General features: G+C 71.8%; 52 protein-coding genes and 1 pseudogene (1 of these 53 only partly in view). 18 read left to right on the top strand and 35 right to left on the bottom strand.

The features are described from left to right. Both argC and H295_RS0124505 read right to left on the bottom strand, forming a co-directional pair. Positions 1–126, bottom strand: the 5' end (the start) of a protein-coding gene (argC, locus tag H295_RS0124510; RefSeq protein WP_020138001.1) for an N-acetyl-gamma-glutamyl-phosphate reductase. The gene continues 903 nt to the left of window position 1, outside the view; the window shows 126 of its 1,029 coding nt (coding positions 1–126); it begins with the start codon at positions 124–126; its stop codon lies beyond the left edge, outside the window. Between the two features lie 45 nt (positions 127–171). Then, the gene (locus H295_RS0124505; protein WP_020138000.1) at positions 172–2,772 is read right to left on the bottom strand and encodes a YfhO family protein; all 2,601 of its coding nucleotides are present in this window, start codon (positions 2,770–2,772) and stop codon (positions 172–174) included. A gap of 182 nt (positions 2,773–2,954) precedes the next feature. Here H295_RS0124505 and H295_RS0124500 point away from each other — a divergent pair, with 182 nt between their 5' ends. Together H295_RS0124500 and H295_RS0124495 are read left to right on the top strand one after the other, a co-directional pair. Next, complete coding sequence (locus H295_RS0124500) at positions 2,955–3,392, top strand: carboxymuconolactone decarboxylase family protein (RefSeq protein ID WP_020137999.1); 438 nt, start codon at positions 2,955–2,957, stop codon at positions 3,390–3,392. Positions 3,393–3,559: 167 nt separating this feature from the next. Further along, the gene (locus H295_RS0124495) at positions 3,560–4,012 is read left to right on the top strand and encodes a DUF6314 family protein (RefSeq protein ID WP_028809707.1); all 453 of its coding nucleotides are present in this window, start codon (positions 3,560–3,562) and stop codon (positions 4,010–4,012) included. A gap of 24 nt (positions 4,013–4,036) precedes the next feature. On the opposite strand, the gene H295_RS0124490 is transcribed toward H295_RS0124495, so the two are convergent. The 3 genes from H295_RS0124490 to H295_RS0124480 all read right to left on the bottom strand — a co-directional run bounded on the left by H295_RS0124490 (position 4,037) and on the right by H295_RS0124480 (position 6,688). Next, a complete protein-coding gene (locus H295_RS0124490; RefSeq protein WP_020137997.1) occupies positions 4,037–4,630 on the bottom strand; it encodes a histidine phosphatase family protein in 594 nt (197 codons plus the stop codon). Between the two features lie 79 nt (positions 4,631–4,709). Continuing rightward, positions 4,710–5,147, bottom strand: a complete 438-nt coding sequence (locus tag H295_RS0124485) for a GNAT family N-acetyltransferase (RefSeq protein ID WP_020137996.1) — start codon at positions 5,145–5,147, stop codon at positions 4,710–4,712. Positions 5,148–5,233: 86 nt separating this feature from the next. Beyond that, the gene (locus H295_RS0124480) at positions 5,234–6,688 is read right to left on the bottom strand and encodes a PLP-dependent aminotransferase family protein (RefSeq protein WP_043217902.1); all 1,455 of its coding nucleotides are present in this window, start codon (positions 6,686–6,688) and stop codon (positions 5,234–5,236) included. Between H295_RS0124480 and H295_RS0124475 the strand changes: the two genes are divergently transcribed. After that, positions 6,687–7,598: a DMT family transporter gene (locus tag H295_RS0124475; RefSeq protein WP_028809745.1), complete on the top strand. Its 912-nt coding sequence runs from the start codon at positions 6,687–6,689 to the stop codon at positions 7,596–7,598. The two genes, H295_RS0124480 and H295_RS0124475, sit on opposite strands and share 2 nt — an antisense overlap. 87 nt (positions 7,599–7,685) lie before the next feature. Continuing rightward, on the top strand, positions 7,686–7,886 hold the full coding sequence (locus H295_RS0124470) for a DUF1918 domain-containing protein (protein WP_020137993.1): 201 nt from the start codon (positions 7,686–7,688) through the stop codon (positions 7,884–7,886). A gap of 1 nt (position 7,887) precedes the next feature. Here the strand turns inward: H295_RS0124470 and H295_RS0124465 are convergent, their stop codons facing one another. Next, positions 7,888–9,114 (bottom strand): glycoside hydrolase family 10 protein, encoded by a 1,227-nt coding sequence (locus H295_RS0124465; RefSeq protein ID WP_028809705.1) that lies wholly within the window; start codon positions 9,112–9,114, stop codon positions 7,888–7,890. Positions 9,115–9,296: 182 nt separating this feature from the next. Between H295_RS0124465 and H295_RS0124460 the strand changes: the two genes are divergently transcribed. Both H295_RS0124460 and H295_RS0124455 read left to right on the top strand, forming a co-directional pair. Continuing rightward, on the top strand, positions 9,297–10,172 hold the full coding sequence (locus tag H295_RS0124460) for a 3-hydroxybutyryl-CoA dehydrogenase (RefSeq protein ID WP_020137991.1): 876 nt from the start codon (positions 9,297–9,299) through the stop codon (positions 10,170–10,172). A gap of 231 nt (positions 10,173–10,403) precedes the next feature. Further along, positions 10,404–10,661 (top strand): hypothetical protein, encoded by a 258-nt coding sequence (locus tag H295_RS0124455; RefSeq protein ID WP_020137990.1) that lies wholly within the window; start codon positions 10,404–10,406, stop codon positions 10,659–10,661. A gap of 25 nt (positions 10,662–10,686) precedes the next feature. Here H295_RS0124455 and H295_RS0124450 read toward each other — a convergent pair whose 3' ends face one another. The 10 genes and pseudogenes from H295_RS0124450 to infC form a co-directional block, all read right to left on the bottom strand. Continuing rightward, on the bottom strand, positions 10,687–11,232 hold the full coding sequence (locus tag H295_RS0124450) for an NUDIX hydrolase (protein WP_028809704.1): 546 nt from the start codon (positions 11,230–11,232) through the stop codon (positions 10,687–10,689). A gap of 75 nt (positions 11,233–11,307) precedes the next feature. Next, positions 11,308–12,648, bottom strand: coding sequence for a hypothetical protein (locus H295_RS0124445; RefSeq protein WP_020137988.1), 1,341 nt, complete (start codon positions 12,646–12,648; stop codon positions 11,308–11,310). A gap of 221 nt (positions 12,649–12,869) precedes the next feature. Next, on the bottom strand, positions 12,870–13,916 hold the full coding sequence (locus H295_RS0124440; protein WP_028809703.1) for a PP2C family protein-serine/threonine phosphatase: 1,047 nt from the start codon (positions 13,914–13,916) through the stop codon (positions 12,870–12,872). Between the two features lie 191 nt (positions 13,917–14,107). Continuing rightward, positions 14,108–16,606, bottom strand: a complete 2,499-nt coding sequence (pheT, locus tag H295_RS0124435) for a phenylalanine--tRNA ligase subunit beta (RefSeq protein WP_020137986.1) — start codon at positions 16,604–16,606, stop codon at positions 14,108–14,110. Continuing rightward, positions 16,606–17,727 (bottom strand): phenylalanine--tRNA ligase subunit alpha, encoded by a 1,122-nt coding sequence (gene pheS, locus H295_RS0124430; RefSeq protein WP_020137985.1) that lies wholly within the window; start codon positions 17,725–17,727, stop codon positions 16,606–16,608. The genes pheT and pheS overlap by 1 nt, the downstream gene beginning before the upstream one ends. 305 nt (positions 17,728–18,032) lie before the next feature. Further along, on the bottom strand, positions 18,033–19,151 hold the full coding sequence (locus H295_RS0124425) for a sensor histidine kinase (protein WP_028809702.1): 1,119 nt from the start codon (positions 19,149–19,151) through the stop codon (positions 18,033–18,035). A gap of 49 nt (positions 19,152–19,200) precedes the next feature. Further along, a complete protein-coding gene (locus tag H295_RS0124420; protein ID WP_020137983.1) occupies positions 19,201–20,043 on the bottom strand; it encodes a TrmH family RNA methyltransferase in 843 nt (280 codons plus the stop codon). A 91-nt stretch (positions 20,044–20,134) separates the two neighbouring features. Then, positions 20,135–20,518: a 50S ribosomal protein L20 gene (gene rplT / locus H295_RS0124415; RefSeq protein WP_020137982.1), complete on the bottom strand. Its 384-nt coding sequence runs from the start codon at positions 20,516–20,518 to the stop codon at positions 20,135–20,137. Positions 20,519–20,615: 97 nt separating this feature from the next. Next, positions 20,616–20,810: a 50S ribosomal protein L35 gene (gene rpmI, locus H295_RS0124410; protein WP_003977225.1), complete on the bottom strand. Its 195-nt coding sequence runs from the start codon at positions 20,808–20,810 to the stop codon at positions 20,616–20,618. Positions 20,811–20,920: 110 nt separating this feature from the next. Then, positions 20,921–21,611 (bottom strand): annotated as a pseudogene (gene infC / locus H295_RS0124405) (translation initiation factor IF-3). A gap of 345 nt (positions 21,612–21,956) precedes the next feature. On the opposite strand from infC, the gene H295_RS0124400 reads away from it, so the two are divergent. Further along, positions 21,957–22,322, top strand: coding sequence for a DUF1844 domain-containing protein (locus tag H295_RS0124400; protein WP_020137980.1), 366 nt, complete (start codon positions 21,957–21,959; stop codon positions 22,320–22,322). Positions 22,323–22,362: 40 nt separating this feature from the next. Here H295_RS0124400 and H295_RS0124395 read toward each other — a convergent pair whose 3' ends face one another. Further along, the gene (locus tag H295_RS0124395) at positions 22,363–23,094 is read right to left on the bottom strand and encodes an SseB family protein (protein WP_028809701.1); all 732 of its coding nucleotides are present in this window, start codon (positions 23,092–23,094) and stop codon (positions 22,363–22,365) included. A gap of 150 nt (positions 23,095–23,244) precedes the next feature. Here H295_RS0124395 and H295_RS0124390 point away from each other — a divergent pair, with 150 nt between their 5' ends. After that, positions 23,245–24,228: a serine hydrolase gene (locus tag H295_RS0124390; protein WP_020137978.1), complete on the top strand. Its 984-nt coding sequence runs from the start codon at positions 23,245–23,247 to the stop codon at positions 24,226–24,228. A gap of 12 nt (positions 24,229–24,240) precedes the next feature. On the opposite strand, the gene mycP is transcribed toward H295_RS0124390, so the two are convergent. Then, complete coding sequence (mycP, locus tag H295_RS0124385; protein WP_020137977.1) at positions 24,241–25,416, bottom strand: type VII secretion-associated serine protease mycosin; 1,176 nt, start codon at positions 25,414–25,416, stop codon at positions 24,241–24,243. After that, positions 25,413–26,372 carry a hypothetical protein gene (locus H295_RS0124380; protein ID WP_234021670.1) on the bottom strand — a complete coding sequence of 320 codons (960 nt, stop codon included), beginning with the start codon at positions 26,370–26,372 and terminating at the stop codon, positions 25,413–25,415. Before H295_RS0124380 ends, mycP begins: the two co-directional genes overlap by 4 nt. 160 nt (positions 26,373–26,532) lie before the next feature. On the opposite strand from H295_RS0124380, the gene H295_RS0124375 reads away from it, so the two are divergent. After that, the gene (locus tag H295_RS0124375; RefSeq protein WP_158691063.1) at positions 26,533–27,093 is read left to right on the top strand and encodes a hypothetical protein; all 561 of its coding nucleotides are present in this window, start codon (positions 26,533–26,535) and stop codon (positions 27,091–27,093) included. A 799-nt stretch (positions 27,094–27,892) separates the two neighbouring features. Then, positions 27,893–29,095 (top strand): amino acid deaminase/aldolase, encoded by a 1,203-nt coding sequence (locus H295_RS0124370; protein ID WP_020137974.1) that lies wholly within the window; start codon positions 27,893–27,895, stop codon positions 29,093–29,095. Position 29,096: 1 nt separating this feature from the next. Here the strand turns inward: H295_RS0124370 and H295_RS0124365 are convergent, their stop codons facing one another. Genes H295_RS0124365 through H295_RS0124350 form a run of 4 tightly spaced genes read right to left on the bottom strand, consistent with a single transcriptional unit; the run spans position 29,097 to position 33,452 of the window. Beyond that, positions 29,097–29,870 carry a DUF2510 domain-containing protein gene (locus H295_RS0124365; protein ID WP_020137973.1) on the bottom strand — a complete coding sequence of 258 codons (774 nt, stop codon included), beginning with the start codon at positions 29,868–29,870 and terminating at the stop codon, positions 29,097–29,099. Positions 29,871–29,910: 40 nt separating this feature from the next. Then, a complete protein-coding gene (locus tag H295_RS0124360; protein ID WP_020137972.1) occupies positions 29,911–30,696 on the bottom strand; it encodes a 3-oxoacyl-ACP reductase in 786 nt (261 codons plus the stop codon). Beyond that, entirely contained in the window at positions 30,693–32,066 is a 1,374-nt protein-coding gene (locus H295_RS0124355; protein ID WP_020137971.1) for an aldehyde dehydrogenase family protein, read from the bottom strand. The genes H295_RS0124360 and H295_RS0124355 overlap by 4 nt, the downstream gene beginning before the upstream one ends. A gap of 27 nt (positions 32,067–32,093) precedes the next feature. Continuing rightward, entirely contained in the window at positions 32,094–33,452 is a 1,359-nt protein-coding gene (locus tag H295_RS0124350; RefSeq protein WP_020137970.1) for a glutamine synthetase family protein, read from the bottom strand. Between the two features lie 93 nt (positions 33,453–33,545). Between H295_RS0124350 and H295_RS0124345 the strand changes: the two genes are divergently transcribed. Both H295_RS0124345 and H295_RS0124340 read left to right on the top strand, forming a co-directional pair. Next, the gene (locus H295_RS0124345; protein WP_020137969.1) at positions 33,546–34,283 is read left to right on the top strand and encodes a FadR/GntR family transcriptional regulator; all 738 of its coding nucleotides are present in this window, start codon (positions 33,546–33,548) and stop codon (positions 34,281–34,283) included. A 67-nt stretch (positions 34,284–34,350) separates the two neighbouring features. Continuing rightward, positions 34,351–35,040, top strand: coding sequence for a gamma-glutamyl-gamma-aminobutyrate hydrolase family protein (locus H295_RS0124340; RefSeq protein ID WP_020137968.1), 690 nt, complete (start codon positions 34,351–34,353; stop codon positions 35,038–35,040). A 219-nt stretch (positions 35,041–35,259) separates the two neighbouring features. On the opposite strand, the gene H295_RS0124335 is transcribed toward H295_RS0124340, so the two are convergent. After that, positions 35,260–36,204, bottom strand: coding sequence for a LysR family transcriptional regulator (locus H295_RS0124335; RefSeq protein WP_051135602.1), 945 nt, complete (start codon positions 36,202–36,204; stop codon positions 35,260–35,262). 70 nt (positions 36,205–36,274) lie between these two features. Between H295_RS0124335 and H295_RS0124330 the strand changes: the two genes are divergently transcribed. Further along, positions 36,275–37,399, top strand: a complete 1,125-nt coding sequence (locus H295_RS0124330; protein ID WP_020137966.1) for a TDT family transporter — start codon at positions 36,275–36,277, stop codon at positions 37,397–37,399. On the opposite strand, the gene H295_RS0124325 is transcribed toward H295_RS0124330, so the two are convergent. The 4 genes from H295_RS0124325 to H295_RS0124310 form a co-directional block, all read right to left on the bottom strand. Next, entirely contained in the window at positions 37,311–38,030 is a 720-nt protein-coding gene (locus H295_RS0124325) for a helical backbone metal receptor (protein ID WP_020137965.1), read from the bottom strand. The genes H295_RS0124330 and H295_RS0124325 overlap by 89 nt on opposite strands. Next, a complete protein-coding gene (locus H295_RS0124320) occupies positions 38,027–38,596 on the bottom strand; it encodes a helix-turn-helix domain-containing protein (RefSeq protein ID WP_020137964.1) in 570 nt (189 codons plus the stop codon). Before H295_RS0124320 ends, H295_RS0124325 begins: the two co-directional genes overlap by 4 nt. A gap of 294 nt (positions 38,597–38,890) precedes the next feature. Next, on the bottom strand, positions 38,891–41,497 hold the full coding sequence (locus tag H295_RS0124315) for an ABC transporter permease/substrate binding protein (RefSeq protein ID WP_020137963.1): 2,607 nt from the start codon (positions 41,495–41,497) through the stop codon (positions 38,891–38,893). After that, on the bottom strand, positions 41,490–42,539 hold the full coding sequence (locus tag H295_RS0124310) for a quaternary amine ABC transporter ATP-binding protein (RefSeq protein WP_020137962.1): 1,050 nt from the start codon (positions 42,537–42,539) through the stop codon (positions 41,490–41,492). The genes H295_RS0124315 and H295_RS0124310 overlap by 8 nt, the downstream gene beginning before the upstream one ends. A gap of 244 nt (positions 42,540–42,783) precedes the next feature. Here H295_RS0124310 and H295_RS0124305 point away from each other — a divergent pair, with 244 nt between their 5' ends. From H295_RS0124305 to H295_RS0124295, 3 genes are all read left to right on the top strand, one after another. Next, on the top strand, positions 42,784–43,713 hold the full coding sequence (locus H295_RS0124305) for a 5'-3' exonuclease (protein WP_420706257.1): 930 nt from the start codon (positions 42,784–42,786) through the stop codon (positions 43,711–43,713). Positions 43,714–43,870: 157 nt separating this feature from the next. Further along, complete coding sequence (locus H295_RS0124300; protein WP_028809698.1) at positions 43,871–44,716, top strand: siderophore-interacting protein; 846 nt, start codon at positions 43,871–43,873, stop codon at positions 44,714–44,716. A gap of 309 nt (positions 44,717–45,025) precedes the next feature. Next, positions 45,026–46,555, top strand: a complete 1,530-nt coding sequence (locus H295_RS0124295) for an amino acid permease (RefSeq protein ID WP_020137959.1) — start codon at positions 45,026–45,028, stop codon at positions 46,553–46,555. On the opposite strand, the gene H295_RS43525 is transcribed toward H295_RS0124295, so the two are convergent. After that, the gene (locus H295_RS43525) at positions 46,552–47,160 is read right to left on the bottom strand and encodes a GNAT family N-acetyltransferase (protein WP_020137958.1); all 609 of its coding nucleotides are present in this window, start codon (positions 47,158–47,160) and stop codon (positions 46,552–46,554) included. The two genes, H295_RS0124295 and H295_RS43525, sit on opposite strands and share 4 nt — an antisense overlap. A 1,071-nt stretch (positions 47,161–48,231) precedes the next feature. On the opposite strand from H295_RS43525, the gene H295_RS0124285 reads away from it, so the two are divergent. Both H295_RS0124285 and H295_RS0124280 read left to right on the top strand, forming a co-directional pair. Continuing rightward, a complete protein-coding gene (locus H295_RS0124285) occupies positions 48,232–49,632 on the top strand; it encodes a hypothetical protein (protein WP_028809697.1) in 1,401 nt (466 codons plus the stop codon). A 67-nt stretch (positions 49,633–49,699) separates the two neighbouring features. Next, the gene (locus H295_RS0124280; RefSeq protein WP_078616741.1) at positions 49,700–50,650 is read left to right on the top strand and encodes an RluA family pseudouridine synthase; all 951 of its coding nucleotides are present in this window, start codon (positions 49,700–49,702) and stop codon (positions 50,648–50,650) included. A gap of 14 nt (positions 50,651–50,664) precedes the next feature. Here the strand turns inward: H295_RS0124280 and H295_RS0124275 are convergent, their stop codons facing one another. The 6 genes from H295_RS0124275 to H295_RS0124250 all read right to left on the bottom strand — a co-directional run bounded on the left by H295_RS0124275 (position 50,665) and on the right by H295_RS0124250 (position 56,190). Next, positions 50,665–52,134, bottom strand: a complete 1,470-nt coding sequence (locus H295_RS0124275; RefSeq protein WP_028809696.1) for a cytochrome P450 — start codon at positions 52,132–52,134, stop codon at positions 50,665–50,667. Between the two features lie 75 nt (positions 52,135–52,209). After that, positions 52,210–52,830, bottom strand: a complete 621-nt coding sequence (locus tag H295_RS0124270) for a GTP-binding protein (RefSeq protein WP_020137954.1) — start codon at positions 52,828–52,830, stop codon at positions 52,210–52,212. Beyond that, positions 52,811–53,233, bottom strand: a complete 423-nt coding sequence (locus H295_RS0124265) for a DUF742 domain-containing protein (protein ID WP_020137953.1) — start codon at positions 53,231–53,233, stop codon at positions 52,811–52,813. Before H295_RS0124265 ends, H295_RS0124270 begins: the two co-directional genes overlap by 20 nt. Further along, positions 53,230–53,637, bottom strand: coding sequence for a roadblock/LC7 domain-containing protein (locus H295_RS0124260; RefSeq protein WP_007380839.1), 408 nt, complete (start codon positions 53,635–53,637; stop codon positions 53,230–53,232). Before H295_RS0124260 ends, H295_RS0124265 begins: the two co-directional genes overlap by 4 nt. Further along, a complete protein-coding gene (locus H295_RS0124255; protein WP_199788616.1) occupies positions 53,634–55,223 on the bottom strand; it encodes a sensor histidine kinase in 1,590 nt (529 codons plus the stop codon). Before H295_RS0124255 ends, H295_RS0124260 begins: the two co-directional genes overlap by 4 nt. Before the next feature lie 325 nt (positions 55,224–55,548). Next, positions 55,549–56,190: a TetR/AcrR family transcriptional regulator gene (locus H295_RS0124250; protein WP_028809695.1), complete on the bottom strand. Its 642-nt coding sequence runs from the start codon at positions 56,188–56,190 to the stop codon at positions 55,549–55,551. Positions 56,191–56,319: the final 129 nt, after the last annotated feature.

The following is a 56,319-nucleotide window of genomic DNA, read 5'->3' as shown; positions in this document are numbered from 1 at the left end:
CCGCTGTCCGGCGTTGGAGTTGCCGGTCAGGGCACCGATCTCGACCTCGGGGTGCGCCAGAAGCAGCCGCAGGACCTCACCGCCCGCGTATCCGCTCGCTCCGGCCACTGCCGCACGTACCGCCATGTCATCCTCCTCCTGGATGGCATGACTATACGTTTCGCTGCACGTTTATGCAACCACGTGCATACTCACGCCCCTCCTCCGGCGCACCACCCCGAACGCGCCGATCCCGAGGAGGCAGACCAGCGCCCCGGCCCCGACGGTCGAGCCGAGCCGCAGCCCCGGGGGACGGAAGTCGCAGGTGACACTCGTCGACGTGCCGTCGAGCGGTACGGCGATCAGGCCGTGGTACTGCTTCGCGGGCACGGCATCGGCGCCGCCTGTGGCGCAGCGCCAGCCGGCGATCCGGGGCGCCGCGACGACCGCGACCCCCTCGCTGCCCGCCGGAAGCTCCGCGTGGATCGTGCCCCCGGAGCCGGAGACGGTCACCCCGGTGGCGCCGGTGGCCTTGAGCTGTCGTACGGCGGACCGCAGCCGGCCGGTGTCCAGGCAGCCGATCGCCCGGTCCGGCACGACACCCATCCGGTACGGGGAGAGTTCGACGGTGAGGCGCCCCGAGTCCGGGACCGTGCCGAGGCGCTGCATGGCGGCGACCTTGGTGACGGGCCAGTCGGCGCGGAACCGGCCGGTCAGGCCGGCGGCGGTGGGGCCGACGAGCTGTGCGGTGCCCGCGAAGTGCGGCGCCCAGAGGTAGAGCTCGTCGCCCGCGGGGCACCGGGCGGTGAGCGTCGCCCGCCCTCCCACGCGCACGCCCCGGCGCCGGTCCGTACTGCGGTCCGCCCGCCTCCCGGCGCCGTTCAGGACGGTGACGCGGGGCACGGTGTAGACGCGGGCGCCGAGCAGGAGTTCCTGGTTGCGGTACGGCGACGGACCGAAGGCGCCGGTCGCGGGGGACGGCCGTACGGTCACCAGGGGCGGTACGTCCTCCCTGGTCACGGTCACCCCGCTGCCGTCCTGCGGGAACCAGTTCTGGTGCGGGTCGGGCGGGGAGTGCACCCGGGCGCCCACGGAGAAGATCGCGTCGGTGACCGCGTTGTCGAGGCTCTGGAGGCTGCGCCCGCCCGAGGTCCAGCCGTACCCGAGGGCGGTGAGCGTGCTGCTGAGCACGGCGGAGGTGTGGCTGCTGTAGTACTGGGCGCCCTGGCCGCCGACCTCCAGCGGGTCGTTGCCGACGGTCTGTTCCCGGCCCGGGTCGGTGCGGTAGCGGGGCCAGCCGTCGGCCCGGGCGATCGCGTCCGCCTGCTCCTGCTGCCGGTCCCCCCACGGGGCGTAGTCGTCCATGTGCCCGAGCCGCATCCGGGTGGCCACGGCGGAGGTGGCGGTGGCCTCGCCGGCCAGCGTGCCGATGAGCAGCACGGCGGCGAGCGCGGCGGGGGCCGTGCGCAGGAGGGGGCGCCGTCGGCCGAGCAGGAGCAGCCCGAGCAGCGCGCCCACGAACGCCGTCAGGAAGACGGGCCAGGCGAAGAAGCGCACCAGGTGGCTGCCGCTCGCCACGACCGCGACGAGCGCGAGCAGTCCGGCCGCCGCCGCCAGTGCCCGGCGGTCCGGGGGGCCGTACGACAGGGAGTGCCAGGCGGCGATCACCAGCAGGGCGCACACCACGAAGGTCTGGCGGTACGAGCTGCCCTGCGGGGCGGCGAAGGCGTGCCAGAGCAGATGGGTGGGCTCCCACTGCATCGACAGGGTCACCGCGACGACCAGCAGCGTCCACCCGGCCCGCACCCGGCGGGGGGCCGCCCGGTGGAAGGGCAGTGCGAGGGCGAGCAGCAGGGCCGTGGTGCCGACGAAGAGCGCCGGGGAGCCGAAGCTGTACGTCGTCGGCAGCAGACGGGCCAGCAGGTCCTCGGTGTCCACCCGGGCGAACTGCGTGAAGCGGCCCGGGGAGGCGTGCGCGCTGCCGAAGTACACGACGCTGACCAGGGGTGCGGCCAGGCCGATGCCGAGGACGAAGGTGAGCGCGGCCCGGCCCGCGGCGGTCAGCCCGCGGCGGGCCGGGAGGCCTGCCAGGCACAGCCGCAGCAGGAACACCAGGGCGGCGGCGAGCGTGGCCATGTACGCGGTGTAGAAGTTGGCGGTCCAGGCGGCCGTGACGACCAGCACCCCGAGCAGGGGGCGCCGGCCGTTCAGCACCCACTCGCCGACCAGGCAGAGCAGCGGCAGGGCGATCAGTCCGTCGAGCCACATGAGGTTGTACGACGCGGTCGCCACGGTCCAGCCGCACAGGGCGTACGACGCCCCCAGCAGGCCGGCCGCCCACCAGCGCCCGGGGCGCAGCCGCAGCAGCAGCCAGGTCATGGCGGCCGCGGCACACGCGATCTTCAGCACGGTGATCACGTACACCGCGAGGTCGATCCGGTCCTTCGGGAACACCGCAACGAGCAAGGCGAACGGGCTGGTGAGGTAGGTCCCGAGGTCGGGCAGGAAGCCGGCGCCGTATCCCGACTGCCAGTTGACGAGGAGTCCGCCGCTGCCGCGCCCGTGGAGCAGGTCCCACAGGTGCGCGTGGAAGGGCACGTACTGGTTGCCGAGGTCGCTGACGTTCCGGGTGCGCGGACCGAAGGGGTAGCTGCGCGCGACGGCGTCGGCGGCGCAGAGCACGACGACGGTGAGCGCGGCCGCGAGCAGGGCGGCCTGTCCCGGTCCGGGCGGCGGCCGCTCCCCTGGGTGCTCGTCCGCGGTCCTCGGTTCCGGCGGGACGGTCGGTCGCACGCCGTGTGTACTGGTCAATTCAAGCCCCCGTCCGGGGCGTTCGCCCCGTGCGTTGTTGCTGCACCGATTCAGACCGGGGGTGCATACGGTTGGTTGTCCGACCGCCGATGGCGGTGAAGTGAATTCCGTACGACCCGCAGGCGACGGAGGCCGAGGGGACCGTACGGACAGAAGGAGCTGACATGAGCGAGAGCACCACCCGCGAGGAGCGCTTCGCACGGGGCCTGGAGATGCTGGGCAGCGTCAATCCCGAGGTGGGACAGCTGGTCGTCGACGCGCTCGCCGACATCAGCCCGGAGATGGGGCACCAGTTGGTCGCCTGGGGGTTCGGGGAGATCTACTCGCGGCCGCAACTCGTGCCCCGGGACCGGCAGTTGGTCACGCTGGGCATGCTCACCGCGCTGGGCGGCTGCGAGACCCAGCTGGAGGTGCACGTCCACACGGCCCTGAACGTGGGCCTGACCCCCGAGCAGATCGCCGAGGCGCTGTTGCAGTCGGCCGGCTACTGCGGCTTTCCCAGGGCCCTGAACGCCATGGCCGTGGCGAAGAAGGTGTTCGCCGAGCGGGGGCTGCTGCCCGTCGGACAGCAGCCCACCGACCCGTCGGCTGCCTCTGCCTGATCCTGAGGAAGGTGACCGAGTTCGCCGGGAAGGTGTACGTGAACGTCCCGGCGACACTGTCGAAGGTGGACCGCGCCGGGGCGACCGGCGTCGACGTCTCGATTCCGGAGCGTCAACGAGTCGCGCGGTACCGAAAAGTGTCGGAAGTGATCGGAAGCGAGGGGCGCATGGGCGGGTTCTGGCCGGTGCCGGACGTGCTGGCCTATCTGGCCGGGGAGTGGCGGACCGAGCGGACCGTGCGGGACCTGGCGAGCGGGGCGGAGGGCACGTTCTCCGGCACCACCGCTTTCTGCCGACTTGAGGGCGGCGGACTGCTGTCCCGGGAGTCGGGCACCTTCGTCTGGCAGGGCGTGCCGCGCCCCGCCGAACGGACGCTCCGGTTCCTGCCGGGCACGACACCGGGCACGGCGGACGTCCGCTTCTCCGACGGACGGCCCTTCCACGACCTGGACCTGAGCTCCGGCCGCCATGTCGCCGACCACCCCTGCGCGGCGGACCTGTACCGCGGCGAGTTCACCGTCCTGGACCCCGAGCACTGGCGCACGGTGTGGCGGGTCGGCGGCCCGGCGAAGGACCTGGTCCTGAGGACGGAGTACACGCGCGGGGACGGAACGCATTGACGACCCGGTACCGCGAATTGCCGCCTACACGCGCGTGTGCCGTTCCGAGACCCCTTCGAAGCGGAGGTTCCAGCGGCCGGCGCGGCCGGTCACCGTGATGGCCGACAGGGGGCGGACGTCGATGTTCCAGAACGTCGACGGCGGCGCCTTCAGGACGTACACCAGCGCGGCCCGGACCACGGCCGGCTCGGCGACGGCGACGACCCGGCCGCCGTCCTCCATCGGCCGGGTGTCGAGCCACTCCCCCACCCGGGCGACGAACTCGAGCAGCGACTCGCCGCCGTGCGGGGTGGACCGCGGGTCGGCGAGCCAGGCGTCCACGGACTCCGGCTCGCGGGCCATCGCCTCGCCGAGGGTCAGCCCGCGCCAGCGCCCCATGTCACAGTCCCGCAGGGCGAGCTGGACGAGGGGTGCGTACCCGAGGGCGTCTCCGGTGGCACGGCTGCGGGGCGTGGGCGAGCAGTACCGCAGCTCGGCCGCCGCGAGCGGCAGCAGGTCGGGTGCCACGGCCAGCACCTGGTCCCAGCCGGCCTGGTCGAGCGGACGGTCGTCCTCGAACCGCTCGGTGAGCAGCGAGGAGCTGCGCGCGGCGGCGACGAACGTGACCCGAAGTTGCATGCGGCGATCGTGAGCCGCTGAAGTGCGCAGGTCAAGAGGCGTTACCCGGGATTTACCCTGGGTGCCCGCGGGCCCACGGTCACAGATCGGTCAGCACCATCCAGATGTCCGGCTGGGCAAGCGGGGCGAATCCGAGCTTCTCGTACACGCCGTGCGCGTCCTGCGTGGCGAGCATGATCCGCCTCGGGCCGTAGGGCCGCAGATGCTCCCGCACGGCTCCGACGAGCGCCACGCCGATCCCCTTGCCGCGTACGGCACGGTCCACGTAGACATCGCAGAGCCAGGCGAAGGTGGCCATGTCGGTGACCACGCGCGCGTAGGCCACCTGCTCGCCCGAAGCCGTGTCGTACACCCCGAAGTTGAGCGACCCGGCGATCGCCCGGTCCTGCTTCTCCCTCGGTCGCCCGATCGCCCAGTACGCGTCGGTGGACAGCCAGTGGTGCACCAGGTCGGCGTCGAGGCGCTCGGGGTCGGTGGAGATCTCGTAGCCCGGGGCGAGGGGCGGTATGTCGGTCATGCCAGGAGATTCCCAGGTCAGGGCTTCCGGCGTCGAACGGTTTTCCGCATCCGGGAGAGGGTGCCCAATCCGCCCCGCCCACCCCCTCACGCTCCGGCCCCGCGCGGCTGGAGGACCTCCTCGCAGGCCGTGCGGAGCCGTCGTACGCCCTCCTGGATCTCCTGGGGACCCGCCACCGCGGCGAAGCTCAGACGGAGGTGTCCGGCCGGGGGTTCGGCGCTGAAGTAGGGGCGGCCCGGGGTGATCGCCACGCCCGCGCGCAGCGCGGCCGTCGTCAGAGCGGTCTCGGCCGTGCCGTCGGGCAGCCGCAGCCACAGGTGGTAGCCGCCCGACGGGACGTGCGGGAGGGCCAGGTCGGGGAGCTCCAGCCGGAGCGCGGTGGTCATGGTGTCGCGGCGGGACTTCAACTCGGCCGAGATCGACCGCAGATGGCGGGGCCAGGCCGGGGAGCCGACGAGTTCCAGGGCCGCCTCCTGGAGCGGGCGGGGCACGAAGAAGGTGTCGACGATCTGGATCGCTCGCAGGCGCTGGAGCACCGGTCCGCGCGCGGCCAGGGCGCTGACCCGGAAGCTCGGCGAGGTCGCCTTGGTCAGCGAGCTGACGTGGACCACGACTCCGTCGGGGTCGTCGGCGGCCAGCGGGCGCGGCAGCGGACCGGCGTCCTCGTGCACCAGGCGACGTACGAAGTCGTCCTCGACGACGAACGCGCCGGCCTCGCGGGCGATCCGCAGCACCTCGGCGCGGCGCTCGGGGGCCAGCACCGCGCCGGTCGGGTTCTGGAAGAGCGGCTGGCAGACGAAGACCCGGGCGCCGGTCGCCCGGAACGCGTCGGCGAGCAGGTCCGGTCGCACCCCGTCCGGGTCCACGGGGACGGGGACCGGGCGCAGACCCGCCGAGCGGGCGATCGCCAGCATGCCGGGGTAGGTGGGCGACTCGACCAGGACGGGGGCGCCGGGCGGGGCCAGCGCGCGCAGGGCGGTCGTGAGCGCGGACTGGCCGCCCGCGGTGATCAGCACCTCGGCCGCGGTGACGGCTCCGCCGATGGTGCGCGCGAACCACTCACGCAGGTCCGGCAGTCCCTCGGTGGGGGGTCGGCCCCAGGCGCCGGGGCGGCGGCCCGCGCGGGCCAGGGCCGCGGACATCGCGCGCTCGGGCTGGAGGGAGGGGTGCAGATAGCCGCCGTTGAACTCGATCACCCCGGGCGGCGGAGCGGCCAGCGACACCAGGACGCCGGACGCGTCGACGGAGCGCGGTACGAGGTCGGCGGCGCCGTCCGCGCTCAGCGCGACCTCCTGCCAGGAGGTGTCCCCGGTCGCGGTGGCGGCCGTACGGGCCCGCGCACGGAAGGCACCGGCGCCGGGGCGGGTCACCACCAGCCCCTCGGCGGCGAGCTGGGCGAGGGCCCGGGAGACGGTCACGGGGCTGACCCGGAAGCGGTCGACGAGGGCCCGGCTCGACGGGAGCTTTCCACCAGGCGAGTAGCGGTCCAGCTCTCTTCTCAGCTGTTCCGCCAGTTCATCGACGCTGCTACGCTCTTGCATGAGAGTACAGAGTAGCGCTACTGCCCCGACCGGGATAGCGGTTCCCACCCCCGCGAGGACCTTCGGCACCGTCCAGGCCGCCCTCGGGGTCGCCGCGTTCTCCCTCACCTTCCCCGCCACCGCGTGGGGTCTGGAGGGGTTCGGGCCCTGGTCCCTGGTCGCGGTGCGCAGCGTTCTCGCGGCACTCGTCGCGGGCGGCTGTCTGCTGGCGCTGCGGATCCCGCTGCCGGTTCGCGCGCACTGGACCGGGCTCGCGGTCGTCGCGGCCGGGGTGGTCGTCGGGTTCCCGCTGCTGACCACGCTGGCCCTCCGGACGTCGACCACCGCACACGCGGCCGTCGTGGTCGGACTGCTCCCCCTGACGACCGCGCTGCTGTCCGCCCTGCGCGTCGGCACCCGGCCCTCGCGGACCTTCTGGGCGGCGGCGCTCGCCGGCGCGGCCGCGGTGGTGGCCTTCACCGTGCAGCAGAGCGGCGGCGCCCTGACCACCGCCGACCTGTATCTCTTCGCCGCGCTGCTGGTGTGCGCGGCCGGCTACACCGAGGGCGGCCGGCTGGCCAGGACCATGCCCGGCTGGCAGGTCATCGCCTGGGCGCTGGTGCTGTGCCTGCCGGTCAGTGTGCCCGCGGCGGCGCTCGCGCTGTCCCACGAGCCCGTGCACCTCACCGCGCACAGCGTGGCCGGGCTGCTGTGGGTGGCGGCGGGCTCGCAGTTCCTCGGCCTGGTCGTCTGGTACCGGGGCATGGCGGCGATCGGCATCCCCAAGGCCAGCCAGTTGCAGCTTGCCCAGCCCCTGCTCACACTGGTGTGGTCGGTGCTGCTGCTCGGCGAGCACCTGACGGTGGCCGCCCCGCTGACGGCCGCGGCGGTGCTGGTGTGCATCGCGGTCACCCAGCGGGCGCGGGGCTGAGGGGCGGGTACGCGCCGGTTCCCGGTGGGTCCTCGCGCCGTAAAATCAGGCCACACGCACCGCTTGCTCGGTGAGGAGGCACGGCTGATGCGCGCAACCGTGGGCGACCAGCTCGTCCAGCACGGCAGGGTGGTCGGACAGCAGGACAAGGTCGGCGAGATCGTCGAGGTGATGGGGCAGGAGGGCAACCCCCCGTACCGCGTCCGCTTCGAGGACGGGCACGAGGGAGTGTGCTCACCGGGTCCCGACACCGAGATCAGGCACCGCCTGCACCGGACCGGCCGCTGATTCAGCGCGGTGGCACCGCCGGCACCTGGTAGTGGTCGGCCACCACGCGGGCCATCGCCCCGATCGGGTCGGAGGCGACCTCGCGCGCGGCGAAGAAGACATGTCCGCGCACCTGTGCGTACTGCCGCGCGAGCGTGAGGTGCCGGGACAGCTCCGCGGGGTCCTGCCAGGCAGCGGGCTGCGCCGGATCCCCCGCCTTGTAGAGGGCCTCGCCCAGGTACAGCTTGGTCCTGCTCCCGCGGGCCTGCTCCGCCCACCAGGGCACCAGCTTGGCGTAGTCGGCGGCGGCGAACCCGGTGTTCCAGTAGAGCTGCGGCACCAGGTAGTCGATCCAGCCCTCACGGACCCACTTGCGGGTGTCCGCGAAGTTGTCGTCGTACGACTGCACCCCCGCGCGCGTGTCCGAGCCGAGCGGGTCGGTGGCGGCGTTGCGCCAGACCCCGAACGGGCTGATGCCGAACTGGGCGGTGGGCCGGATCCGCCGGACGGCCGCGGCCGTCTCCCGGACCAGTCTGTCGATGTTGTCGCGCCGCCAGGCGGCCCGGTTGGCGAAGGCGCCGCCGTAGCGGTCGTAGGCCGCGTCGTCGTCGAAGGTCTGGCCGGCCACCGGGTACGGGTAGAAGTAGTCGTCGAAGTGGACGGCGTCCACGGGGTACTTGCGGACCGCGTCGAGGATCGCGTTCTCGACGAAGGCGCGCACCTCGGGCAGCCCGGGGTTGTAGTAGAGCTTCCCGCCGTACGGCACCACCCAGTCCGGGTGCTTGCGGGCCGGGTGGGAGGCGGCGAGCCTGGTCGGGTCCGTGTGGTTGGCGACGCGGTACGGGTTGAACCAGGCGTGCAGTTGCAGGCCCCGCCGGTGCGCCTCGGTGACGGCCGTGCCCAGCGGGTCCCAGCCGGGGTTCTTGCCCTGCGTCCCGGTGAGGTACTGCGACCAGGGCTCGTAGGGCGAGGGCCACAGGGCGTCGGCGGTGGGCCGTACCTGGAGGATCACCGTGTTCAGACGGTCCGCCGCGGCCCGGTCGAGGTGGGCGATCAGCTCGGCGCGCTGCTGTGCGGCGGTCAGCCCCGGGCTGGACGGCCAGTCCCGGTTGGACACGGTGGCCAGCCACACGCCCCGCATCTCGGTCGGCAGCCACCATGGACGCCGTGGCGCGGCCGCGGCTCCCGAGGCCGTCGTAAGGGTCGACAACGCGGCCAGCGCGAAGGCCCGGCGCGACAGACGTCCCATGTGCACACTCCCCCAACACCATGGATCCGCTCGGTCACGGATCGTCTCAGCGCCCCAGAATGCCCGACGGATGACCGCCCCAGGTGATCGATCATCGATACTTGGGAGTAACGTGCTCGAACGGAGCAGGAGCCGGACCACGGCGAACCTGCCGGCAGGCGAAGACCAGCGAAAGGGACGAAGTGACGGACTTCCCGGCGGGAGACATCGCGCGCGTCGGAGTGGTGGGCTGCGGCCAGATGGGGGCGGGCATCGCCGAGGTGTGCGCCCGCGCCGGTCTGGACGTGAAGGTCGCCGAGACCACCGGCGAGGCCCTGGAGATCGGCCGCACCCGGCTGTTCAACTCCCTCACCAAGGCCGCCGAACGCGGCAAGATCAGCGCGGACGAGCTGGCCGCCACCCAGGCCCGGCTCTCCTTCACCACCGACCTCGGCGAGTTCGCGGACCGGGACCTCGTCATCGAGGCCGTGGTGGAGAACGAGCAGGTGAAGACCGAGATCTTCCAGGTGCTCGACCAGGTGGTGACCCGCCCGGACGCCATCCTGGCCTCCAACACCTCCTCCATCCCGCTGGTGAAGCTGGCGGTGGCCACCTCGCGGCCCGACCAGGTCGTCGGCATCCACTTCTTCAACCCGGCCCCGGTGCAGAAGCTCGTCGAGCTGATCCCGGCGCTCACCACCTCCGAGGGCACCCTTGCCCGCGCCCAGGCCTTCGCCGAGAAGCTCCTCGGCAAGCACGCCATCCGCGCCCAGGACCGCTCCGGCTTCGTGGTCAACGCGCTGCTGATCCCGTACCTGCTGTCCGCGATCCGGATGTTCGAGTCGGGCATCGCGAGCCGCGAGGACATCGACAACGGCATGGAGCTCGGCTGCGCCCACCCGATGGGTCCGCTGAAGCTGTCCGACCTGATCGGCCTGGACACCGTCGCCTCGGTCGCCTTCTCGATGTACGAGGAGTACAAGGAGCCGCTGTACGCCGCTCCCCCGCTGCTCCAGCGCATGGTCGACGCGGGCCGGCTGGGCCGCAAGTCCGGCTCGGGCTTCTACACCTACGGCTGACCCCGTATCACCTGCGAACGACCGGCACCCTGTCCGTTCCAGGGTGCCGATGACACAGTGCTACGGCCACGGGCCCGGCTCTCCTCGGAGCGCCGGGCCCGTGTCATTCACACACCGTGTGCGCCCCGGGCCCGCATATGCCCCTCGCACACTCTCCCCACGCACCCACCAGGCGAGTTGACTCTTGATGCGCATGCAAGGGATGTGACGACTACGGAAAGGAGCGGACCTGTGACCGCCGAACCGGAGCATCCCGTGGTCCATGGAGAACTCGCAGAGTTACGACGTCGCCTCGACGTCGCGTACGCACGTGTCGAGGGCGGCCTCGCCCTTCTCAGTCATCGTACGAAGGAGACGGACAAGGAGATCGACGATCTGAGCGCACGGATCATCGCCCTGGAGCACGCCCGCTGGCCGCTCCCCGCGGTCGCGGCGGTCACCGCCGTGGGCGCCCTCGTCGTGGCGATCTGGCAGGCCTTCGGACACTGACGCGTCGGGCCGGCCGGGTGGGGGATCAGGACAGGATGTCCTGACCGAGCCTCAGATGGTGCAACAGCAGTAACGCGGCCGCCATGTTGGCGGCCGGGACCTCCCCACGGGCGACCATGTCGGGAACGAGCTTCAGCGGGACCCATTCCCGGCGGTCCGACTCGAAGTCGTCCACGGGGTACCCGATGTACTCGCCCTCGTCGGCCCAGTAGATGTGGTGCACGGCGTCGGTGAGCCCGTTGGAGGGCTCCACGCTCATCAGGTGCTGGAGCGGCCCCGGCCGCCAGCCGGTCTCTTCCTCGAGTTCCCTGGCGGCCGCGACGGCGATGTCCTCACCGTCCTCGACCACGCCCGCGGCGAGCTCCCAGCCCCAGCTGTCGGTGATGAAGCGGTGCCGCCACAGCAGCAGGACCTCGTTGGCCTCGTTCACCACCGTGGCGACCGCGACCGGCCTCAGCCGTATCAGGAAGTGATCGAGGTGCCGCCCGTCCGGTAGGGCGACATCGGCGAGATTGACGCTGAACCAGCGGTTTTCATACACAGTTTGTTCGTTCTGTTTCGTCCACTGCACGGTTCTGCCACCTTCCGTCGAGTAAGTGGCAATATCGCAGCAGGGACTGTGGGGTGTCGGCGTCCGCGTGCCGACCTACAGGGGCACGCGCAGTGCGCCGTCGATCAGTTCGGCTGCCTCGGACGTGCCCGCGCAGCCGCTCCGGACCAGGTGCTCACGGACCGCTCTGAGTCTGTCGCGCAGGCGCTGGGACTCCATTCCCCGCGCCTGCTCCGCCATCTGCACGGCGGTGGCCACCGCTTTGTCGGCGTTGCCCTGGCGCAGTTCGATCGTGCTGAGCATCGCGAGCCGGTGCACCCGGCCCCGGTCGTGGGCCGGGTTGTCGACGGCGGCCGCGGCGTGCGCGGCGGCGGCCGCGAGTTCACCGAGACTGAGAAGCGCCTCCGCCACCTGGACGTTGACGAGTCCCGGCTGGACATAGCCGGTCTCGTCGGGTTCGTATCCGCGCCGGATGCGTTCGGCGGCCTGCTCGGCCCGCCGGATGCAGGACAGCGCGGTCGTGCCGTCGCCGAGGTGGGCGTACGCCTTGGCCTGCATCGCGTAGAGGTCGCAGGCGAGCGCGGGGGTGATGTGCTTGCCGGCGGCCCGGAGCGCGGCCTCGGCGAAGGCGACGGCCTGACGGTACTCCCGCATGAACAGGGACTGGTTGACCAGCAGCGCGATGACATAGGCGCCGAGCCCGCGGTCGCCGCTGGCCTTGGCGAGCCGGAGGGCCTGGTGGAAGTAGCGCTGGGCGAGACCGTGGGCGTCGGAGTCGTAGGCGCAGATGCCGGCGACGGCCACCAACCCGCCGGTGGCGCGGTGCAGTTGGCGGCCCGTCTCGTCGGTGTAGCTGCCGCGCAGCAGCGGGGCCGCCTCGGCGTTGAGGAAGCCGACGATCCGGCTCCGGGTCGCCACCCCGCCGGCCTTGCGGTACATCTGCTCGTAGTGGGTGCGGGCCGCGCGCAGCATCTCGATGTCGGCGCGGGTGACCCGGTGCCGGCCGCCGCGGGAGACGTCGACGTCCTCGGGCGGGTTCTCCCACTCCCACACCGGCATCACCGCCGGGGTGCCGGTGACGGCGGGGGCGCCCAGGATGTGCGGGCGCTGCTGTTCGTCGGAGCGCCACAGGGCGGTGGCCCGCTCCACGAAGCCGGACAGGGAGGTGCCGTGCGGGGCGGAGGGCTCACCGGGCACGCCGAGGCCGATGTCGTCGAGGGTGACGGGGCGTCGGAGCCGGCCGGCGAGCACCTCGCAGATCAGGTCGGGCACCTGGCCCCGCGGGCGCTGGCCCTTCAACCACCGCGCCACGGCGGTGTGTTCGTACCTGAGTGCGAGGCCGCGTGCCCTCCCGGCCTGGTTCACATGTGCGGCAAGCCCCGCGTGCGAGATCCCGGCTTCGTCCAGGATCGCGTCGAGCAGAGTGTTGGGCTGCATGAATGCCCCCCGGGTGGCTCGGTGCCGTCAGATTAGTGGGTCCGCCTTCACACGGGGTGTGATCGGAGTGCGCGAATCCGCAGGGTGTGCGCACTGTTGCGGAGAGTTTCGAGCCGGTTGACTGAAATGCCTCGCAAGAGGCCTCGGCCGGGCCGCCGGCTCCCCCTCGTACAGTGCGGTGGCCTGGCCGGCGGCTTGACGGTGCGACATCTCGGGTGCGGCTAGAGGTGCGTGGTCGGCTGCGGGTGCGTGGTGGCTGGTCGCGCAGTTCCCCGCGCCCCTGGGGTGGGTTGGCGTTGACGGTCGTTCTGCAGTACCAGTAAGGCCACGTCGTCCTTCGGTTTGCCGGCCGTGTGGTCCAGCAGCGCCGTGAAGACCCTGCCGAGCACGGCTTGAGGGGGTTTCCCGACAGAGCCACCGAGCGCTTCACGCAGCGAAAAGAACCGGCCACCGGCGTCCCTGGCATCCTCCGCGCCGTCCGTGTGCAGGATCAGGGTCTCGCCCGGCAGCAGGTGGCCGCACTGGAGGCCCGATAAGTCGGCGGGCAGGGGAAACGGTCCCAGGGGCGGCATCGGGTCCGCGCAGGAGAGCGGCTCGACCACCGACCCGCTGAGCAGGTACGGCCACGGGTGACCGCAGTTCAGCGCCCTGAGCTCACCGTCCCGTCCGATCTCCAGCATCAGCACGGTCACGAAGTCCTCCGCGGCCGTGCCGTCCCGCTCGGCTCGGTCGCGGAGGTGGCGGGCGAGTGCGCGGTCCAGCCTGCGGAGCACTCCGCCGAGGTCGGGTTCGTCGTGGACGGCCTCGCGGAAGCTGCCGAGGACCGCGGCCGCCGTACCGATGGCGGCGAGGCCGTGGCCGCGGACGTCGCCCATGACGACCCGTACGCCGTGTTCGGTGGCGACGACCTCGTACAGGTCGCCGCCGATGGTGGCGCCCCGGTCGGCGGACAGCTGGGCGGCTGCGACGGTGAGGCCGTCGACGCGCGGGGGCAGCGGCCGCAGCAGCGCGCTCTGGGCGGCACCCGCGATCTGCCGGGCCTGTCGCAGTTCGCGGAGCAGGGCGCGTCGGACGTGGACGATCAGCCCGGTGCCCACGGCGAAGAACACGGCGCTGGTGGCGACCCGCGCCCCGAGGCCGTTCTCCTGGGCGAGCGGGCAGGTCAGTTTGTAGGTGATCGCGACGGCACCCCACATGGTGGGCAGCCCCATCGAGAGCACACGGCGCAGCAATCCCCGCCGGGGAACCGCAGCCTTGAAGCGCATCATGCCGATGGCCCCCCAACTAGGCCCTGCACACGCAATCGGACCGGCCTCGAAAGGCCGGTCCGATTCTGTCGAGCGCGTGGACCAAAAGGACCAGATCACCAGCAGAACTCACCCTATCGAGTGAGGTGACCAGATATGGGGGGTGCCGGGGCGCAGCCGCAGCCGCCAGACCCCAGCAGCCCCCACGGCGCTCAGGCCCTCAGAACTGCCCCGGTCCGCTCCCCAGCAAGGGCAACCGCCGCATCCCGAGCCGCCGAAGCCTCATCAACGGTCAGAGTCCGGTCACCGGCCCTGAACCGAAGCGCATAGGCCAGCGACTTCTTCCCGTCGCCCAGCTGCTCCTCGTTCTCGTACACGTCGAACAGCCGGATCCCCTCGAGGAGTTCACCCGCACCGTCACGCAGCGCCGCCTCGACCTCGGCATGCGGCACGAACTTGTCCACGACGAGCGCGACATCCTGCGTGGCCACCGGGAACGTGGAGATGCGCGGCGCCTGCGGGGTGTCGTCGCCGGCCGCCTCCAGGGCGTCCAGGTCCAGCTCCATCGCCGACGTGCGCGCGGGCAGCCCGAACGCCTTCACGACCCGCGGGTGCAGTTCACCGGCGTGACCGACGACGGTGTCGCCGACCACGAGCTCGGCGCACCGGCCCGGGTGCCACGGCCCGTACTGCCCACCGCGGACGACCAGTTCGGCCCCGGCCTCGCGGGCGACGACCCGTGCCGCCTCGACCGCGTCGGCCCAGTCGGCCGGACGGCCCTTGCCCCACCAGCCGGCCTGCTCGCGCGCACCGGCGAGCACCACGGCCACATGGCGAGGCTGCTCGGGCAGCGCGGCGTCCAGCTCGGCGATCTCCTCGTCGGTGGGACGCCGGTCCACCGGCAGCACCGCGGCGATCTTCTGCTCCTCGCGCGGCAGGAAGACCAGCCCCGTCTCGAACAGCGCCAGATCGTGCGAGCCGCGCCCGTCGTTGCGGCGCAGCGCCCCGAACAGGCCCGGCAGCAGGGACGTACGGAGCGCGGGCTCCTCGTCGTTGAGCGGGTTGGTCAGCTTCACGACCCGGCGCTTCGGGTCGTCCGCGTCCAGCAGCAGCTGGTCGAAGACCTGCTCGCCGAGGAAGGGGTAGTTCGGCGCCTCGACGTACCCGGCACCGGCCAGCACCCGGCCCACCCGGCGGTGCAGCCGCTGGCGCTGGGTCAGGCCGCGGCCCGCGGGGGGCCTGGGCAGCGTGGAGGGCAGGTTCTCGTAGCCCTCCAGACGGATGACCTCTTCGGCCAGGTCGTTGATCTCCTGGAGGTCGGGACGCCAGGACGGCACGGTGACGATCAGCTCGTCCTGCCCGTACACGTCGCAGCCGACCTCCTGGAGCCGCCGTACGACGGTCTCGCGGCCGTAGGAGACGCCCGCGACCTTGTCCGGGTGGTCCGCCGGGACGGCGATGGTGTGCGGGGCCGACGGGGCGACGACCTCGGTGACACCGGCCTCGGCGGTGCCGCCCGCGAGGAGGACCAGCAGGTCGACCGTGCGCTGCGCGGCAGCGGCGGCGGCCTGCGGGTCGACACCGCGCTCGAAGCGCCGGGACGCCTCGGAGGACAGCTTGTGGCGACGGGCCGTACGCGCGATGGCGACGGCGTCGAAGTGCGCGGCCTCGATGACGACGTCGGTCGTGCCCTCGGACTCGGTGTGGTCGGCGATCTCGGTGTTGGCGCCGCCCATCACGCCGGCGAGGCCGATCGGGCCGCGCTCGTCGGTGATGACCAGGTCCTCGGCGTGCAGCGTGCGCTCGACGCCGTCGAGGGTCTTGATCTGCTCGCCCTCGGTGGCCCGGCGGACGCCGATGGTGCCCTGGACCAGGGAGCGGTCGTAGGCGTGCAGCGGCTGACCGAGCTCCATCATCACGTAGTTGGTGACGTCGACGGCCAGCGAGATCGGGCGCATGCCGACCTTCTGGAGCCGGCGCTGGAGCCAGATCGGCGAGCGCGCCTCGGGGCTCAGACCGGTGACGGTGCGCGCGGTGAAGCGGTCGCAGCCGAGCGGGTCGGAGACCTCGACCGGGTAGCCGTAGGCGTTCGGGCCGGGCACGTCGAGCAGCGCGGGGTCGCTCAGCGGCAGGCCGTAGGCGATGGCGGCCTCGCGGGCCACGCCCCGGATGGACAGGCAGTCGCCGCGGTTGGCGGTGACGGCGATGTCCAGGACCTCGTCGACGAGCTCCAGGAGCTCGATGGCGTCCTTGCCGACCTCGGTCTCCGGGGGCAGCACGATGATGCCGTGGCTGCCGTCGTCGCCCATGCCCAGCTCGTCGCCGGAGCAGATCATGCCGTGGGAGGTCTTGCCGTACGTCTTGCGGGCGGAGATCGAGAACCCGCCGGGCAGCGTGGCCCCCGGGAGCACGACCACGACCTTGTCGCCGACGGAGAAGTTCCGGGCGCCGCAGACGATCTCCTGGGGCTCGCCGGTGCCGTTGGCCTGGCCGACGTCGACCGTGCAGAAGCGGATCGGCTTCTTGAAGCCCTCCAGCTCCTCGATGGTCAGGACCTGGCCGACGACCAGGGGGCCTTTGAGGTCGGCGCCGAGGTGCTCGACGGTCTCGACCTCGAGACCCGCGGAAACGAGCTTGGCCTGGACGTCACGGCCGGTTTCGGTCGCCGGCAGGTCGACGTACTCCCGCAGCCAAGAAAGCGGGACCCGCATCAGATCTCCATCCCGAACGGCCGGGTGAACCGGACGTCACCCTCGACCATGTCTCGCATGTCCTCGACGTTGTGGCGGAACATCAGCATCCGCTCGATGCCGAACCCGAAGGCGAAGCCGCTGTACTTCTCCGGGTCCACGCCGCACGCGGTGAGCACCTTGGGGTTGACCATCCCGCAGCCGCCGAGCTCGATCCAGCCCTCGGAGGAGCAGGTACGGCAGGGGCGGTCCGGGTTGCCGACGGACTCGCCGCGGCAGACGTAGCAGACCATGTCCATCTCGGCGGACGGCTCGGTGAAGGGGAAGAAGTTCGGGCGCAGCCGGGTCTTCATGCCCTCGCCGAACAGTGCCTGGACCATGTGGTCCAGGGTGCCCTTGAGGTCGGCCATGGTCAGGCCCTCGTCGACGGCCAGCAGCTCGACCTGGCGGAAGACCGGGGTGTGCGTGGCGTCCAGCTCGTCGGTGCGGTAGACGACGCCGGGGCAGATCACGTAGACCGGCAGCTCACGGGAGAGCAGCGAGCGGATCTGCACGGGCGAGGTGTGGGTGCGCAGCACGACACCGGACTCGGTGCCGCCCTCGGGGCCCTGGACGAAGAAGGTGTCCTGCTCACCGCGGGCCGGGTGGTCCGGGCCGATGTTCAGCGCGTCGAAGTTGAACCACTCGGCCTCGACCTGCGGGCCCTCGGCGACCTCGTAGCCCATGGCCACGAAGACGTCCTCGATGCGCTCGGAGAGGGTGGTGAGCGGGTGGCGGGCGCCGGCCGGTACGCGGTCGTACGGCAGCGTGACGTCCACCGCCTCCTCGACCAGCACGCGCTGGTCCCGCTCGGCCTCCAGCTCGGACTGGCGTCCGGCGAGGGCCTTGTTCACCGCGCCCCGGGCCTGGCCGACGAGCTTGCCGGCGGCGGCCTTGGCGTGCGGGGGCAGGGCGCCGATCTCGCGGTTGGCGAGGGCCAGCGGGGAGGTACCGCCGGTGTGGGCGACCTTGGCCTCCTGGAGCGCGTCGAGCGAGTCCGCGGCGGCGAAGGCGGCGAGCGCCTCGTCCCGCATGCGCTCGATCTCTTCCGGTTTCAAGGCCTCGACCTCTACCGGGTCGTACGACTTATTCGGTGCCGACATCTCTTCCCGTGCTTCCGGTTGGCTGGCGGATGGTCCCCGTGAGCGGCGCAGAGGGCCGTGTGCAGGACACATGGGTGCCAAAGGCCGAGTCTAACGGGGTTGGGGGCTGCTCTCGGACTGGGCGTCCGATCAGCGTGGGGCGTCTGGTGCCGTGCATGGCAAGGCGCCGGAAGGTCCTCGTAGCGGAGCTACTAGGGGCTTGCGGCAACGCGGCGAGGTGCGGTGCCAGGCGTCGCACGCCGGGCGCCCGGTCCGAGAGCAGCCCCCGGCTGTACGAATGCGCCCGCGGGCGGCTCGGGGGGATCTCAGGTGAGATAGGCCGGAGCGCTCACGGGCAACGTAAATCGGAACTCCGCGCCGCCCTCGGGGGCGCGGCCGACCGTGATGGTGCCGCCGTGGGCCTCGACGATGCCCTTGACGATGTACAGCCCGAGTCCGGTGCCACCGCGCTTGCTGCCCCGCCAGAAGCGGGTGAAGACGCGGTTCATGGACTCCTCCGGGATGCCGGGGCCCTCGTCGCTCACCGTGACCGACGTACCGGTGTCCTCCCCTTCCCGGGGGGACGCCGTGGGCGTGATGTCAATCGTGACGGTTCCCTCGCCGTGCCGCACCGCATTTTCCAGCAGGTTGCTGAGCACCTGGTCGATCTTGTCGGGGTCGGCCCAGAGCATGGGCAGCGGCTGTTCCAGGCGCAGCAGGAACCGGTCGGCGGCGAGGCCCGCGGCGACGTAGGCCTGGATGTGGCGGCCGACGGCGGCGCCGATGTCGACGGGCTGGCGACGCACCTCGAGGCGCCCGGAGTCGATGCGGGAGATGTCGAGCAGCTCGGCGATGAGCCGGGTGACCCGGTCGGCGTCCGCGTCGACGGTCTCCAGCATCAGCCGTTTCTGGTCGTCGGTGAACCTCTCCCACTTGGCCAGGAGGGTCGCGGTGAAGCCCTTGACGGAGGTGAGCGGGGAGCGCAGCTCGTGGGCCACGGTGGCGATGAGTTCGGCGTGGCTGCGTTCGGTGCGGCGGCGGGCCTCGGTGTCCCTGAGGGTCACGACGACCCGGTGGACGGGTCCGGTGGGCTCGGTGCGCACGTACTGCGCGCAGACCAGGACCTCACGGCCGCCAGGTAGCAGGAGGTTGCGCTCGGGCTGCCGCCTGCGGATGGCGAGGCCACCGTAGGGATCGGTCAGCTGCCACCAGCGTCGCCCCTCCAGGTCCTCTAAGGGGAGGGCCTTCTCCAGCCGCTGTCCGAGGGCGTCCTCGGCGGGGAGGGCGGTGATGCGGGCCGCGGCGGCGTTGAAGCAGATCACCCGGCCCTGCTCGTCCGCGACGACCAGCCCGTCGGGCAGCTGGTCGGGGTCGATGCCGAGATCGACGAGACCACCGGCGCTGGCCTCGGACACGCCTTGCGCGCTCCTCGTGCCGACACTCATCCCCGCACCCCACCTCTCAGGCGTCTGAGGGGCCCCCGAGCTGGTCACCCTACTGGTTCTCGGTGACGGAGCGGCACCCTCCGGAGGCGCGCTGTGCACGGGCTGACGCATAGAGACATACGGCGGCGGCGGTGGCGAGGTTCAGGCTCTCGGCCTTCCCGTGGATCGGGACGCGCACCACGGCGTCCGCGAGTGCGCGGGTCTCCTCCGGGAGCCCCCAGGCCTCGTTGCCGAAGATCCAGGCGGTCGGGCCGCCCATGGTGCCCTGGTCGAGTTCGTCGTCGAGGTCGTCGGTGCCGGCCCCGTCGGCGGCGAGGATGCGCACCCCGGCCCGCTTGAGCCCCTCGACGGCCTCCTCCACGGGGACGCCGACGACGACGGGCAGGTGGAACAGGGAGCCCACGGAGGCGCGTACGGCCTTGGGGTTGTAGAGGTCGACGGACGCGTCGGTCAGCACGACGGCCTCGGCGCCGGCGGCGTCGGCGCAGCGCAGGACGGTGCCGGCGTTGCCCGGGTCCCGCACGTTGGCGAGCACGGCGACGAGCTTCGGCCGGGCGGCGAGGATCTCCTCGAAGGGGGTGTCCAGGAACCGGCAGACCCCGACGAGGCCCTGCGGGGTGACGGTCGTCGAGATGTCGGCGACGACGTCCTCGGCGGCGAGGTGCACCCGGGCACCCACGGCGCGCGCGGCCCCGATGATGTCGGCGTACCGCTCAGCCGCCTCCACGGTGGCGAACAGTTCCACGAGTCCGTGCCCCGCGGCCTCCCGCACGGCCTGCGGCCCCTCGGCCAGGAACAGCCGCTCCTTGCCCCGGAAGTTCCGCCGGGCGAGCCGCCGGGCCGCCGAGACGCGGGCGGAACGGGGGGAGATCAGCTCGGGGGCAGCAGTCATCGGACTCACTCTCACCATCGGTTCAACGCAACGGACCCGCAGGCAGAGCCCGCGGGTCCGTTCAGTCACTCGGCCTGGGCCCAGTGCGGCGTCAGGCCGCCTTGGGGGCGTTGACGTCGTCCGGCAGGGCCTTCTGCGCCACCTCGACCAGCGCGGCGAACGCGGTCGCGTCGTTGACGGCCAGCTCGGCCAGGATCTTGCGGTCGACCTCGATGTTCGCGGCCTTCAGACCCTGGATGAAGCGGTTGTACGTGATGCCGTTGGCGCGGGCAGCGGCGTTGATGCGCTGGATCCACAGCTGGCGGAAGTCACCCTTGCGCTTCTTGCGGTCGTTGTAGTTGTAGACCAGCGAGTGGGTGACCTGCTCCTTGGCCTTGCGGTACAGGCGCGAACGCTGACCGCGGTAGCCGGAGGCCGCCTCGAGGATCGCCCGGCGCTTCTTGTGGGCGTTGACTGCCCGCTTGACGCGTGCCACTTGTTAACTCCTTGTAGCGGGGCCGTGGTTGGACTCACACGGCCCGGTATCGATTGGGTCCCGGTCTAGAGGTGCTTCAGGCGCTGGGCGCCCGGCCTCACTTGCCGAGAAGCTTCTTGATCTTCGCGGCGTCGCCCGGGGCCATCTCGGCGTTGCCGGTGAGGCGACGCGTCACACGGGACGACTTGTGCTCGAGCAGGTGGCGCTTGCCGGCGCGCTCGCGGAGCACCTTGCCGGAGCCGGTGATCTTGAAGCGCTTGCTGGCACCGCTGTGCGACTTGTTCTTCGGCATAGCGCCGTTCTCTCCTCGTCGGTGGCGTTCCGGTGCCCGGTCGTGAAACCGGGCACGGTGGAACGTCGTGTTGTGTCGGTTATGTCGTCGGGGACTCGCGTCCCTTCGGATCACGCCTCGGCGGATGCCTCGGCAGGGGCCTCGACGTCGGCCACGACCTCGTCGTGGTCGGCCTCCGCGGCGTTCTGCGACTTGCCGGGGTTGGCCTTCGCGTCTGCCTTGCGGGCTTCCTGCGCCTGGCGGGCCTCGGCCATCGCCTCGGTCTTCTTCTTGTGCGGACCGAGAACCATGATCATGTTCCGGCCGTCCTGCTTCGGGTTCGACTCGACGAACCCGAGGTCGGCCACGTCCTCCGCGAGACGCTGCAGCAGTCGGTAGCCGAGTTCCGGCCGGGACTGCTCGCGACCACGGAACATGATCGTGATCTTGACCTTGTCGCCCTGCTTGAGGAACCGGACGACGTGACCCTTCTTGGTGTCATAGTCGTGCGGGTCGATCTTCGGCCGGAGCTTCATCTCCTTGATGACCGTGTGCGCCTGGTTCTTGCGCGCCTCACGGGCCTTCATGGCCGACTCGTACTTGAACTTCCCGTAGTCCATGAGCTTGCACACAGGCGGACGGGCGGTTGCCGCCACCTCGACCAGGTCCAGGTCGTACTCCTGCGCAAGCTCCAGTGCCTTGGCCAGCGGGACGATGCCCACCTGCTCGCCACTGGGACCGACAAGTCGCACCTCTGGAACGCGAATCCGGTCGTTGATGCGGGGCTCGGCGCTGATGGATCCTCCTCGGTTAGCACCACACGGCGGTCTGGCGGACAGCCGCGTATGTCTTTTTCCTAAGACCTAACCGCGCCGAAGCACAAAAAATGCCCCGGACGATCACAGACGGGGCTCCAAACACTGCCGGAGCACCGCCGCGAGGACGCGGGGCGCGCTTTCGGGCGACTCCATCGTCCGTACGGAACGATGGCGGCCGCCTGACCGGGGTGACCCGCCTCCCCGGAGGGCGGTCGGGTGGGAGATCGGAGCCTCCACTTGTGGGCCGGTCACACTTACACACAGGTGTGTCCGGCCGGTCGTCACACAAGGTTAGCAGCATCCAGGGGGTGGTGCGAACCGGCCTGCACCGGGCCCTATCGTGTGGGACATGAGTGACACCCCTCCCGCGTCCCCTGACTCCCCCGGCTTCGACGAGATGACCCGCGACATCGCGGAGGTCCCCGCCGTCGAGGTGATCGTGACCGTCGCCGTCAACCTGATGAGCGCCGCCGCCGTGAAGCTCGGTCTGACCGAGGAGGGCGACAAGTACAAGGACCTGGACGAGGCCCGCAAGCTGGTCACCGCCCTGGCCGGCCTCCTGGACGCGTCCGTTACCGAGATCAGCTCTTTCCACGCCTCCCCGCTCCGCGACGGCCTGAAGTCCCTCCAGCTGGCCTTCCGCGAGGCGTCCCTGGTCCCGGACGAGCCGGGCCAGGGCCCCGGAGAGAAGTACACCGGGCCGATCTACGGCTAGGTCGGATCGTCACTCGTGACCCGACCGGTTCGCGGTCGGGTCATCCCCGTACGTACAAGGGCTCGCCCGGAGGGGTGGCCCCGGCCGGCAGGACTGCCAGGTCGAGGCCGCGCACCAGGCGGGCCCTCAGCGTCTCGTCGGCGGCGAGGCGCTCGGCGACGGCCCGCGCGGCGTCCGCGGGCGTCGCGGACGGCTCCAGCACAAGGGCGAGAGTGCCGTCCGCCTGCCCCGGCCCGAGGTGCGCGCGCAGCACGGCGGACTCGGCGGCCACGGCGTCCCGTACGGCCCCGATCACGGCGGGATCGGCCAGCGGATCGGCGTTCGAGCGGCCCTCGGCCAGCGCGAGCAGAGCGGAACCGGTCAGCTCGAAGGGCACCGGACCGGCCAGGTCCAGTACGACGGTGTCCGCCTTCTCGTGCGCCGCCGCCTGGAGCGCCTGGTGCAGGGGTACGGCGACGGGGCGGGCCTCGGGGTCCCAGCGGGCCAGGGAGTCGGTGGACGTGAAGGCGGGCAGGGCGGTCCGGGATCCGGCCTTCAGCGTCGGCACGGCCATGTCGCTGGTCTTCTCGCGGCGCAGTCCGTTCTCGTCCTCCTCGACCTCGCCGAGCACGGCGACCACCGGGACGAGCAGCCGGGCACCCTTGAGCGCCTCCAGGACGGGGCCCACGGCGGCCCGGTCCTCGGCCCAGGCCGCGAGCGCCGCGCTCAGCCGTGGATCGGCGGAGCCGTCGTCGTCGGAGAAGCCGGGGTCGGGAATGTTCTTGTTCGCCACGGTCACCGACCCTATCGGGGGGTTGCTCTTGCGGTTGTGCGGGCCCGGAAACCGGTCCGTGACGGCTTTCACAGGTTTTTCAGCGATCGCTGACACAGCTCTAACGTCCGTCCAACGTCCCGCACAGTCGGCGGCCCCAGCATCGGCGCCATGGAGTCCTCCAGAGCCGCAAGTCGCCGCGCCCGCAGGTCCCACCGGCCCCTGCTGTCCCTCGCGCTCGCCTCGGTCGCCGTGGTCGGCGCGACGGCCGCGGGGACGGTCTACGTGAAGGCGCAGGCGCACTCCGGAGGCGGGGCCGTATCGTCGGCCGCGACGCCGTCGGCCTCCCCGCCGTCGGCGACCACGACTCAGGAGGCGGCCGTGGCGGAGCCGGTGGTGGACTTCGACGGGCGGCTCGCGAGCGCCATGCAGTCGGTGCGCGTGACGGGCCGGGCCGAGGTGTCGGCGGCGGTGCTCGACGTGGACTCCGGCGACAGCGCGGTGTACGGCGGGAGCGCCTTCGACACGGCGAGCATCGTGAAGGTCGACATCCTGGCCGCGCTGCTGCTCCGCCACCAAGAGGCCGGGACCTCGCTGAGCGCCGGGGAGAAGGCGTACGCCACGTCGATGATCGAGAACAGCGACAACGCCTCGGCGTCGGCGCTGTGGGACGCGATCGGCAGGGCGGCGGGGCTCGGCGCCGCCAACAAGACGTTCGGGCTGACCGGCACAGAGGGGGGTGACGGCGCGCTGTGGGGACTGACGCAGACCACGGCGGCCGATCAACTCACGCTGCTGCAGCAGGTGTTCGGGGACGACTCAGCGCTGAGCCAGGCCTCGCGGTCGTATCTCCAGGGGCTGATGGGGCAGATCGAGGCGGACCAGCGGTGGGGGGTCTCCGCCGCGGCCGACGGCTCCGGGTTCGCGCTGAAGAACGGGTGGCTGCCGCGCAGTACGACCGGGCTGTGGGACGTCAACAGCATCGGCCGGGTGACGGTGGACGGGCGGGCGTATCTGGTGGCGGTGCTGTCGAACGGCAACTCCACGCAGGCGGAGGGGATTTCGCTGGTGGAGGCGGCGGCGAAGGCGGCGGTGTCGGTGTTCACGGAGGCGGACGCGGATACGGGGGCGTCAGCCGCGGCCGTGTCCCGTTGAGACGCGGCTGTTTCAGAAGTCCTCGTGGGAGCGCCGGCGGCCGCGCCACAGGACCACCGCGACGACCAGCAGTCCGACGCCGACGCCTCCTGCCAGCGGGGCCGCCCAACTGGCCGTGTCGTCCTGCGACGTGGCGGTGTCCGGGCCGGAGCCGAAGTACTTCTCGCCGTAGGCGGCCGGCTGGAGGTCGTACGGCCGCAGCCGGGCCGCCGCCTTGAGCGCGGCCGCGGGGTCGACGAAGCCGAAGCCGCGGGAGTCGTCCCGGCCGCCGGCGGGGGCGTTGCGGGCCGTCTCCTCCAGGAGGCGCTTGATCTGGGCCGGCGTCAGGTCCGGGTGCGCGGCCTTGATCAGGGCGACCGCGCCGGAGACGAACGCGGAGGCGGCGCTGGTGCCCCAGCCCTCGTAGTACTTGTGGTCGGGATCGGCGATGACGACGTCGTCGCCGGGGGCGGCGACCGTGGCGTACCAGCGGCGGGTGGAGAAGGAGGCGCGGGTGCCGAACTTGTCGACGGCCGTGGCCGCGATGACGCCCGGGTAGGCCGCCGGGTACGAGATGTGGTCGCCCTTCTCGCCGCCGTTGCCGGCCGAGGCGACCACGACGGCGCCCTTCCTGAGGGCGTACTGGACGGCGTCGTCCTCGCCGGCCTCGGGGTGCGCGGAGGCCGAGTCGTCGCCGAGGGAGAGGTTGATGACGTCGGCGCCGTGGTCGGCGGCCCAGCGGATGCCCTCGGCGAGCGCGTTACCCCGGGTGTTGCGGGCCTTGGCACGGGCCGGGTCGTCGTCCTCCAGGATCACGCGGACGGGGAGGATCTTGGCCTCGGGGGCGATGCCCATGACGCCGTCGTCGTTGCCGACGCCGTGTCCGTGGCCGGCGATGATGCCGGCCATGGCGGTGCCGTGCCGGGCCCAGGGCCGCTGCCCCCGTACGGCTCCGAAGCCGATCATGTCCTTGCCGGTGAGGACGTTGCCGACGAGGTCGGGGTGGTCGTTCTCGACGCCGGTGTCGAGGACGGCGACGGTGACGCCGGCGCCCTTGGTGGTCTGCCAGGCCTGCTGGGTGTGCATGGCGTCCAGGGCCCACTGCTTGGCGCGGATGCCGTCGGCGTGCGCGGCGGTGGGCGGGACGAGGGCGACGGAGGCGGCGAGGAGGACGCTCAGGAGACCTGCCCTGCGGGTCGTGACGCTCATGAGGGCTGCTCCGAGGGCGAGGTGGCGGTCTTGCGCAGGGCGCGTTCGACGCGGTCGGCCAGTCCCTTGGCCTCGTTGCCGAGCCCGGCCTGCGCGGCGGGGCTGGTGTCGCCCGGCTCCATGGCCTGCGCGGCGGGTTCCGGGGTGTCGACGGCACGGCCGTCCACCCAGCCGGAGACCGCGTAGGCGACGACCGGGGCGTCGGTGAGAACGGAGATCGTCCACGAGCCCCGCTGCCGGGCGCCGAAGTCTGCGGCGAGGGTGTTCTTCGCGGCGTACGGGAGGGGCATCAGGTCGGTGCGCTTGTCCAGGCCCTCTTTCGTGAAGCGCTGGTCGAGCTCACGCATGGCGGTGGCGTCGGCGTCGGTGAACAGGAGGCCGACGGTGGTGAGGTAGCTCTGGGTGGCGTCCGTGTAGGTGGCGCGCAGCAGGCGTTCGCAGCCGACGGGGGCGAGGGCCTTGCGCAGCAGGGGGTCGAACGCGCCGGTGCAGCCGCTGTCCGGGGCGACGGCGATCCGCGTCCATGTGCGGTCGGCTCCGCCGGGACCGGCGCCCTGGCCGTCGACGGTCGGCGGGAACAGCTGGTCCACGGGCACGCTGTGCCAGAGTTCACCGGCCTGCGCGAAGCGGTCGCCGCTGCCGTCCTCGCCCGAGTCCCCGATCAGCCAACTCCCGGTCACGGCACCGCCGATGAGCCCGAGACCGAGTACGACGGCCCCGGCAGCGGCGGCGATCCTGGGCGGGATCCGCACCTGCCACGACCGCTCCCGGTAGCCGACCTCGGGCTCCCCGAACGACACGACGGGCCGCCCGCTGCCGGGAGGTCCGGCCTGCGGGGGCAGCGTGGCGCTCCAGGAGAGAGCGGGGTCGGGTGAGAGGGAGGTGGCGCGGGGTCCCTGGGCCGATGCCGCCTGGTGGGAGGGGGGTTGGGCGGGTGCGGGGGGCGTGGCGGGCATGTGGGTGGGGCTCGAAGGGGGCCGCGGTGGGGCGGCCGGGGGCGGGGGTGTGGTCGCGGAGCGAGCGGTTCGGCCCGGGTCGGCCGCGGGGTGCCCGGTCCCGGAACCGTTTCGGCCCGCGTCGGCCGCGGGGCGGTCGGGACCGGTGCGGCGGGGGTCCATGAAAGGGCGTACGGAACCGGTGCCGCTCGCGTCGGCCGCGGGACGGCCGGGGGCGGTGCGGCGGGAGTCCACGAAAGGGCGCACGGGTCCGGGGACCGTACGGCTGGTGTCGGGCGCGGGCGGCGCGGCGTCGGGGCGCGTCTTGGGCCTGGGCGGGGTCGCGGGGCCGCCGGACGGGGTGGTCCGCGCTCCGGAGGCCCCGGACGGCGAGCCCGTACGTCCCTCGCCGGTCTCCCTCCCGCCGGGAACCGGCCGCATCCGGACGGTCGTCTCGGAGGCGGCCTCGGCGGGGGCACCGGGACGGGCCGACGGTATCGAGGGCCGGGACGTCGGCCGGGGCGGCACGGCGCCGCGCGAGGGGGCACCGGTGCCCGACTCGGGTGGCATCGGGCCGGGGTCGGACGTCGCGGAGCGCGTCGGGCGGGGGGCCGACGGTCCCGCACCGGCGCCGGGAGGCGGGGGCGTGTCCGGGAAGCGGGCGGAGGCGGGGGGCGGCGGCGGAGCCGTGTCGGAGAACGAGGCACCGGGCTTCGGCGAGCCGGGACGGTGGGCGCCCTGAGCGCCGGACGTCGACCGGGCGTCGGTACCGGTCGGCGTCGGCACGGCCCCGGCGACCGTCTGGCTGCTGGACGACGTCGGCACAACGCCCGCCGCAGTTTGACCGCCGGACGGCGTCGGCACGGCCCCCGCGGCGGTATCGGTGCCGGGCGGTGTGGAAACGAGGCCCTCGGCGTCAGGGGGCCGTATCGGGGGGCGCGGCGCGGGGTTCGGCACCGAGGCCCGCTCCCCGTCCGGTGCGCTGCCCGCGCCGTCGGACGTGCGGGCGGCGGTCTCTCCGGCTTGCTGCCAGTCGAAGCCGCCGAACCTCGGCTGCCCAGGCGCTTGCGCGCTGCGCCGGACGCGTTCGCCGAAGGCCTGCCATTCGGTGTTGTCCGTCACACGGCCGCCGGAAGTCCCGGATTCCCGGCCCGCCTCCTCCGGCGACTGGGACGACGGCGCCGAGCCGGACCCGGACTCGCCCTCTCCCGCCCTCGGCGGCTGAGCCGGCCGTGGAGGAATCGAGGCGCGGCGTGCGTCCGTGCTCATGCACCCCCCGTTTCCTCATGTCCGGGCCGTTCGGTCGTGCGCGCGCCCCGCTTCGGTGTCGTCGGTGTGGACGACGGCCGTCCGGGCACGCATACCCGCACGGGAGGTCCGGCATCCCGGCGCGGCGGCGTCGGGAGGGCGAACAGCCCTGCGTGCGTGCGCGTCACTCTACGGGTTGTGGTGGGCCGACCGGGAACCAGTCCACCAGGCCGGGGGCATCTGCCCGGAACGTCCCCCTACCCTGCGGTAATCCTGTCTGGCAGGCTTCGTTCATGACTGCGCGCGCCGCCGACCGGGCCCGTTACGACCGGGCCACCGCCCATCTCGACGCCCCCCTCGCGATCGTGGACCTGGACGCCTTCGACGCCAACGCGGACGACCTCGTCCGCCGGGCGGGGGGCAAACCGATCCGCGTCGCCAGCAAGTCCGTGCGGTGCCGGGCCCTGCTCGAACGGGTCCTGGCCAAGGACGGCTTCGCGGGCATCATGTCCTTCACCCTCGCCGAGTCCCTGTGGCTGGCCAGGAGCGGTTTCGACGACGTGCTGCTCGCCTACCCGTCCGCCGACCGCGCCGGATACGCCGAACTCGCCGCCGATCCCAAGCTCGCCGCCGCCGTGACGGTCATGGTGGACGACCCCGCCCAGCTCGCCTTCATCGACGGGGCCCGGGCCGGCGGCACCGAAGTCATCCGGGTCTGCCTGGAGTTGGACACCTCGCTGAGGCTCCTCGGCGGCAAGGTCCGCGTGGGCGCCCGGCGTTCGCCGCTGCACTCCCCCGCCCAGGTCGCCGACATGGCCCGCACGGTGGCCCGGCGCCCCGGGTTCAAGGTCGTGGGGATCATGGCCTACGAGGGGCACATCGCCGGTGTCGGGGACTCGGTGGCCGGGCGGCCGCTGCGTTCGCGTGCCGTACGGCTGATGCAGGCCACCGCCCGCAAGGAGCTCGCGGAGCGGCGGGCCGCGGTGGTGCGCGCGGTGCGGGCCGTCGTACCGGATCTGGAGTTCGTCAACGGCGGCGGGACCGGCAGTGTGCAGCACACCGCGGCGGAGGACTCGGTCACGGAGATCGGGGCCGGGTCGGGGCTGTACGTGCCGCGGCTGTTCGACAACTACACGTCCTTCAGCGGGCGTCCGGCGGCCCTGTTCGCCCAGCCCGTCGTGCGTCGGCCGGGCGTGGGCGTGGTGACCGTCCTCGGCGGCGGCTATCCGGCCTCCGGTGCGGCCGGACCCGACCGGCTGCCGGTGCCGTATCTGCCGGAGGGCCTGAAGTACGACCCCCAGGAGGGGCCCGGCGAGGTGCAGACCCCGTTGCTGGGCGCGCCCGCGGACGACCTGCTGATCGGTGACAAGGTGTGGTTCCGGCACGCCAAGGCCGGTGAGCTGTGCGAGCGGTTCGAGGTGCTGCGGCTCATCGAGGGGGACGCGGTGACGGCGACCGTTCCGACGTACCGCGGGGAAGGCCACACATTCCTGTAGGTCAGCGGTCGAGGGACCGGATCCCCCGGGTGATCCGGTCCATGTCGGCGAGCGGCGGGCCGGCCGGGCCCGCGTCGAAGACGAAGCGCACGACGACCACGGCCCGCGGGGGTCCGGTACCGGCCCGGGGCCTGAAGGCCAGCGACTGGACCCAGCCTCCCGGGCCCTCGGCCGTCCGTATCCGCCAGCGCACCAGGTAGCCGGGGGATCCGGCGACGGCGACGTGCTCGGCCCTGACGACCGAGTGGCCGCGGATGCCGCCGTAGGAACCGCCGGCGGCCCGCGGTATGTCCTGCGCGGCGAGCGAGGCCGGGGACCGCGCGGAGTTCACGGGCAGGGTGCGGGTGAAGACCTTGCCGCCCTCGGTGGTCATCACGAGGTTGTCGCGGGTGACGTGTCTCGCCGGGGCCCAGCCGCCGGGCAACGGCAGGCTGATGCCGTCGAGTTCGTCGGCCATGCGGGACGGGGCCGCAGGGGTTGAAGTGGCCGGGGTGGGGGCCGGGAGCGGGAACTCCGGTGCCGGGTCCGCGACCACGTCGTCCCCGTCGCCCCGGGTCAGGGCGATGCCCCCGCTGACGAGGGCGGCGACGAGGACGACCCCGGAGACGGTGAGGGCGACGGCCTTGGCGCGCCCCGAGACCCCGCCGGCCGGTCGTGGCGGGCCGGGGGGTTCGGGAGCGCGCCGGTCGTCCGTCCAGGCCGTCCCGTCCCACCGGCGCTCCTGCTGCGGAGCGTCGGGGTCCGGGTACCAGCCGGGCGGGAGCGTCCTGCTCATGGGGGCACTGTAGGACCTCGTCGAGGCACGGGGGTGGGACCTACAGCGGCGTGACGTACGCCCCCGAGATGCCGCCGTCGACGAGGAAGTCGCTGGCGTTGACGAAGGAGGAGTCGTCGCTGGCCAGGAAGGCGACGGCGGCGGCGATCTCCTCGGCCTCGGCGAACCGGCCGACCGGGATGTGGACCAGACGGCGGGCGGCGCGCTCGGGGTCCTTGGCGAACAGTTCCTGGAGGAGCGGGGTGTTGACCGGCCCGGGGCACAGGGCGTTGACCCGGATGCCCTCCCGCGCGAACTGCACGCCCAGCTCACGGGACATGGCCAGCACGCCGCCCTTGGAGGCGGTGTAGGAGATCTGGGACGTGGCCGCGCCCATCCGCGCCACGAAGGACGCCGTGTTGATGATCGAGCCCTTGCCCTGCTGCCGCATGTAGGGGATCGCGGCCTTGCAGCACAGGTAGACGGAGGTCAGGTTGACCTCCTGGACCCGCTTCCAGGCCTCCAGGCCGGTCTCCAGGATGGAGTCGTCGTCGGGCGGGGAGATGCCGGCGTTGTTGAAGGCGACGTCGACGCTGCCGTAGGTGTCGTACGCCGTCCTGAACAGGGCCTCGACCTGCTCCTGGTCGGTGACGTCGACCTTGACGAAGAGCCCGCCGACCTCCTCGGCGGCGGCCTTGCCGCGGGTCTCGTCGACATCGGCGCAGACCACGTTGGCGCCCTCGGAGGCGAGCCGGCGGGCGGTGGCGAGACCGATGCCGCTGCCGGCTCCGGTGACGACGGCCGTGCGGCCGACGAGGCGACGGCAGATGTTTTCCTGGGCAGTCACTGTGCGGGGCCTTCCGTGCTGATGAAGACGTTCTTGGTCTCGGTGAAGGCGGTCAGGGCGTCCGGGCCGAGCTCGCGGCCGAGTCCGGACTGCTTGTAGCCGCCGAAGGGGGTCCAGTAGCGGACGCTGGAGTGGGAGTTGACGGACAGGTTGCCGGCCTTCACCGCCCGGGAGACGCGCAGGGCGCGACCCAGGTCGCGGGTCCAGAGGGACCCGGAGAGGCCATAGGGGGTGTCGTTGGCGAGCCGGATCGCGTCGGCCTCGTCGGTGAAGGGCAGCAGGACGGCGACCGGTCCGAAGATCTCCTCGCGGGCGGCGGCGGAGTCGGGCGCCTCGCCGGTGAGGACGGTGGGCGCGAACCAGAAGCCGGGCCCGTCGGGCGCGCTGCCCCGCAGGCCGGGGGCCTCGGCGGGCACCAACTGCCTTACGCGCTCCAGTTGCTGACGGGAGATCAACGGGCCCATCTGGGTCCGCTCGTCGGCGGGGTCGCCCACGACCACGGAGGCGACGGCCTCGGCGAGCAGTTCGCGGACCTCGTCGTAGACCGTCTCCTGGACCAGGATCCGGGTGCGGGCGCAGCAGTCCTGGCCGGAGTTGTCGAGGAAGGAGAAGGGGTCGACGGCCGTGCGCAGGTCCGCGTCGGCGAAGACGATGTTGGGGCTCTTGCCGCCGAGTTCGAGGGTGACCGGCTTGACCTGGCGGGCGCAGCGCTCCATGACGTCTCGGCCGGTGCGGCTGGAGCCGGTGAACACGATCTTCGCGACACCGGGGTGCTCGACCAGCGCCGTCCCTGCGACCGGGCCGTGGCCGGGCAGCACCTGGAAGAGGCCCTCCGGCAGCCCTGCCTCCAGGGCGAGTTCGGCGAGGCGGAGCGCGGTCAGCGGGGTGGTCTCGGCGGGCTTGAGGAGCACCGCGTTGCCGGCGGCGAGCGCGGGGGCCGTACCCCAGGCGGCGATGGGCAGGGGGAAGTTCCAGGGCGCGATGACGCCGACCACGCCGAGGGGTTCGAGGAGGGTGATGTCGAGGCCGCCGGGGACCGGGATCTGGCGGCCACTGAGCCGCTCCACTCCCCCGGCCGCGTACTCCAGCAGGTCCCGGACGTTGCCGGCCTCCCAGCGGGCGTTGCCGAGCAGGTGGCCCGCCTCGCGGACCTCCAGCCGGGCCAGTTCCTCGACGTGCTGGTCGACGACGTCGGCGAACCGGCGCAGCAGCCGGGCCCGGTCGGCGGGCGCCGCCTGGGCCCACCCCTCCTGCGCCTTGGCCGCGCGCGCCACGGCCGCGTCCACATCGGCGGCGCCGGCGGCGGGGACGGTGGCGACGACCTCCTCGGTGGCCGGGTTGAGGACGGTCAGCTCATGCTCGTACGACAACGGTGGACCTTTCTCGGACACTCGGGATCACAGGCGTTCGAAGGAGCGGCGCAGCTCCCAGTCGGTCACGGCCGCGTCGAAGGCGTCCAGCTCGACGCGGGCCATGTTGCGGTAGTGCGCGACGACCTCGTCACCGAAGGCGGCCCTGGCGATGGGGCTGTTCTCCCAGAGCTCGGCGGCCTCGCGCAGGGTGGTGGGGACGTGGGCGTACTCGCCGGTGTAGGCGTTGCCGGTGCAGACCTCGGGCAGCTCCAGTTTCTGCTCGATGCCGTGGAGGCCGGCCGCGACGAGCCCGGCGACCGCGAGGTGCGGGTTGACGTCCCCGCCGGGCAGCCGGTTCTCGAAGCGCATCGAGCGGCCGTGGCCGACGACCCGCAGCGCGCAGGTGCGGTTGTCGTGGCCCCAGGCGACGGCGGTGGGGGCGAAGGAGCCCGGCTGGAACCGCTTGTAGGAGTTGATGTTGGGGGCGTAGAGCAGCGAGAAGTCGCGCAGGGCCGCGAGCTGTCCGGCGAGGAAGTACCGCATGACGTCGGACATGCCGTCCGGGCCGGCCATCGCGTTGTTGCCGGCCGCGTCGGCGAGCGAGAGGTGGATGTGGCAGGAGTTGCCCTCGCGCTCGTTGTACTTGGCCATGAAGGTGAGCGAGACGCCCTCCTGGGCGGCGATCTCCTTGGCGCCGGTCTTGTAGATCGCGTGCTGGTCGCAGGTGGTGAGGGCTTCGTCGTAGCGGAAGGCGATCTCGTGCTGGCCGGGGTTGCACTCGCCCTTGGCGGACTCGACGGTGAGCCCGGCGGCGGCCATCTCGTTGCGGATCCGGCGGAGCAGGGGCTCGATGCGGCCGGTGCCGAGGACCGAGTAGTCGATGTTGTACTGGTTCGCCGGCGTGAGGCCGCGGTAGTTGGCGTCCCAGGCCTGCTCGTAGGTGTCCTTGAAGACGATGAACTCCAGCTCGGTGCCGACCTGGGCGGTGAAGCCGTGCTCGGCGAGCCGCTCCAGCTGGCGGCGCAGGATCTGGCGGGGCGCGGCGACGACCGGCGAGCCGTCCTCCCAGGCGAGGTCGGCGATCAGCATGGCCGTACCGGCGTTCCAGGGGACGCGGCGCAGGGTGGCGAGGTCGGGGTGCATGGCGAAGTCGCCGTAGCCGCGGTCCCAGGAGGACATGGCATAGCCGTCGACGGTGTTCATCTCGGTGTCGACGGCGAGGAGGTAGTTGCAGCCCTCGGTGCCGTGGTGGAGCACCTCGTCGAGGAAGAAACGGGCGGCGAACCGCTTGCCCTGGAGACGGCCTTGCATGTCGGGGAAGGCCAGGACGACAGTGTCGATCTCACCGCTCGCGACGAAGGCGTGCAGCTCCTCGACGCTGAGCGGGGGTGTGCGGTCTGCCACGGGAGAACTCCTTCGGCTACTGCGTTTTTCCGACCGGGCCGGGAGCCATAAGGTATTGCTCACGACCATTGCTTGGGAAGGGGGGTCGGCCAGATGTCGGTGGACGCTGACGGCGGGCCGGACGACCGGTTGACGCCGGTGCTGCGGCCGGTCAGGGCGGGCAACGGCTTCGAGGAGGCGCTGGAGCAGATCCTCCAGGTGGTGCGGCTCGGGCTGGTGCCGGGGGGCGAGCGGCTGCCGGCCGAGCGGGAACTCGCCGAGCGGCTGGGGATCAGCCGGGTGACGCTGCGCGAGGTGCTGAAGGTGCTCCAGGACCAGGGTCTTGTGGAGTCGCGACGCGGGCGGTACGGCGGCACGTTCGTGCTGCCCCGCACACCGGACGCGGGCGGCGAGGAGGAACTGCGGCGCCGGATAGCCGAGTCGGACATCGAGGACGTGCTGCGCTTCCGTGAGGTGCTCGAGGTCGGCGCGGCAGGCCTGTGCGCGACCCACGGCCTCTCCGACGAGCAGGCACGGCGGCTGCGGGAGGCGCTGGCGGCCACGCAGGAAGCCCCGCTGACCGACTACCGCCGCCTGGACACGCTGCTGCACCTCACCCTGGCGGAGCTGTGCGGCTCACCGACGCTGACCGCGCAGTACGCGGCGGTACGGGCCTCGGTGAACGACCTCCTGGACTGCATCCCGCTGCTGGTCCGCAACCTGGAGCACTCCCAGCGTCAGCACGCGGCGCTGGTCGAGGCGGTCCTGGACGGGGACGCGGACGGGGCGCGGGAGATGATGCGGGAGCACTGCGCGGGCACGGCGGCGCTGCTGCGGGGATTCCTTGCGTGACCTTGCTTCGAGCCCCCCTGAGGCACAAAGGTATGACTGTGGGCCATTGCAAGTCTGGGAGGGCCGAGTGACCGTACGACCGCTGATCGGCGTCAGCACCTATCTGGAGGCCGGGACGCGCTGGGGCCTGTGGGAGCTGGAGGCGGCGCTGCTGCCGGCCGGGTATCCGCGGCTCGTGCAGCGCGCGGGCGGCCTGGCCGCGATGCTCCCGCCGGACGCCCCCGAGCACGCGGCGGCGACGGTGGCCCGCCTGGACGGCCTGGTTGTCGCGGGCGGCCCGGACGTGGAGCCGGTCCACTACGGCGCCACCCCCGACCCGCGCACGGGTCCGCCCGCCCGCGCCCGCGACGCCTGGGAGCTGGCCCTGATCAAGGCGGCCTTGGCGGCCGATCTGCCGCTGCTGGGCATCTGCCGGGGCATGCAGCTCCTGAACGTCGCCCTCGGCGGCACCCTCGTCCAGCACATCGACGGCCACGCCCAGGTGCCGGGCGTCTTCGGCCACCACACCGTGAAGCCCGTGCCGGGCACGCTGTACGGCACCGTCGTCCCGGAGGAGACCGCCGTACCGACCTACCACCACCAGGCCGTGGACCGCCTCGGAACCGGCCTCACGGTGTCGGCACAGGCCGCGGACGGCACGGTGGAGGCCGTCGAGCTCCCGGGCCCGCCCTGGGTGCTGGGCGTCCAGTGGCACCCGGAGATGGGCGAGGACCTGCGGGTGATGCAGGCGCTGGTGTCGGCGGCGACCCGGCCCTGACCTGCGTCGACCACAGCGGCTCCGGCCCCGGTCCTGACCCGCGTCCGCGACAACAGCTCTCCGGCCCGGCCCTGACCTGCGTCCACGACGACGGCTCTCCGGCCCGGGCCTGACCTGCGCCAACGACAACAACCCTCCAGCCAGGCCCTGACCTGCCTCAACGACGACGGCTCTCGGGCCAGGCCCCGGCGCCGGACCGAACGCCCCTCCGCCCCACCCCTAGCCCCGCGTCAGCGACAGCAGGTCTCTCGCCGGGCCCACCGGGCGGTGGCCCGTGGGCCATACCGCGCGCAGGTCCCTGGCCAGGGAGACGCCCGCCACGGGGACCGCGACCAGGCGCCGCATGGCCAGTTCCTCCCCGACCGCGAGTTCGCTCAGGACCGCGGGTCCCGCCCCGCCGACCGCCGCGGCCTTGACCGCCGTGGTGGACGAGAGCTCGATGAGCGGACGGGCCAGGCCGCCCAGGGCCGCGTCCAGGACCTGGCGGGTGCCCGAGCCCTTCTCACGGAGGATCAGCGGGGTCGCGGCCAGCTCGCCGGCCTCCAGCGGGCGCCGACGGCGGGCCCAGGGGTGGGCCGGGGACGTCACCACGATCAGGTGGTCGTGGGCTATCACCACCGAGTCGAGACCGGAGGGGACGGTCAGGCCCTCCACGAATCCCAGGTCCGCCTCGTCCGACAGCAACCGTTCCGCCACCGTCGCCGAGTTGCCCGCGTGCAGCGACACCGCCGTGTCCGGACGCCCGGCGCGCAGGGCGAGGAGCCACCCCGGCAGCAGGTACTCCGCGATCGTCATGCTCGCCGCCACCCGCAGCCGGGAGTCCCGGCGGTCCCGCAGCGCCTGCGCCCCCGCGTCGAAGGCCTCCGCCGCCTCCACGATCCGCCGGGCCCAGTCGGTCACCAGCGCGCCCGCGTCGGTGAGCCGGGACCCGCGGGGCGAACGGTCGACCAGGGCGACTCCCAGCTGCCGTTCCATCGAGCGGATCCGGCTGCTCGCGGCGGGCTGCGTGATGCCCAGCTCCCGCGCCGCCCCGCCCAGGCTGCCCAGCCGCGCCACCGCCAGCAGCAGCTCCAGCGCGCCGAGGTCGGGCACCCGGTGCGCCAGCATCCCGCCCACCGTCGGCCGCATCCCCTCGCCCCCGCTGTCACCGTTACTACCGCCCATAAGACCAGCTTATGTCCTCATAGAGCCGTACTCCCTGGTGGCGGCCCTCCCCCCGCGGCACGGTGAGGACATGGTCACCGCCGTCCGTCACCTCGGGCCGAACTGGTACGCCTCCGTCATGGGCACCGCGATCGTCGCCACCGCCGGCGCCGCGCTTCCCGTGCACCTCCCCGGCCTGCGCACGATCTGCGCCGCCGTCTGGCTGCTGTCCCTCGCCCTCCTGCTCACCCTCCTCGGCGCCCGCGCCCTGCACTGGCGCCACCACGCCGACCAGGCCCGCGCCCACCTCCTGGACCCCGCCACGGCCCCCTTCTACGGCTGCCTCGCGATGGCCCTCCTGGCGGTCGGCGGCGGTGCCCTCACCGTCGGCCGGTACTGGATCGGGACGACAGCCGCGGTCGCGCTCGACGCCGTGCTGTTCACCGTCGGTACGGCCCTGGGGCTCGCGGCCGCCCTCGTCGTGCCGTACCTCATGGCCGTACGCCACAGGGCGGACCCGCGAGAGGCCACTCCCGTGTGGCTGCTGCCGCTCGTCGCGCCCATGGTGTCCGCCGCGCTCGGGCCCCTCCTGGTGCCGCATCTGCCGGCCGGGCAGCCCCGCGAGACGCTGCTCCTCGCCTGCCTGGCGATGTTCGGGCTCAGCCTCCTCGCGACCCTGCTCATGCTGCCGCTCGTCTTCGCCCGGGTCGTCACCGGCGGGCCGCTCCCGCTCGCGCTCACCCCGACGCTCTTCCTGGTCCTCGGCCCGCTCGGCCAGTCCACCACCGCCGTCGGCAAGTTCGCCGACGTGGCCCCCGGTGTCGTGCCGGACGACTACAGCCGGGGCTTCGGCGCCCTCGCAGTCCTGTACGGCGTCCCGGTCATGGGGTTCGCGCTGCTGTGGCTGGCGCTCGCCGTCGCGCACGTCGTCCGGGCACGGCGGCTCGGGATGCGGTTCTCGATGACCTGGTGGGCGTTCACCTTCCCGGTCGGCACCTGCGTCACGGGCGCCGAGGCACTCGCCCGGCACACGGGCCTCTTCGTCTACGAGTGGCTCGCCGTCGGGCTGTACGGCGTCCTCGTGGCCGCCTGGGGCACGGCCGCCCTGCACACCGCGCGGGGGCTGCTCAGCGGAGCGCTGCTCGCAGGGCCTCGCCCAGCGCCCGTGGTGCTTCGGCCAGCGACGGCCCGTACCACGTCAGGTGCCGTCCGCTGACGAGGGCACAGGGCAGGCCGGGGAAGGCCTCCGGACCGTCGTCGGGCGTGAAGCGGTAGGGCTCGTCGGGCAGGACGACCACGTCGGGGGCCGCCACCCGCAGCTCCTCGAGCGGGACCTTCGGATAGCGGTCCTCGTGGTCGGCGTACAGGTGGTCCACGCCGAGGCGGGACAGGACGTCGCCCGCGAAGGTGTCCCGGCCGAGGACCATCCAGGGCCGCCGCCAGATCGGCACGACCGCTGTCGTACGGCCGTCCCGCGCAGGAAGCGTCGACCAGGCATCCTCGGCCTCGTCCAGCCAGCGCGGCCGTACCGGGACTCCGCACGCCTCGACGACCCTCGCCAGTTCCCGGAAGGCCCCCGGGACGTCCCGCACCTCCGTGACCAGGACCTCCAGGCCCGCTTCCCGCAGCGCGGCGAGGTCCGGCGCGCGGTTCTCCTCCTCGTTGGCGATCACGAGATCGGGGGCGAGGGAGACGATCCGCTCCACCTTCGGGTTCTTGGTGCCGCCGATCCGGGTGACGTCGAGGTCGGCCGGATGGGTGCACCAGTCGGTGGCACCGACCAGGGCGCCGGGTGCCGAGGCGGCGATCGCCTCGGTGAGCGAGGGGACGAGGGAGACGACTCTCACTGCCGGGGCCGGTCCTGGACCGCCTCGATGTGCTCGGCGACGGCGACGACGACCACGCGGGTGTCGGCCACGGTGGCCCGCCAGCGGTGCCGTACCCCGCCGGTCAGATACAGGGTGTCGCCACGGCCCAGACGGTAGGCGCGGCCCTCCGCCTCGACGTCCACCGCGCCGTCGGCGACGTACATCAACTGGTCGTTGCGGTACTGGAATTCGCGCCCGGCGTCATGGTCGCCGGTGAACTCCTGGGCGTGCATCTGGTGGTGGCCGCGCACCAGGGAACGCATCCGGGGCAGGCCGTCCGGCTCGGGCCCGTCGGCGTGCACGACGTCGACGCTGCACGCCGGGTCGGCGGCGGCGAGGAGTTCGACGGCCGTGGTGCGCAGGGCGTCGGCGACCTTCTCCAGGGAGCTCTGGCTGGGGCGGGCGCGTTCGTTCTCGATCTGGCTCAGGAAGGGCACCGAGAGGCCGCTGCGCTCGGCGACGACGGCGAGCGTGAGCTCCAGTGCGCGGCGCCTGCGGCGCACGGCCGCGCCGACCCGAAGGGGCTGTTCTTTGTGGTCGCCCATGGCTCCGGCTCCCTCCTTCGCTCGTCGGTCCTGTGGCCCGTCCCCTGATGAGTTGTCTGCACCCTACGCATGTTCGGCAAACCGTTTCATGCGGCCGTCACATCGATGTCATACGGCGGGTGACCGTACCTCACACTTCGCGCCAGCCGAACGGCCCCCTGGAAGTGTTCCAGGGGGCCGGGTTTCGGTCACGTGCCCGCTCTCGGCCTCTCAAGTCCCCTAGTCGGCGCAAGAGTTCGGGCGATGGCGTAGCTCTATGTGGTTGGCCGGATCCTTACCGTGCTCGGGGAGCGGTTATGACGGTGTCATCCGCCCGGCCATCTCCGGGTGCTCCTGGAGCCAGGCGGCGACCGCCTGCTCCTCGTGACCCTGGCCGCGCTCGTTGATCTCGGCCTCCAGACTGCCGAGCTCCGCCTCGCTCATGCGGAAGCCCTTGATCCACCGGGTGAGCTGCGGGTAGCGCGAGGGGAAGTCCTCGTTCGAGATGGTCCGGATGGTGTTGCCCTCGCCGAAGAGCTTCTTGTCGTCCTTCAGCTTGGTCAGGTCGTACTGGCTGTACGCCCAGTGCGGCGACCACAGGACGACGGCGACGGGCTGCTTCTTCGCGTACGCCCGCTTCAGCTCGGCCAGCATCGCGGGCGTGGAGCCGTCGACGACGTCGTACTCCTTGTCCAGGCCGTAGCCCGGCAGGACCTTGGTCTTGAGGAGGTTCATCTCGCCGGTGCCCGGCTCGATCCCGATGATCTTCCCGCCGAAGAGGTCCGCCTTGCCCTTGAGGTCCTCGTAGGACTTCACACCCTTGACGTACGAGGGCACGGCGACCTCCAGGGACGTCGGCCGGTACCAGGTGCCGAGGTCCTTGAGGCTGTCCTTGCTCTGGTCCCAGTAGTTCTTCTGCGCGTACGGCAGCCAGGCGTCGAAGTTGACGTCCAGGTCCCCGGAGGCGAGGCCCGTGTAGACGGGGCCGACGTCCATCTGCTTGAGGTTCAGCCGGTAGCCGCGCTTCTCCAGGACGTTCTTCCACAGGTAGGTGACGGCGATGTCCTCGTCCCAGGGGAACCAGGCCACGTTCACCGGGCGCTCGGTCTCCGCCGCCGCCTTCTGCACGGGGGCCAGCTTGTCGACCAGGCCGGGGTTCCGCTTCAGCCAGGTGCGGACGGCATCCTGCTGCCTGCCCTTGCCCGCCTTGTTGATCTCGGCCTCCAGGCCGGTGAGCTGCTTCTCGTCCAGCTTGAAGTTCTTCAGCCACTGCCCGACGACCGGGTTGTCCTGCGCGAAGCCCTTGCGGGCCACGGTGTGGATGCCGTCGCCCGAGCCCCAGGCGCCCTTGGGGTCCTTGAGCTTCTTCAGGTCGTAGTCGTTGTACGCCCAGTGCGGCGACCAGAGCGGGACGACGATCGGGGCCTTCTTGGCGTACGCCCGCTTCAGCTCGGCCAGCATGGCGGGCGTGGAGCTGTCGACGACCTCGTACTCCTTGTCGAGGCCGTACGCCTTGAGGACCTTGCTCTTGAGCAGGGCCGTCTCACCGGCGCTGGACTCGATGCCGGTGATCTTCCCGCCGAACCGTGAGGCCTTGCCCTTGAGGTCGGCGAGGGAGTTGACGTCCTTCATGTACGACGGGACGGTCAGCTCGAGAGACGTCCTGTCGTACCAGGCGCCGAGGTCGTCGAGCCTGCCGCCGTACTTCTTCCAGTACTGCGCGTGGGTCGTGGGCAGCCAGGCGCCGGTCATGAAGTCGACGTTGCCGGAGGCGACGGAGGTGTAGAGCGGTCCCGCGTCGAACTGCTCGGCGTCGACCTGGTAGCCGCGCTCCTCCAGGATCTCCTTCCAGAGGAAGGTGGAGGCGACTCCGTCGTCCCAGGGGACGTAGCCGATGCTGATCTTCTTGCCCTGGCCGACGTCCTTGCCGTCGGAGACGGCGGTGGCCTCACCGGAGGTGCCGCCGAAGATCCCCATGCCGCCCGCCACGAGGGCGAGGACGACGACACCGACCACGGCGATCTGGGGGCTGGGCCGGTAGGACCAGATCCTGAGGCCCTGGGTCGCGCGGGCCTTGGCGGCGGCACGGCGGCCCAGCGGGGAGACCTGGGTGCCGAGCGCGCTCGTCATGCGGTCGAGGTAGATCGCGAGGATCACGATGGCGACACCGGCCTCGGAGCCGAGGCCGACGTTGAGCTGGCCGATGGCCTCGTTGACGTCACCGCCGAGGCCTCCGGTGCCGACCATGCCGGCGATCGCGGCCATGGACAGGCCGAGCATGATGACCTGGTTGACGCCGGCCATCACGGTGGGCAGGGCGAGCGGCAGCTGGACCCGCAGGAGGGTGTCGCGGGGGGTGGTGCCGAACGCCTCGGCGGCCTCGACGAGCTCCTTGTCGACCTGGCGGATGCCGAGCTCGGTCATGCGGACACCGGGGGCGAGCGCGAAGATCAGGGTCGCGACGATGCCCGCGGAGGCGCCGGTGCCGAAGAACAGGATCGCCGGGATGAGGTAGATCATCGCGGGCAGCGTCTGCATGAAGTCCAGGACCGGCCGGACCAGTGCGCCGACCCGGTCCGAGCGGGCCGCCCAGATGCCCACGGGCACGGCTATGACCAGCGCGATGATCGTGGCGACGAGGACCAGCGACAGGGTCGTCATCGCGTCCTCCCACAGGTCGAGGGAGTCGATGAAGGCGAATCCCGCGAAGGTGAGGAGTCCGGCGAGGGTGCCGCGCAGCCAGAACGCGATCACGGCGAGGATGCCCGCGAGCAGCAGGGGCTGGGGCGCCTGGAGGACGGCGTCGATACCGTCGTAGGTGCCGGTGAAGACGGTCTTGAAGAAGTCGAAGAGCCAGGCCACGTGGTCGAGCAGCCAGTCGACGGAGTCGTTGACCCAGTCGCCGAGCGGGATCCTAGGCATGGGCGGCCTCCTCGTCCCCGAGGAAGCCCACCAGCCGCTGCTGGGGCACGATCCCGACGAGCCGGCGCTCGTCGTCGAGGACGGCCACCGGGTGCGTGGAGCGCGCGCTGATCGCGCAGAGTTCGGTGAACGGCGTGTCGGGCGTCGCGGTCTCGCAGTCGTCCGCGCAGTCGCAGTCCGCCCCGGCGCCGCCGAGGTCGGTGTCCATGACCGCGGCCGCGGTCAGGACACGGGAGCGGTCGACGTCCTTGGTGAAGGAGGCCACGTAGTCGTCCGCGGGCCGCACCAGGATGTCCTCCGCGCTGCCGATCTGGACGATCCGGCCGTCGCGCATGACGGCGACGCGGTCACCGAGCCGCATGGCCTCGTTGAGGTCGTGGGTGATGAAGACGATGGTCTTCTTCAGGGTCTTCTGGAGCTGGAGCAGCTGGTCCTGCATGTCCCGGCGGATCAGCGGGTCGAGCGCGCTGAAGGACTCGTCCATCAGCAGCAGGTCGGCGTCGGTGGCGAGGGCGCGGGCCAGGCCCACGCGCTGCTGCATGCCGCCGGACAGCTCGTCGGGCCAGGACTGCTCCCAGCCCTTGAGCCCGCACAGCTCCAGGGCCTCGGTGGCGCGTTCGAGGCGCTCGGCCTTGGCGACGCCCTGTACGGCGAGGCCGTAGGCGGCGTTCTCCAGGACACTGCGGTGCGGGAAGAGCGCGAAGTGCTGGAAGACCATGCTGATCTTCTGGGCGCGTACGGCCCGCAGTTCGCGGTCGGTGAGCGCGGTGAGGTCCTGGCCGTCGAAGCGGACGTGGCCCGCGGTCGGCTCCAGGAGGCCGTTGAGCATGCGCAGCAGGGTGGACTTGCCGGAGCCGGACAGGCCCATGACGACGAAGATCTGCCCCGGGTCCACGGTGAAGGAGGCGTCGACGACCGCGGCGGTGATGCCCTCGGCGCGCAGGCTCTCCCGGTCGGCGCCCTCGCGGAGCCGCTCGACTGCCTCCTCGGGCCGTCTTCCGAAGACCTTGTACAGCTGCTCTGCCTCAAGCCGTGATGACACGCGTACCTCTTGACTCTGGACCACTGGGCGGGAGACGAAGGGCCGCGAACAGTTGAAGATGCAACCTGCCTCGCTCCGGGGCCGCGCCTGCCCATGTGTCCTTCGGTCAAACACGCCCGTGTCCTGGTTCACAGGACGCACACACATGCCCCCGACGTCGCGCACCCGCCGGACGAGTTGCACGGCGGCGGCCACTGTCGGTGCCGTACGGCAGAGACAGCCGCTGTCGGTGCTGTACGGCATGATGCGAGGCGTGACCGGACGACTGATGCTCCTCGACACCGCCTCGCTCTACTTCCGTGCCTACTTCGGTGTGCCGGAGTCGGTGAAGGCACCGGACGGCACGCCGGTGAACGCCGTGCGCGGCCTCCTCGAATTCATCGACCGCCTGGTCAAGGACCACCATCCCGACGAGTTGGTGGCCTGCATGGACGCCGACTGGCGCCCGCAGTGGCGGGTCGACCTGATCCCGTCCTACAAGGCGCACCGCGTCGCCGAGGAGCACGAGGCCGGCCCGGACGAGGAGGAGGTCCCCGACACCCTCTCCCCGCAGGTCCCGATCATCGAGGCCGTCCTGGACGCGCTCGGCATCGCGCGGGTGGGTGTGGCCGGCTACGAGGCGGACGACGTGATCGGCACGTTCACCGCGCTGGCGAAGGGCCCGGTCGACATCGTCACCGGCGACCGCGACCTGTACCAGCTGGTCGACGACGAGCGCGGGGTGCGGGTGCTGTACCCCCTCAAGGGCGTCGGCACGCTCCAGTTGACCGACGAGGCGTGGCTGCGCGAGAAGTATGGCGTCGACGGCCGTGGGTACGCGGACCTGGCGCTGCTGCGCGGCGACCCGAGCGACGGCCTGCCGGGCGTGCCCGGGATCGGCGAGAAGACGGCGGCCAAGCTGCTCGCCGAGTTCGGGGACCTGGCGGGGATCATGGCCGCGGTCGAGGACCCCAAGGCGAAGCTCACGCCCTCGCAGCGCAAGCGGCTGGACGAGTCGCGGCCGTATGTCGCCGTGGCGCCGAAGGTCGTGCGGGTGGCCGGTGACGTCCCGCTGCCGCAGGTCGAGACCGCGCTGCCGCGTGCGCCGCGCGATCCCGAGATGCTGGACGCGCTGGGGACGCGGTGGGGGCTGGGCGGGTCGCTGCGGCGGGTGGTGGCGACGCTGGGCGCGTGACGCGGGGGGCGGAGGGCGACCCTGGGCACGTGACACCGGGGCCGGTGGCGGCACCGGGCGCACAAATATTGCCCGCGCTTTCCACGAGTGGCACGCCGTCGCCAGGGGGGTTGATGCTAACTTAGGCAAGCCTAAGCATATGGACTGGGAGGCCGCCATGGCAGAAGGACCGGGACGCAAGCCGCGGAAGCCCCGCTCCGCACAGGTGGTCCGCACCGAACGCCTCACCCCGCACATGCAGCGCGTGGTGCTCGGCGGCGACGGACTCGCCGACTTCACGGCGGACACCTGCACCGACCACTACGTCAAGATCCTTTTCCCGGCCGGGGGCGCCACCTACCCCGAACCCTTCGACATGGAGCGCATCCGCGAGGAGTTCCCGCGCGAGCAGTGGCCCGTGACCCGCACCTACACCGTGCGCCACTGGGACGCCGAACACCGCGAGCTCACCCTGGACTTCGTGATCCACGGCGACGAGGGCCTCGCCGGCCCCTGGGCGACCCGCGTCCAGCCCGGCGCGACCGTGCACTTCATGGGCCCGGGCGGCGCCTACACCCCGAACCCGGACGCCGACTGGCACCTGCTCGTGGGCGACGAGAGCGCGCTGCCCGCGATCGCCCGCTCCCTGGAGTCGCTGCCCGACGGCGCCCGCGCGCACGCCTTCATCGAGGTCGCCGGCCCCGAGGAGGAGCAGAAGATCGACTCGGACGTGGAGGTCGTCTGGCTGCACCGCGGCTCCCGCCCGGTCGGCGAGCCGCTGGTGGAGGCCGTACGCGCGCTGGAGTTCCCGGAGGGCCGGCTGTGCGCGTTCGTGCACGGCGAGGCGCACTTCGTGAAGCAGCTGCGCCATCTGCTGCGGGTCGAGCGCGAGATCCCGCGCGAGGACCTCTCGATCTCCGGCTACTGGCGCCTGGGCCACAACGAGGACGGCTGGCAGGCCTCCAAGCGGGAGTGGAACGCCCGCATCGAGGCGGAGCAGGAGGGGACGGCTCCGGCGGCTTAGGCGTACGGAGGCTCAGGCGTACGGGGGCTTGGACGTACGGCGGCTTCAAGGTACGGGGGCTTCGGCGTTACGGCTTCCCAGGCGGCGGCATCTCTGAGGTGCCGCCGCTTCGCCGTGCCCGGGGTTCGCGCCCCGGCCACCCGTCCCCCGCCCCCCGGCTGACGGACTCACCGCGTCCCGTCCGCCCCCGCTCCGGAGGCCGTGAGGAGTTGGGCCCAGCTCCGATACGACCGCGTCACGCACCCGAAACAGCGCCTACCTAATTTCTGTCGCCCGACAGGAATTCGCCCGCCGAAGGCAGGTGCCGCCGTGACGACGACCAGTCCCTCCGATGTCCGTCCCGATCCACCCCACTCCTCCTCCCCCTCCCCCGACGACCGGTCCCTCGCCGAGTTCGGCTACCGCCAGGAGCTGCACCGCAGCCTGGGCCGGTACGCGTCCTTCGCGGCGGGCTTCTCCTTCATCTCGGTCCTGACGACCGTCTTCCAGTTCTTCGCCTTCGGGTACTCCTTCGGCGGCCCGGTCTTCTTCTGGGCCTGGCCGGCGGTACTGGTCGGTCAGCTGCTGGTGGCGGCCTGCTTCGCGGAACTCGCGGCGCGGTACCCCATCTCGGGCGCGATCTACCAGTGGTCGTCCCGCCTCTCGACCCCCACGTTCGGCTGGTTCGCCGGCTGGATCATGGTGATCGGGCAGGTCGTGGTCGTCGCGGCGGCCGCGCTGGCCCTTCAGATGGTGCTGCCGGCGATCTGGTCCGGCTTCCAGCTGGTCGGCACCGACCCGGCGCCGACCTCGGCGGACGGGGCGGCGAACGCGGCCGTCCTGGGCGTGCTCCTCCTGGTCCTGACGACCCTCGTGAACGTCGTGGACAACCGGGTGATGTCCCTGATCAACCGGGTCGGCGTGACCGCCGAGATCATCGGCGCGGTGCTGATCGTCGTGCTGCTGCTGACCCACTCCGAGCGCACACCGGGCATCACCTTCCACACCGAGGGCATCCCGCAGAACGGTCTGTTCGGCGCCCTGCTCATCGGTTCGTTCACGGCGGCGTACGTGATGATCGGTTTCGACAGCGCGGGCGAGATGAGCGAGGAGACCCACAACCCCCGCCGCACGGCCCCGCGCACGATCCTCACCGCCCTGGGCGCGGCGGGCCTGCTGGGCGGCCTGATCGTCCTCGGCGGCCTCCTCGCCGCGCCCAGTCTCACGGACGGCCACCTGGGCGTCGACGGCCTCAGCTACGTCCTGACGAGCAGCCTCGGCGACGGGGTGGGCAAACTCCTGCTGGCCGACGTGGTGGTGGCGATCGCCGTGGCGACCCTGGCCATCCAGACGGCGGCCTGCCGGATGCTCTTCTCGATGGCCCGCGACGGCCAACTGCCCTTCGCGGCCCGCCTGGCCCGGGTGAACCCCCGCACGGGCATGCCCACCGCGCCCGCCTTGGTGGTCGGCGCCCTGGCGGCCGCGCTGCTCCTCCTCAACTTCGCCTCGCCGGAGGCGTTCCTCGCGATCGGCACGACCTGCATCGTGATGCTGTACCTGGCGTACGCGATGGTCACGGGCCCCCTGCTGGTCCGCCGCGTGAAGGGCGAGTTCACCTCGTCGGGCACGGACGAGACCGGCGCCCGCCTGTTCTCCCTGGGCCGCTGGGGCACACCGGTCAACGCCCTGGCCCTCCTCTACGGCCTCCTCATGACCGTCAACCTGGCCTGGCCGAGGGCGGAGGTGTACGACCCGGCGGGCGGGCACTGGTACTTCCAGTGGTTCACGGTGCTGTTCCTGGCCGCGACGCTGGCGGCGGGAGTGGCCTGGCGAGCACTGCGCAGGCGTACGCCGGCCTAGTACTCCCCCGCTCGGCGCCCCCTCGGGGTGTCGCTCACGCGGGCGTGGAGGTGCATGTCGTGCCAGCCGTCGGGATGCAGCACCGCGCTGCGCTTGGTCCCTTCCAGCGCGAAGCCGGTCTTGGCGGCGACACGGCAGGAGGCCTCGTTGCGGACGGCGTGGAGCAGTTCGAGGCGGTGGAACCCGATGTCGTCGAGGGCCCAGCGGGCGAGCACGGCGGTGGCGCGAGCCGCGACACCGCGTCCGCGGGCCCCGGCGGTCGTCCAGTACGCCATCTCGGCCTGTCCGTCGTCGAGACGGATCTCCCGCAGCGCCACCCGGCCGAGCAGCAGACCGGTACCGGATTCCACGACGGCCCACTGCGCCGCCGTCTCCCCGGCCCAGGCCGCCGTCCACTCCTCGATCCAGCCGCCGACCTCTGCCACGGAGTCGGCGGCACGGGCGTGCCACTGGTGCATCGCCGGGTCCTGGAACGCGGCGTGGACGGCGGGCGCGTCCCCGGGTCGCCAGGGCCGCAGGAGCAGCCCGCCGTCGGTGGGGAGGGTGGGCTGGAGGGTGGCGGAGAGGGTGCCGGGGAGCAGGACGGGTGCGGTGAGATACGGCATGGCCCGCATCCTGCCAACCACGCGGAGCCCGCCCCAAAGGTTTTTCGCCGACGGACTGGGGTCCCCGACCCCCGCTCACCCTCGTCCAGCCAACCACCCTCCGGATCAAGGCCGTTGCATGCGGATTTCCCGCCTCCGGGGTCACCTTGCTCCCCAACTGCCGCAAACGGGGGTGGTACCCGCGGCGCACCGGCAGGCTGGAATGCGCGGCCGTGCATCCGGCGGCCGACGACTCCGCACCGTGCGCCGGGGCTGCGCCCCCTGTTGCCCGGCCGGAAATCGTCGCATGGTGCGAAGTGGTGGGCGGTCAGGGCAATTGCGAGCATGAGCGGTGTCGCACCTGAGCCTGTGAGGGTGGTGGCCTGATGCTTGGAATGCAAGCCGGTGCGCCTGTGGCCGGCGCTCGGCGCCGGACCCCGCCGGCGTCGGAGGGGTGGTGTACGGGTGCGAATGCGCCAACCGAGGCCGACCGCCGCCTCGCCGCCGGACCCCACGGCGTCCCGCCGAGAACCCGGACCCGGCCACCCCCGGCCGCGCCCTCCCGGCCTCCCACCACAACCCTCGGGCAGCGGCTCCGGGCCACGTCGGGCAGTTGACGAAACCCGTGGCGGCAGCGGAAGGTAGGGATGATCCACGACCTCGCCACCGACAACGCTGTCCTGGCGGTGGTGGCCACAGATTCCCCGCACCGCCCGGCTGCCGCCGCGAAGGCCCCGGCCGACGACACCGCCCGGCGCGCAAGGCGTGTTTCGTGCACGAGTTCAGCCACGCTGTGACCGCAGCGTGTGGAACACCACGCGTAGTTCATGGACTTGGTCGGCTCCGCCCCCCGGAGGGCATCATGCGTCGCTCTGCCGATTCCGTGTTCTGCCTCAGCTGAATGACCCGAAAAGGACTGTTCGTACCAGACCTTGAATATGTGACGGGAGATCAGCACGATGCGCATAACCTCGTCCTCGACATCTTACCCGTGGACGCACAAGTCAAGGGATCCTTTCTGGACTTTGCCGCGCGGGGTGATTCCGAAACAGGGCGCCACAGGAGGAAGCCCCCGATCGAGGGGAGTTGGCGATGAGTGATCTGGCGAGCCTGCCGGGCCCAGTAAGCCCCGGAATTCCTGATCAGGTCCAGCCGATGGCTGAACCCGCAGAGTGGCGGAATTCGGTCGACTCGCTTCTCTCCGACCCTGACGCCATGGCCTTGGCCGGAATGCTGTGCCTTGCCATCAAGGCGGAGACCACCAACGCCAGTCGGTCCGCGCTCAGGTCTCACACCTCGCACCTCGGTGCGGTACGCACCTCGGGCCTGCAAGCCGTACGCGCCCTGTTACGCCGCGAGCACGGTCAGGTGAGCTGGCAGACTCTGCTCGGCAGGGACACCGGCGGGCTTTTGACCGTCGCATGCGACCGGCTGACGCGCAGTTCAAAGACTCCGCCACTGATCGCTGTACGCGAGGAACTCTCCGTCGACCGGGCTCAGCAGTGGTGCCGGCAGGCTCTGGGACACACGGCTCACTACTCGTTCGCCATGGAGATGGCCGGCCTCTTCACCGCTTTGTGCACCGCACCCGAATCGAGTACCGCACTCGAAGCGAAGACCACTTTCCTGTGGGGAGTTCTGGCCGGAATCAGCGAGTACTACGCGGGAACCACCCCGCACGTATCGGATATCGGCCGCCTCGCAAGGGAAGCCGTGACCGCGTCCCAGGAATGCGTACGCTTGCACGGCCGCGAGGGCGAGCTGGTGGTCGCCGCGCAGGTGGAGTGCGGGGCGGTCCAGCTTGTCGACAACCTGACCGGAATCCTTCAGCTGCCGGATCTCTTCAGTCCCTCGGAGTACATCCGAATCAGGGGCGCCGACATCGGAGTGCACATCTACACCGTCCAGGACGATCACTCGGAGCGGTTCCGGGAACTCGTCGACGAGACCACGATGGTGGCGGTGCTCGCTCATGACCTGATCGACCAGGGCCGCGACGCCGAGAACGGCAACCGCAACAATCTGGCCCTGCGACTGCCTGACCGGGCACAGCTCTGGGACATCCTCGAGGTCTGCCTGAGCCATACCTGCGCGATCGGGGGCGAGCAGTGGCAGCGCGTCGTCGCAGGCTTCGTGGTGGGCACCTGCCTGTACGCGCGAGGCGGCCGGGAACGTGTGCATGACGGCACCGAGACCGTCGTACGCAGGAGGCTCCGCCCGAGCATGGAGTGGACGTACGCACCGCATCTGGCCGAACGGTTCTCCCGGCAGGAGTGCACTTGCACCGATCAGGCTGATGTCGTCGACATCGGTCCTGGACTCGACCGGCTCTACGCCGACAGTTCGACCATCGTGCGCGGCTGGCTGCGCGGCCGCTGGGACGCCCACTTCGACGTGACCGAACTCCAGCGGCTCGCTCTCGCATGCGCCTCAGCCGTGCGGAGCAGAAGCGCACTGTTCTCCGGCCGGAACGGAGCAGAAGCGATCCCGTGAGGGCCGCCGAGGCCAGGGAGGGCCGTCGGCGTCGCCCGCTCACGTCCCCGTCGTAGGCTTGATCGTGATGAGACGACGTACCCCGGCACCTCCTGCTCCCCTCCCACAGCGGGACGGGGTCGATCCGGTGCGGGTGCGGTTGCCGCCCGGGGACGGCTGGGCGACCGTGCGGGATCATCTCGTGGCACGGCTTCCCGTCGGCGCCGAGGTGGTCGACGGGATGCTGGAGGCGGGTCGGATCGTGGACGCCGACGGGCGGCCGGTGCGACGGGACAGCGTCTACGCGCCCGGGATGTTCGTCTGGTTCCACCGGGAGCTGCCCGAGGAGGAGCGGGTCCCGTTCACGATCGACGTCATTCACCGGGACGACCACCTGGTGGTGGCCGACAAGCCGCACTTCCTCGCCACCACCCCACGCGGCAGCCACATCGCCGAGACGGCCCTGGCCCGGCTGCGGCGCGAGCTGGACATCCCCACGCTCGGCGCCGCGCACCGGCTGGACCGGCTGACGGCGGGCCTGGTCATGTTCACCGTACGACCTGAGGAACGCGGCGCGTATCAGTCGCTGTTCCGGGACCGGCACGTAACCAAGGAGTACGAGGCGGTGGCCCCGTACGACCCGACGCTGTCCCTTCCCCGCACCGTGCGCAGCCGGATCGTCAAGGAGCGGGGGGTCCTGGCGGCCTACGAGGTCGAGGGTGAGCCCAACGCCGTCAGCCGGGTCGAGTTGCTGGAGCACCGGGCTGGTCTCGGCCGGTACCGACTGACGCCGAGTACCGGGCAGACGCACCAACTGCGGGTGCACATGAGCGCCTTGGGCGTGCCGATCCTCGGCGACCCCCTCTACCCGACGGTCACCGGCCCCGTCCCGGCCGGCGACTTCCGGCGTCCGCTCCAACTGCTGGCGCGGGTACTGGAGTTCACCGATCCGGTCACGGGACGCGAGCACCGGTTCGTCAGCCGGCGGGCGCTGAAGGCATGGGTGTCGTACGGGAAGTGGGCATCCCCGGACATCTAGCGCCCCGGGCCGACTCAGTCGCCACGCCACCAGCGCAGGAGCCGCTGCCACGCCCCGAGCCGGACGACGGGTTCGGGCGCAGGTTCGGGCGTCGGGGCCGACACGACCGGCTCCGGAGGAGCTGCTTGCGGGAGCGGTGTGCCGACCTGCCAGTCACTGGGACGCTGCGACGGCACCGGGTGCGACGGACGCTCCATGACGTCCTGCTGCGGCTTGGGCGCGAACTTCACCGGCAAGTCCACCAGGTGCCGGTTCGAGATGGTCTCCTGCCACTGGAGATCGTCCTCGTCGCAGGCCAGTTCCGCGTCGGGCAGCCGGGTCAGCAGCGCGTCGACGCCGACGTCGGCGATGGCACGGCCGATGTCCTGGCCCGGACACTCATGGGGCCCGCCGCTGAAGGCGAGGTGGGAGCGGTTGCCGTGCATATGGGCCTTGGTGTCGGGACGGACACGCGGGTCGACGTTGCCCGGCGCGATGCCCATCAGGAGACCGTCGCCCTTCCGGATGCGCTGCCCTCCCAACTCCGTGTCCTGTTTGGCGAAGTACCCCAGGACGGCGCTGAACGGCGGCTCGTCCCACATGGACTGCTCGACCGCCTGGGGCACCGTCATCTGGCCGCCGTTGAGCTGGGCGCGGAACCTCGGGTCGGTGAGCACCACCCGCAGCACGTTGGCGAGGAGGTTGGCGGTGCTCTCGTAGGCGACGATCAGAATGAGGCGCAGGTGCTGACTGACCTCCTCGTCCGTGAGCTTCGCCGGGTGGTTGATGAGGTGGCTGGTGAAGTCGTCCTCGGGTGCGGCCCTGCGGCGGACGGTGAGCCGCGTGAGGACATCCATGATGTAGGCGTTGCTCTCGATGGCCGTCTCGGTGCCCTTGGGCAGGTCGCGGGCGGCATGCACGAGCCGGTCGTTGTACTCGTCCGGCATGCCGAAGATCTCGCACATGACCATCATCGGCAGCCGCTCCGCGAACTGGCTGACCAGGTCGGCGCTGCCCTTCTCACAGAACCTGTTGACGAGGTGCTGGGTCGCTCGGTTGATGTGACGCCGGATACCTCGGTGGTTGATGGTCGAGATCGCGCCGTTGACCGCTCCCCGCAGACGCAGGTGCTCGTCGCCCTCGGCATGGGAGCACAGCGGCTGCCAGGCGAGGTGCGGCATCATCGGATGGTCCGGCTTGACCGTGCCGTCCCGCATGGGCCCCCACAACCGGGTGTCACGGCTGAAGTGGGACGGGGTGCGCACCATGTGCATGTTCTCGCTGTGGCCGAGCACCACCCAGATGGGCACGTCATCGTGAAGCATCGCGGGAGCCACGGTCCCGTGCGCGGCGCGGAGCTCCTCGTACACGGAGCCGAGGTCCTCCGCCCCCGGACCGTACAACCGCCGCAGCCCACCGGGCCCGACGCCGTGCGCGGGGCAGCCAGGGGGCGGGGCGGTCGTGGAGTCGTAGGTGCCGGTCGGGGAATGGGGTTCAGGAGTCACGATGGTCGCTCCGAAACTGAGGTCGATCCGGGGTGGGGGAAGGGAGGGAGTACAAGGGGCTGACCGGGTTCCGGCTCACACGGGAGCCTTCTCCGCCGTCAGCGAGTGCAGGAACCGCAGCAGCGTCATCAGCACGTCCCTGCTGGACGCCCGTCGGCGTGCGTCGCATTCGACGATCGGGATGTCCGGGCTCAGGTCGAGCGCGATGCGCAGTTCCTCGATGTCGTGCCGCGGGCCGTCCGGGAACGTGTTGACGGCCACGACGAACGGGACGCCGCGTTCCTCCAGCCGGCCCATGACGTCGAAGCTGACCTCGAGCCGCCGCGTGTCCACCAGGACCACCGCGCCGAGCGCGCCTTCGAACAGGCCGTTCCAGAGGAACCAGAAGCGTTCCTGGCCGGGGGTGCCGAAGAGGTAGAGCACCAGTTGCTCGGTGATGCTGATGCGGCCGAAGTCCATGGCCACGGTGGTGGCCGTCTTGGTCTCGGAACCGTAGTTGTCGTCGACGCCGATGCCGGCCTGGGTCATGGTCTCCTCGGTGGTCAGCGGTTTGATCTCGCTGACCGAGCCGACCATGGTCGTCTTGCCGACGCCGAAGCCACCGACGATGACGATCTTCACCGCGGCCTCGGCGGTGTGGGGCAGGTGGTCCTCGGTACGTGGACCAGGGATGGTGTCAGAGCCGTTGAAGTCCATGCATCACCGCTTCGAGGAGGGAACGGTCGGCCAGCGCCTGGCGGATCACAGGGGCGCGGGCCGTGACCAGTTCGGCCGTCAGCAGCTCGGTGAGCAGGACGGTCACCACGCTGAACGGCAGGCTGAGATAGGCGGACAGCTCGGCCACGGACAGGGGGGCCGTGCAGAGCCTGAGCAGCGCCGCCTGCTCAGGCGTGGCGGAGGGCGGTGGGTCGGCGTGCGCCACGATTAAGGTGACCAGGTCGAGTTCCGAGCGCTCGGTCCCGTCGGGGCCGGTGATGACGTACAGCCGCTCGGGGTTCTTCTTCGGTCCCTCGGGGGTGTCCTGGCCCTCCTTCGGGGGTTGCGGCGCCGGCTCCGGACTGGTCCTGGGGAATCGCCGTCGGCGTTGCGGAGGAGTCATACGGTCTGCCCGTTGCGTCGAGGCGGACTGGTGAGGTGCGCGCCGATCCGGACGACCAGGTCGCTCATGCGGGCGCTCATGTGGCCGGGCTCGGTGATGATGTCGGAGAGCACCGCCAGATAGGCGTTGGGACCCGCGGCCATCAGGTAGAAGTAGCCGCCGTGGATCTCGATGAGGACCATCTTCATCTTGCCGTCGCTGCCCGGGATCTCGCCCGCGACGGCCCCCGCCAGGCTCTGGAGCCCCGCGCAGGCGGCCGCGACGCGGTCGGCGGTGTCCGGGTCGCCGCCGTGCCGGGCGATGCGCAGGCCGTCGGCGGAGAGCACCACGATCATCTGGATGCCCGGAACGCCTTTGGCGAGGTCCTGGAGCATCCAGTCGAAGTTGCCTCGCTGCTGGATCACTTGAGGTTCCCCTCGTCTTCGGCCTCGGTACGGGCCGGTTCGTCGGTCGCTTGGGTGACTGCGGAAGAGGTGGGGCGCTTGAGGCCGTCCATGAACGCCTGGACCCACAGGCCCGGCGGGGTGTCGTCCGGCTTCGGCTCGGGTTCGGGCTCGCGCCGGGCCGTCGACCAGATGGTCGGGCGGCCTTCCCGCTCGGCGCGTTCGATCTCGGCCTGCTCGGCGTAGCGCTGCGAGAACGACGCCTTGACCCGACTGCGGCGCTGCGGAAGCCCGTTGGCGGTCCACTCGGTGACCTCGGGGACGTCGTCCTCCATCGACACCGGTGTCGTGAACTTGGGGCTGGTGGGCCGGCGCTTCTTGATCGTGCGCTTGGGCCCGGGCAGCGCACCGAGTTCGGCCTTGGGCACGGCGGTGGCACCGATGCCGTGCGCGAGTCCGACACCGGGCTCGTCGGTGAGCATGTCGCTGGGTACGACGAGGATCGCGCGGACACCGCCGTACGCGGAGGCACGCAGCGAGACCTGCATGTCGTACGCCGCGCAGAGCCGGCCCACGACGGCGAGGCCGAGGCGCGGCGACTCCCCGAGGTCCTGGAAGTCCACGCCCGCCTTGGCGCGTTCGAGCATGCCCTCGGCCCTGAGGCGGGCCTCCTCGCTGAGGCTGACGCCGGCGTCCTCGATCTCGATGCAGACCCCGGTCTGCACCTCGGTGGCGGTGACGTGGACCTTGCTCTGCGGCGGCGAGTAGCGTGTGGCGTTGTCGAGGAGCTCGGCCGCCGCATGGATCACGGGCTCCACCGCGGTGCCCTTGACGTTGACCTTGGCGATCGAGGTCAGGTCGATGCGCCGGTACTCCAGGATCCGGGACATGGCACCGCGCAGCACGCTGTAGAGCGCGACGGGCTCGGGCCACTGCCGGCCGGGGCGGCCGCCGCCGAGGACGGAGATGGAGTCGGCGAGCCGGCCGATCAGCGCGGTGCCGTGGTCGATGCGCAGGAGGTCGTCGAAGACCTCGGGGTTGCGGCCGTGGTCCTCCTCCATCTCCCGCAGTTCGTTGGCCTGTTGGTGCACGATGGCCTGGACGCGCCGGGCGATGTTCACAAAGGAGCGCTGTGCGGCGTCCCGCATGATGTCCTCGGTGTCCACGATGTGGAGCACCGTCTTGAGGAGGCGGATCTGCGCGTCGGGGAGGTCGGCCCACGCGGGGTCGATCTCACCGAGTCGGCGAATCACCTCTCCGGGGGAACTTCCGCGCCGCATCCGGTCCAGTGCCGCCGGAGCGATCTCCTTCGCGAACCGGATCTGCTCCCGGTCGTGGCCGGCGATGCGCTGCTGGAGCGCGGCGATGTGACGGTCGTGCTCGATGCGCTGCTCGCGCAGTTCACGACCGCGCCGGACGGCTTCGGCCGCCACCGCGATCACCAGCAGCGTGGCGACGACACCGCAGCCGCCCACGGCGACCCGGGCGGACTGCTGCACTGCCGCGACGGCGGCCCCGGTCGCCGCGGCCATGACTATGGCGGGGAGCAACAGCACGCGCGCATACGGCAGTTCACGGCGTCCTGGGGGGGACTGAACACTCACCATGTGGGCCCTCTGAGACGTATCGACGGGGAGTCGCACATATAGGGAACAAGCGCACGAATACACATCAACTCGGTGCGCTGCGGGCGAGCTTAGTCCGACCGGATCATCGCCGTGTCATATTCAGCAAGCGCCTGAAACGGACATCCGGACTGGAGTACCCTCGGCCCATTTACACGCTCAGCCATCGCTCGCACACGGTGAGTCATGAAGCACGGGCGTGCGAAAACCACTCACCGCGGCGGGTGAAGAACGCCTTCCGAGGCTCTCCGGCGCCTTCCGGCGCCTTCCGGCACCTTCCGGCGTCTTCCGGCGTCTTCCGGCGGCCTCAGACCCCGGCGATCCGCAGCGCGGCGTCCGCGGTGGCTTCCGCGAAGACGGAGACCGGGCGCTCGGGATCGGAGCGGTGGACGAGGATCACGCCCTCGATCAGGCCGAACACCAGGTCCGTACGGAGATCGAGTTCGCTCTTGGCGAGGGCGCCGCCCGCGGCCGTCGCCGCGATCGACTGGCGGTAGGCGTCCTTGAGTTCGGCGCGCACGGCATGGAAGCCGGCGAACCGCTCCGTACGCACCTCCGGCAGCAGATAGAGGCCGCCGAGGTTGTACGGCCCCCCGCACAGCACCTCGACGTCCGCGCGGCACAGCTCCCACAGCCGGCGCTCGGGCGGGGCCGTGTCGTCGGCGAGCAGTTCGCGGGCGTACGCCAGCGAGGGCGTGACGGTGGACTCCAGGAGCTCGGCGAGGAGTTCCTCCTTGCCGGAGACGTAGTGGTACATGGACGCCTGCCGCATGCCGGCCCGCTCGGCGACGGCGCGGGTGCTGGTGGCGGCGTAGCCGAGGGTGGTGAACAACTCGGCTGCGGCGACGAGGAGTTCCGCACGCGGCGCGAGCCCGCTCTCCGGCCGCCGAGCGGCACGCGGCCTCCCGACCCGCCGCCCCGACTCCGCCGCACCACCTGTCGTACCCATGCGTTCGATCCTCGCACACAGGGCACGACACGATCTCCGACGGCTTTCGCGCGGCTCCGACCGGCCTTCGCTCGGCTCCGACACGGCCCCGACATGGCTCCGACTCGGGCGAACCCCACCCCGCCACCC

The organism is Streptomyces sp. 351MFTsu5.1 (genome assembly GCF_000383655.1).
Taxonomy (GTDB): Bacteria; Actinomycetota; Actinomycetes; order Streptomycetales; family Streptomycetaceae; genus Streptomyces; species Streptomyces griseorubiginosus.
Note: the sequence above shows the minus strand (reverse complement) of the source record. Positions and strands in the feature narration are given on the sequence as shown.

Coding starts and splice junctions, on each gene's coding strand:
- H295_RS0124500 (WP_020137999.1), top strand. CDS start 2,955: ATGAGCGAGAGCACCACCCGCGAGGAGCGCTTCGCACGGGGCCTGGAG.
- H295_RS0124255 (WP_199788616.1), bottom strand. CDS start 55,223: ATGGTGAGTGTTCAGTCCCCCCCAGGACGCCGTGAACTGCCGTATGCG.
- H295_RS0124345 (WP_020137969.1), top strand. CDS start 33,546: ATGTCGGTGGACGCTGACGGCGGGCCGGACGACCGGTTGACGCCGGTG.
- H295_RS0124380 (WP_234021670.1), bottom strand. CDS start 26,372: ATGCCCGCCACGCCCCCCGCACCCGCCCAACCCCCCTCCCACCAGGCG.
- H295_RS0124400 (WP_020137980.1), top strand. CDS start 21,957: ATGAGTGACACCCCTCCCGCGTCCCCTGACTCCCCCGGCTTCGACGAG.
- H295_RS0124480 (WP_043217902.1), bottom strand. CDS start 6,688: ATGCAAGAGCGTAGCAGCGTCGATGAACTGGCGGAACAGCTGAGAAGA.
- H295_RS0124315 (WP_020137963.1), bottom strand. CDS start 41,497: ATGCCTAGGATCCCGCTCGGCGACTGGGTCAACGACTCCGTCGACTGG.
- H295_RS0124470 (WP_020137993.1), top strand. CDS start 7,686: ATGCGCGCAACCGTGGGCGACCAGCTCGTCCAGCACGGCAGGGTGGTC.
- pheT (WP_020137986.1), bottom strand. CDS start 16,606: ATGCGGGTCCCGCTTTCTTGGCTGCGGGAGTACGTCGACCTGCCGGCG.
- H295_RS43525 (WP_020137958.1), bottom strand. CDS start 47,160: ATGCCGTATCTCACCGCACCCGTCCTGCTCCCCGGCACCCTCTCCGCC.
- mycP (WP_020137977.1), bottom strand. CDS start 25,416: ATGAGCGTCACGACCCGCAGGGCAGGTCTCCTGAGCGTCCTCCTCGCC.
- H295_RS0124270 (WP_020137954.1), bottom strand. CDS start 52,830: ATGGACTTCAACGGCTCTGACACCATCCCTGGTCCACGTACCGAGGAC.
- H295_RS0124365 (WP_020137973.1), bottom strand. CDS start 29,870: ATGAGCAGGACGCTCCCGCCCGGCTGGTACCCGGACCCCGACGCTCCG.
- H295_RS0124285 (WP_028809697.1), top strand. CDS start 48,232: ATGAGTGATCTGGCGAGCCTGCCGGGCCCAGTAAGCCCCGGAATTCCT.
- pheS (WP_020137985.1), bottom strand. CDS start 17,727: ATGTCGGCACCGAATAAGTCGTACGACCCGGTAGAGGTCGAGGCCTTG.
- H295_RS0124465 (WP_028809705.1), bottom strand. CDS start 9,114: ATGGGACGTCTGTCGCGCCGGGCCTTCGCGCTGGCCGCGTTGTCGACC.
- H295_RS0124440 (WP_028809703.1), bottom strand. CDS start 13,916: ATGATGCGCTTCAAGGCTGCGGTTCCCCGGCGGGGATTGCTGCGCCGT.
- H295_RS0124320 (WP_020137964.1), bottom strand. CDS start 38,596: ATGGGCGACCACAAAGAACAGCCCCTTCGGGTCGGCGCGGCCGTGCGC.
- rpmI (WP_003977225.1), bottom strand. CDS start 20,810: ATGCCGAAGAACAAGTCGCACAGCGGTGCCAGCAAGCGCTTCAAGATC.
- H295_RS0124375 (WP_158691063.1), top strand. CDS start 26,533: ATGAAAGGGCGTACGGAACCGGTGCCGCTCGCGTCGGCCGCGGGACGG.
- H295_RS0124445 (WP_020137988.1), bottom strand. CDS start 12,648: ATGCAGCCCAACACTCTGCTCGACGCGATCCTGGACGAAGCCGGGATC.
- H295_RS0124475 (WP_028809745.1), top strand. CDS start 6,687: ATGAGAGTACAGAGTAGCGCTACTGCCCCGACCGGGATAGCGGTTCCC.
- H295_RS0124490 (WP_020137997.1), bottom strand. CDS start 4,630: ATGCAACTTCGGGTCACGTTCGTCGCCGCCGCGCGCAGCTCCTCGCTG.
- H295_RS0124265 (WP_020137953.1), bottom strand. CDS start 53,233: ATGACTCCTCCGCAACGCCGACGGCGATTCCCCAGGACCAGTCCGGAG.
- H295_RS0124370 (WP_020137974.1), top strand. CDS start 27,893: ATGACTGCGCGCGCCGCCGACCGGGCCCGTTACGACCGGGCCACCGCC.
- H295_RS0124330 (WP_020137966.1), top strand. CDS start 36,275: ATGGTCACCGCCGTCCGTCACCTCGGGCCGAACTGGTACGCCTCCGTC.
- H295_RS0124390 (WP_020137978.1), top strand. CDS start 23,245: ATGGAGTCCTCCAGAGCCGCAAGTCGCCGCGCCCGCAGGTCCCACCGG.
- H295_RS0124425 (WP_028809702.1), bottom strand. CDS start 19,151: ATGAGTGTCGGCACGAGGAGCGCGCAAGGCGTGTCCGAGGCCAGCGCC.
- H295_RS0124495 (WP_028809707.1), top strand. CDS start 3,560: ATGGGCGGGTTCTGGCCGGTGCCGGACGTGCTGGCCTATCTGGCCGGG.
- H295_RS0124280 (WP_078616741.1), top strand. CDS start 49,700: ATGAGACGACGTACCCCGGCACCTCCTGCTCCCCTCCCACAGCGGGAC.
- H295_RS0124335 (WP_051135602.1), bottom strand. CDS start 36,204: ATGGGCGGTAGTAACGGTGACAGCGGGGGCGAGGGGATGCGGCCGACG.
- H295_RS0124420 (WP_020137983.1), bottom strand. CDS start 20,043: ATGACTGCTGCCCCCGAGCTGATCTCCCCCCGTTCCGCCCGCGTCTCG.
- H295_RS0124485 (WP_020137996.1), bottom strand. CDS start 5,147: ATGACCGACATACCGCCCCTCGCCCCGGGCTACGAGATCTCCACCGAC.
- H295_RS0124305 (WP_420706257.1), top strand. CDS start 42,784: ATGCGAGGCGTGACCGGACGACTGATGCTCCTCGACACCGCCTCGCTC.
- H295_RS0124300 (WP_028809698.1), top strand. CDS start 43,871: ATGGCAGAAGGACCGGGACGCAAGCCGCGGAAGCCCCGCTCCGCACAG.
- H295_RS0124250 (WP_028809695.1), bottom strand. CDS start 56,190: ATGGGTACGACAGGTGGTGCGGCGGAGTCGGGGCGGCGGGTCGGGAGG.